We start from the raw sequence: 57355 nt of genomic DNA on the forward strand, positions 1-57355 counted from the left end.
CCATTAACCTACGGCCCCGTAAGTTACGGTGTTCTCATGAATTCCGGATTTCGACACGAGGACGGCCGGCGCCCTTCCGGGCACATCCCCGACGCTTCTGATCACGCACAGACCGCACCCGAGTTCGAGGATCCCGCCGCGCGGGAGCTCTTCGAGGCGACCTCGGGCAGCGGGGGCACCGAGCTGCCGTCCGACGACGACCTGCCCACTGCCGAGAAGTTCCCGTTCGCTCCGCGCACCCTCACCCGGGCGATGGCGCAGCGGGCCACCCAGCTCGGCCTCCAGCTGCCCAAGCCGCGCCTGCGCGGGACGCTGCACCTGATCGCGTTCCCCACCTCTTTGGTGGCCGGCCTGATGCTGGTCGCTGTCGGCGACACCTTCGCGATCCGCCTGGCCTGCGCGGTCTTCGTGCTCACCGCGGGCCTGCTGTTCGGCATCAGCGCCGTCTATCACCGCGGCACCTGGACCCCACAGAAGGCGATCATGCTGCGGCGCTTCGACCACGCGAACATCTTCCTGATCATCGCCGGCACCTACACCCCGATCGCGGTGGCGATGCTCGAGCCTGGCTCGGCTCGCACCCTGCTGGCGATCGCATGGGGCGGCGCGCTGGTCGGCGTCTGCTTCCGGCTGTTCTGGACCGGTGCGCCGCGCTGGATCTACGTGCCCGCCTACATCGCGCTGGGCTGGGTGGCGGTGTTCTACATGCCGCAGCTGCAGGCCAGCGGCGGCTGGGCCGTGGTCTGGTTGCTGGCGATCGGCGGCCTCGCCTATACGGCGGGCGCGGTCATGTATGCGCTCAAGCGCCCGAATCCCTCACCGGCCTGGTTCGGGTTCCATGAGCTCTTCCATGCCGGGACCCTGATCGGCTTCGGCTGCCACTTCGCGGCAGTCACGGTTGCCGTGGTCTGACGAGTCGCCGTGATCTGGCGGGTTGCAGTGATCCGACGGGACGCCGTGCCCTGATGGGCCGCAGCATTCCGGATGGGCCGCCGTCAGCTGACGGTCGCCGCTCAGCGGTCCTCGGTGGAGGGTCGGGTCCCGCCCTCGGGGCGGTCGCCCGCTGGGCCATTCGCCTCAGGGGTCGGCTGGTCCGTCGTCGATGGGTCCTCCGCCGGCTGCTCGCTTGCCGACTGGTCCGTCGTCGGCTGAGTTTCCACCGGCTGTGTTTCCACCGGCTGTCCGTCCACCGACTGTGCATCCACTGGCCCGCCGTCGGCTTCCGCCGCCGCCTGTTCGGCCTCGGCGCGCTCTTCGGCCTCGATCCGCTCCTTGAGCCGTGCCTGGGCCTGGATCCGGCGGGTATGGCGGGTCATGCTGATCGCGAGCAGCACCACCAGCACCGCCAGCACGAAGGCCGCGAAGAAGCCCGGCAGCCCCGGCGAGACGGTGACGGAGTTGAGCTCTCCGCCGTCGGAGGGGCTCGGGGCGGCGAACACCAGGCCGGCGTCGAGCAGAAGCTGTGCCCCGTTCATGCGCGCGCCTCCATGGTCTCGTTCCGCAGCCCTGCGAACAGGTCGGTCTCAGGAAGCTTGACCCCGATCCGAGAGATGTGCAGCTCGTAGTCCTCGGTGCCCCAGGCCGCGGTCTCGGCATCGTGCGAGATGCGGAAGAACGGCCCTTCGGGATCGACCTGGGTGGCGTGCGCCCGCAATGCATCGTCCCTCACCGCGAGGTAGTCACGGACGTCGATGCGCGTGGTGAGCAGCCGATCATGGCTCTCGTCGTAGTGCTGGAGCATCTGATCGAGCTCCTCGTTCGGCGTTCCTTCGGTGCGCAGGTGCCGGCTGACCGCCGAGAACCGCTGCCGGTGGAAGCCGTTGATGTAGTAGAGCTTCGCGATCGACCAGGGATCGCCCAGCTCGGGCGCGAAATCCGGGTCCGCTGCGAGGTCGAAAGCGGCCACGCTGATCCGATTGACCTGGATGTGGTCGGGATGCGGGTAGCCGCCGTTCTCGTCATACGTGGTCATGACATGGGGGCGAAGGCGACGCACGGACTCGACCAGGGGGCGCACCGCCTCCTCGACTGGGGTGGCGGCGAAGCTCCCGGCCGGCAGCGGTGGCAGCGGGTCGCCTTCGGGGAGCCCTGAATCGATGAAGCCCAGCCACTCGTGGTCCACGCCGAGGATCTCTTTGGCGCGCTCCATCTCCCGGCGACGGATACCGGGCAGGGCCTCGACGGTCACGGTCGGGTCATCACGCAGGCGCGGGTTCAGGACATCGCCGCGCTCACCGCCGGTGCAGGTGATGACCGTGACCTGGACACCCTCGCGCGCATATCGAGCAGTCGAACCGGCACCCTTGGACGACTCGTCGTCCGGATGCGCGTGGACGGCCACCATCCGCAGTGGTTCATCGGAAGCGGGCAGCTGGACGGTCACGGGACTCCTCGGAGGCGGCTGGACGGTGTCGGGACCCCCAGCGACGGTGCGCATGCTCTGCACGGAGCCGGTGGGGTGCACCAGCGTCCGATCGTACGCCACCCCCGCTGAGTGGAACCGGGAGGAACCGGGGATTCCCGGACGACGTGACAGGCACCTCCCCACCTCTCCGGACGCTCCCGGGGAGCACCCGGACAGGGTCTGGGAGACTGGCCCCATGAACGACGTCAGGGAGCGGCACGCCGACCGCTATGGGAAGCCGCTCGTCAGCCGACGCACCGCCCGTGTGCTCCTCGCGCTCGCTGTCGCGGCGTTCGTGGCCGTGGTGCTCTACGTGGGGATCCAGGCCGCGAGCACGCCGGTCCGTTCCGAGGTGCTCTCCTACGAGCATCTCGCCGATGACTCGATCGGCGTGGACTTCATGGTGACCATGGACCCGGGCACGGAGGCGAGCTGCCGTATCCAGGCGCTGAACAAGGGCCGTGCGCAGGTCGGTTTCGTGGAGACGGAGATCCCTGCCCAGGAGGATCGACGCACCGCGCACCACGTCGAGATCTCGACCCAGGGCGATGCGGTCTCTGCAGAGGTCGTCAGCTGCTCCGCACGGTGAGCTGGCCGCGGTGATTACTCGATGCGCGTAAACGTGCCGGGGATCCCCGGGAAAGCGTTCCGCGCGGTGTAATGTATTCCGAAACCGGCTCGACGCCGATTGATCATCACCCGCACACGGGGCGCATGAGGACATGTGCCCCGTGATTCGCGTATATGGGGATCGTTTCCCGATGCGCACTACCGAGGACGACAGGAGTGAACCCATGAGCAGCCAGCCTAATGGCGCCTGGCTCACCCAGGACGCGTACGACCGCCTGACCAAGGAGCTCGCGGAGCTCGAAGGTCCGGCACGCGCAGAGATCACGGAGCGCATCGCTGCGGCTCGTGACGAGGGGGACCTGAAGGAGAACGGCGGCTATCACGCCGCTCGTGAAGAGCAGGGCAAGATGGAGTCCCGGATCGCGGATCTCCAGCGTCTGCTGAAGAACGCCGTGGTCGGCGAGGCTCCGAAGGACGACGGCGTGGTCGAGCCCGGCATGGTCGTGGGCATCACGATGGCCGGCAAGGAGCGCACCTTCCTGCTGGGGAACCGCGAGATCGCTGACGGCGACGACGACCTCGAGGTGTACTCCTCGGAGTCGCCGCTGGGCAGCGCGATCCACGGTTCCCGGGTCGGTGACACCGTCGAGTACACGGCGCCGAACGGGAAGACGTTCTCGATCGAGATCCTGACGGCCACGCCCTACAAGGCGTGACCCGCACGGCGTGAGCCGCCGCCCGAGATCGCCGGCGCAGAGCATGAAGGAAGGCCCCCGTCCCGGCAGCTGCTGGGATGGGGGCCTTCTTTCACGCATTCAACGAGCGCCCGCCCGGGGCAGGCGCCCAGGCCGGGCGCCTCGGGGCCCGAGCGGGCGGGCGTGGAGCTCAGATGCCGTCGCGGTCCTCGCGCGCCGGGTCGTGTAGCGGGTCCTGCGGCGCGTCTCCTCCCGCGTCGGCCACGGGGGTGCCGGAAGCCGGGAGGTCCGCGTCAGGGGCCGGATCCACCGGAGCCGGATCGGAACCCGCTGTGGTGGTGGCAGGAGTCGCAGTGGCGGTGACAGGAGCCGCGGCGGTGGCTGCAGCACCGGTGGTGGCCGCGCCTCGGGGAGCGGTCTCACCTCCGCGGACCGCGCCGGCCGGGCGCACCGTGGAGGGGCGCAGCGCGGCGAAGCTCGGGATCGCGAGCTTGATCCCGCCACCGCTCTCCGCGCCCGCTGCGGGGGCTCGTTTGCGGGTGAGCGAGGCGAAATGCTCGCGGCTCGCCCTGTCCTCTCCGAGATCCGGGCTCGGGTCTCGGCCCACCACGTACAGCAGCGTGGCGTTGACGAAGGCGATCACCGGGATCGCGAACAGCGCGCCGGGGATGCCGGCGATCATCGCGCCTCCGGCGACTCCGAGGAACACCGCCAGGGGGTGCAGCTCGACAGCTTTGCCCATCAGGAACGGCTGGAGCACGTTGCCCTCGATCTGCTGCACTGCGAGCACGATCGCGAGCATGATCAGCGCCCCGATCCAACTCTTCAGCACGAGCACCAGCAGCACGGCGATCACGCCGGAGAGGATCGCGCCGACCAGTGGGATGAAGGAGAACAGGAACACGAGCAGCCAGATCGGCACCGCATAGGAGCCGAGCCCGAGCGCCACCATGCCGATGGCGATGCCGATGGCGTCCACGGCGGCGACCAGGATCTGGGTGCGCATGTACGCCGACAGCGCCTTCCAGCCCCGGCGGAACGCTTCATGGGTGGGGACCCGGGCCGCGGGCGGCAGCAGGCCCACCACCCAGCGCCAGATCCCGGCACCGCCCGAGAGCAGGAAGAACAGGGTGAACAGCGCCACCAGGATGCCGGTGACGACGTTGCCGAGCACTGCAGCGGTGCTGAGCGCTCCGGAGACCAGCTGCCCGGAATACTGCTCAAGCTGCTGGAGGCCCTCGTCGAGTGCTGCGTTCATCATCGGCAGGTCGATCTGGAAGGTCGTGGTGGCCCACTCCACGAGGCCCTGGAACCCCGTGACGGCCTTGTCCTGGATATCCGCGAACTGTGCGAACAGCTGCCGTCCGGCGAGGGTGAACATCCCGGCGATCACCAACAGCAGACCGAGCAGCGCGATGCCGCTGGCCGCAGTTCGCCCGAGGAAGGTGTAGCGGGTGAGGACCTTGACGATCGGCGTCAGCAGCGCGGCGAGCAGGATGGCGATGAGCACCGGGATCACGATGGTGGTGATCTGCAGCAGCCCCCAGATGATCAGGGCGGCGGCAGCGACGACGACGATGAGCCGCCAGGACCACGCCGCAGCTCGACGAACGCCCAGCGGGATCTCCTCGACCTCCGGCGCGAGGCTCGAGGCCCTCGGGGTGGCGCGCAGCTTCGACATGGGACTCCTTCCGTGAGCCACGGCGGCTCAGGGGCATCCTAATCACGCACGCTCGAAGATCCGCACGCGAGCGCGGGAACGGGACCGACAGCGAGACCAGGACCGGGACCGACGAAGGTCGGCCCCTGACTCACCGAGCGGGGGGCATGTGCCTGACCTCGCGGGAACTACCGTGATCCCATGCACAGTGAGCACCCGTCCTCCTCTCCTGATCTCGAGGTCCCCCACGCGCCGCCCTCCCAGGCGGCCCCCGCTCCTTCCGGAGTGACCCCCGCTCCTTCCGGAATGACTCCCGCTCCTTCAGGGATGGCCGCCGGCCCTTCAGGGATGGACCCTGCTCCCTACGGGGCGGCCCCCGCATCGCAGCCGGTCCACGGGGTCGCCGCGCCGATCGCTGCCGACGCGGCGATCCCGGAGCGGAGCGCGCTGTCGATCCGAGGCCTGCGGAAGTCCTTCGACAAGACGGAGGTCGTGCATGGGATCTCCCTGGATGTCCCCCGCGGCTCCTTCTACGGGATCGTGGGCCCGAACGGGGCGGGAAAGACGACCACGCTGTCGATGGCCACCGGGCTGCTGCGCCCGGACGGAGGCACCGCCCATGTGCTCGGGCACGACATGTGGGCCGAGCCGCAGCAGGCCAAGGCCCTGCTCGGGGTGCTCGCCGACGGGCTGCGCACCTTCGACCGGCTGACCGGTCGGGAGCTGCTCACCTATGTCGGCCTGGTGCGCGGGATGAAGGCCGACGTGGTCGAGGAGCGGATGGAGTCACTGCTGACCGCACTGGACCTCGCCGGAGAGGACGGCAAGCTCGTCGTGGACTATTCCGCCGGCATGACCAAAAAGATCCTGCTGGCCAGCGCACTGCTGCATGCGCCCCGGATGCTGGTGCTGGACGAGCCGCTCGAGGCGGTCGATCCGGTCTCCGCGCAGGTGATCCGCAAGATCCTCACCGCCTATGTCGACGGTGGCGGCACCGTGGTGCTGTCCAGCCACGTCATGGAGCTGGTCGAGGGTCTGTGCAGCCACGTCGCCATCATCGCCCAGGGCGAACTGCTGGCCGACGGCACTCTGGACGAGGTCCGTCACGGCGGCAGCCTGGTCCAGACCTTCATCGACCTGGTCGGCGGCGGCGACGTCGCGGAGGGGAGCCTGTCGTGGTTGGAGTCCTGAGCAGCGAGCACGCAGCGACCGCCTCAGCAACGGACGTCCACCACGGTGCGATCTCGCAGAAGCACCTGATCCGCCTGCAGCTGACGCTCAAGTGGACGCTGTGGAAGCGGTCCTACCGCAAGAACGTCGGCAAGCTGGTCGGCACCATCTTCGGTGTGCTGTACACCCTCGGCGCCCTGGTGGGCCTGGTGTTCCTGTTCCTGGGCACCACGCTTTGGGCTGGGGAGGGCTCGACCTTCCCGCTGATCGTGCGGGGCCTGGGGGCTCTGGCCGTGCTGCTGTGGTTCCTGATCCCGGTGGTCGCCTTCGGCCTCGACGACACCCTCGATGCGCGGGCCTTCGCGCTCTTCCCCCGCAGCGCGAAGGAGCTCCAGCCCGGCATGTTCGCCGCTGCAGCGCTGAGCCTGCCCAGCCTCTTCACGCTGCTCGCGGTTGCGATCGCGACCGGGTTCGAACTGCTGTGGCTGATCGTGTTCGGCCAGGGCGCTGCATGGATCATCCTGGGTGCGCTCGCCCTGGTGCCGGCGAATCTCGCCGCCTTCGCCCTGTGCCTGCTGCTGCCTCGCGCCTGGTTCGCGCATTCGGCGAGCCGCGCCTCCTCGCGCAGCGGGCGTGAGGTGGGCGGGATCCTCGGCTTCCTGCTCATGTTCATTGTGATCTACGGCTTCTCGCTGGGCATGCAGCGCGTCTCCGATCTCGACTTCACCCTGCTGGGGCGCATGATGCCCACGGTCGTCGAGGCGCTCGCATGGACCCCCGTCGGCGCGCTCTTCGCCGTACCGATGGATCTCGCCGAGGGCCGGGTGCTCACCGCGCTCGTCCGGGCCCTGATCGGGGCGGTCACCATCGCGCTGGTGTGGCTGTGGTGGCGACGTTCGATCGATCTCTCCCTCACCTCGGCGCTCACCGGGGATGCCTCCTCGGGGAACACCAAGGTCTCCCCGCTGGTGCCGCGCTTCATCGCCCCGAGCGCCTTCGGCGCGGTGATGGGCAAGTCGCTGCGCTACTGGCGCCGCGACACCCGCTATCTCGCGGCCCTCGGCATCTATCCGGTGATCATCGTGTTCTTCGTGGCGATGGGGTTCATGCTCCCGGAATCACGACCGATGATGCTCGCGATGACGATCCTCATGTGCGGGATGAGCGGGATCAGCCTGGCCAACGAGATCGGTTTCGACGGTCCCTCGGGATGGGTCAACATCGTCACCGGACTGCCCTCCCGCGCAAACCTGACCGGCCGCATCGCCGCGATGGCGGTGCTCATGGTGCCCGGCGTGGTGGTGGCGACGATCGCGATCCCGCTCCTGTACGGGATGGCGGACCTGATGCCGATGACGGTGATGATCTCGCTGGGGGCGATGGCCTGCGGCTGGGGCATCTCGATGGTGACCGGCGTGCTGCTCCCCTATCCGAGCTCGCCTCCCGGCACCAACCCGATGAAGGACAAGTCCGCCTCGAGCTCGAACGCGATGGTCGCGATGACCGTGGCGATGGTGGGGGTGTTCGTGCCGCTGATCCCGGCGATCGGCGTGGGCATCTGGGGTGCCGTCTCAGGCAGCCTCGCCCTCACCCTGCTCGCGGGGGTGCTCGCGCTGGTGGCCGGTGTGGTCGTGTTCCTGGTGGGTCTGCGGATCGCCGTGGTGCGGCTGGACGCACGCTACCCGGATGTGTTCCAGAAGGTCCGCAACCACGTCTAGCGAGTGGCCCGCGGGCTCTGGGAGAGGTCGCGTTCCATCACCAGCGCATCGATCCGTCGGCCGCGGATCCGGTAGTAGCCGCGCCGACGGTCGATCTCCCGGTACCCGGCAGCCGCGTAGAACGCGCGCGCCCGAGTGTTGTCCTCCCGCACCTCGAGCAGCATCCGCTCGGCGCCGCCTTCCTGTGCCTGCTCCTGGCACCAGTTCAGCAGCGCCCGGCCGATGCCGGCGCCCTCGCGGCGGGTGCCGATGGTGTGCAGGTCGGCGATGTCTCCGGCGAGCATGATCCCGGCGTACCCGAGCAGCTCGCCGTTCCCCTTCGGCCCGGCCGCGGCGATGACGTAGCGACGGTCAGGGTGCTCGATCTCGGCGGCGAGCTGGAAGACGTTCCAGGCCTCGTCGGGGAACAGCTCGAGCTCGGCGAACGCGATCTCCTCGACGTCCTCGATATTCGCCGGGCGCAGCGCCCAGGCGGGGTCGACAGCCGGCTCGCCGGAGGGCACGGCGGGCGGGACTGCGGGGCCGGTCACGTCAGCGACCCAGGGCGCTCTTGCGTGCGGTGGGCTTGGCCGCATCCGGCTCGCGCAGGTACATCGGCTCGGTGCTGCTGAGATCCACGCCCCGCGCGGTCAGCGCGGCGGCGGCGAGCAGCAGATGCCCTGCATCGACATGCACCAGCTCCGCGGTGGCGGGCAGCAGGTCCGGGTAGATCCCGGTTCCGGAGCCGACCAGGATGTCGCAGGCGGTGAGCTCGTCGGCGACCGCCGCCGGGGCATCGACCGCCGGCTCGGAGATCCGGGTGACCTCACCGCTCGCCTCCCGGCGATAGCGGGCGTGGTAGACCTCGCGGCGACGGGCGTCGAGGGCCACCCCGACGGTGACGGTGCCGTCATGCGCGGCCCCTTCCTGGGCGGGGTCGAGCTCTGCGAGCGCCTGGTGGGCGAGGCCGTCGAGGGAGCTGAGCCCGTGCAGCGGTACCCCGAGCACTGCAGCGATCGAGCGAGCCGAGACCAGCCCCACCCGCAGGCCGGTGAAGGGGCCGGGGCCACGGCCCACCACGACGCCGGTGAGCTCGGACCGCTCCACTCCCGCGGCCTGCATCGCCTCGTCGATCAGGGCCAGCAGCACCTCGTCGTGGTGGCGGGAGCGCTCGTCGGCGCGGACCTGCAGGATCTCGGGTGCAGGGCCGGTGAGCTCACCGCTCGCGATGGCGACGCTCACCGCCCCGGAGGTGTCGATTCCCAGCAGCATCAGCGGTTCTCCTCGAAGGATTCGGCGGCCTCGGCGATCCCGTCGGGGCCGGTGATGGTGGCCAGCGCCGCCTCGAGGCGGGTGATCGCCGGCTCGTCCCAGCGAGGGCCGTGCGGGGTCAGCAGCAGGGTGCGCGGTTCGTCGGGGTCGTGCGGATCGTCGACATGGTCCGGGCGTTCGAGCTCGACCATCAGGTATGAGTCCACGAGGTGCTCGACCCGGTCCCGGCCCCACTCCACGACCGTGACGGCGCGGTCGAGATCTGCTTCGAGGTCGAGGTCGTCGATCTCTCCGCCCCCGCCGAGGCGATAGGCGTCCACATGGACGAGGTCGGGGCCCGCGCCGAGGCTCGGGTGGACCCGTTCGATGACGAAGGTCGGGGAGGCGACGGGCCCGCGCACGCCCAGTCCGGCACCCAGGCCCTGGGTGAAGGTGGTCTTGCCGGCGCCGAGAGGGCCGTCGAGCACCAGCAGGTCTCCGGGCTGCAGCACCGCGGCCAGCGCCCGGGCGACCGTGCGGGTCCCGTCGGCGTCGCGGGTGCGCACGGGCAGTGCTCCCCTGCGCGCATCGCTCATGAGCGCACCTCGCGGGTGACGCGTCCGGAGACGGAGGTGAGGACCTCGTAGGGGATCGTGCCGGCGGCACGCGCCCAGTCGTCAGCGGTCGAGGCGGCGGGATCGTTCGGGGCGCCGCCCGCGTCGCCGAAGAGGAACACCTCGTCGCCCGCACGCGCGTCCGTCCCCGGGCCCAGGTCGATGACGATCTGGTCCATGCTGATGCGGCCCACCTGCGGGGCCCGACGGTCCCCGGACTCGGTGCGCACGATCACGTCGCAGCGGTCGCTGGCGGCGCGGTGGAGTCCGTCGGCATAGCCGATCGGCACCAGCCCCAGGCAGGTGGGGCGGTCGGTGGCACGGAGACGGCCGTAGCCGATGCTCTGCCCCTCCGGCACCTCTTTGACCAGCGCGAGGCGGCTGGTCAGGGTCATCGCCGGGCGCAGCGGCACATCTGTGGGCACCGGCGGGTAGCCGTACAGCGCGATGCCGGGCCGCACGATGTCGCGGTGCAGATCCGGGCGTGTGAGGGTGGCTGCAGAGTTCGCGATGTGCTGCAGCGGGATCGGACCGACCTCCTCGGCGAGCGCCGCGCAGGCGGAGTCGTACAGCTCCACCTGCTGATCGGTCGACGGATCGGAGGGGTCATCCGCCGTGGTGAGGTGGGTCCAGGCGCCGGCGACCTGGATGAAATCGTCCTCCCGCATGGCGGCGCCGATCTCCCGGATCTGCCAGGGCAGCACGCCGTTGCGTCCCATCCCGGTGTCGATCTTCAGGTGCACGCGGGCGCGGCGGTCGGCCTGCCGGGCCGCCTCGGCGACCAGCGCCAGCATCTCCGGGGAGCCGACGGAGACGTCCACGCCGGAGCTGAGCACCTCGGGCAGCACAGTGCGCGCGGTGTGCGGCTCGTAGAGCCAGGTGAGGATCTGCGCATCGAGTCCGGCCCGGGCGAGTGCGAGCGCGCTCGCGGGGTGGGCGACGCCCAGCCAGGTCGCACCACCCTCGATCGCGGCGCGGGCCGCGGTGAGCATGCCGTGCCCATAGCCGTCGGCCTTGACCACCGCCATCAGCGCCGTCTGCTCCTCGAGCAGGGTGCCCAGGGCACGCGTGTTCTGCGTGATCGCCGAGGGGTCGATCACGGCCCGGTTGGGCACGTGCCGAGGGTCCTCGGCAGGGATCGGGATGGTCATCGGGCTCCTTGGATCACGGCTGGGCGCCTGCCAGGATAGTCCCGATCGCGGCGGGCAGGTGTGAGGCCACCTCGAGGGCGACCAGAGGGTGCAGGCCGTCGTGCGAGGCGAGTCGGCCGGCGCGGCCGTGGAGGATCGCGGCGAGCGCAGCAGCATCCGGCCCGGGAAGCCCCGCAGCGAGAAGGGTGCCGAGCACCCCGGCGAGCACGTCCCCGGTGCCGGCGGTCGCGAGCATCGGGGTCGCATCGTCCTGGGCCCTCAGCGGTCCACCATCCCCGGGGGCGACGAGCGTGATCGCGCCCTTCAGCAGCACGGTGGCGCCGGTGGCGCTCGCGAGGGCGGGGGCGAGGAGCACGCCCGGCAGGTCGGGGTCCAGGCCCAGGCGGCTGGCGAGCCGTTCGGCCTCCCCGCGGTGCGGGGTGAGGACCACGTCGGTGCCGAAGCGGTGCTCCGGAGTGATCGTGCCAAGGGCGCCCGCGTCGATCGCGCCGCGTGCGATCGTCTTCTCTCTCGCGCCATCTCCCGTGCCATCTCCCGCGCCGTCTTCCGCGCCGTCTCCCGCGCGCAGGCAGTTCACGCCCGCAGCCGCACGAGGGTCCTCAGGTCCGAGCCCGGGGCCGACGACCAGCGCGTCGGTGCGGCCGACGGCGGTGAGGTCCGCCGCGTCCGGCCCGCCCTGGGCGCGCTCGACCCGGTGCCCGACCACTTCCGGCCGCTCGCGCAGCACCAGGTCGAGCACCGTCTGCGGGGCGAGGCAGCGGACCATCCCGGCCCCAGCCCGCGCCGCGCCGGACACGGCGAGCACCGCCGCGCCCGGGTACTGCTCGCTGCCGGCTGCGAGCGCGACCACCCCGCGGGTGTACTTGGTGGCGTCCCGCCCCGGCTGCGGCAGCAGGCCACGGGCGTCGGCGTCTTCGAGACGCAGCACAGCGGGGGCGGGCAGGTGCGGGCCGAGGCCGAGGTCCACGAGGTGGAGGATGCCGGCGCGCTCGGCGCCGCCGGGCAGCAGCAGCCCGGCTTTGACCGCTCCGAAGGTGACGGTCTCGGTGGCGTGCAGGGCCTCGTCGGCGGCCTGTCCGGTGGTGGCGTCGACGAAGCTCGGCAGGTCGACCGCGATCACGGGGACTCCGCTCCCCCGCACCACCGCCAGCAGCGGGAGGAGGTCGGCGGGGACCTCGGGGCGGCCACCGATGCCGAGAATCGCATCGAGCACCAGCGTGGTCCGGGCCAGCGTGTCCTGGAGCATGCCGGGTGCGGTGTCGGCCAGCGGGAGGATCTCGCCTCCCTGCTCGCGCAGCGCAGCGGCCCCCTCGTCGTGGAGGCGATCTGCAGTGGCGATCGCGTCGGCGTGGATGCCGTCGGCGCGAAGCATCGCGGCGGCATGGAGCCCGTCGCCGCCGTTGGCACCAGCGCCGACGAGGACCAGCACCCGGGGCACGTCCGGACTGCTGGTGTCAGGGGCACCCAGTCGGGCCGCGACGTGGCCGGCCAGGGCGCGGGCGGCGCGGAGCATGAGCGGCTCCCCCGCCGCCAGCAGCGGCGCCTCCGCCGCACGCACCGCCGCCGCGGTGTGCCCGCAGATCACGGGAGCCTGCTTCCGTCGCCGGTACCGACCCCGCGTTCGGCGACGACGATCGCGGTGGCGACGTCCCCGTCGTGAGAGAGGGACAGGTGCAGGTGGGCCACGCCCTGGGCCTCGGCGGCCCGCAGGGTGGCACCGCGCAGGCGCAGGTACGGGCGGCGCACCTCGGTGCGCTCGACGGTGACGTCCTGCCAGGAGAAATCGCCTGGAGCGCCGAGGGCCTTGCCCACGGCCTCCTTGGCCGCGACCCGGGCGGCGCGCGAGGCGGCGGAGAGATGGCGTTCTGACGGGGTCAGCAGCCGGTCGAGCAGGGCGGGGGTGCGCTCCAGCATCGCGGTCAGGCGCGCGATCCCCACCACGTCGATGCCGACGCCCGCGATGGTGCCATCATCCTGGGGCGCGAACGCCCGGCCCCCGAAGCTGTGATCGGGGCCGGGCGTCGGCGATGCAGTCGGAGAAGTGCTCACCCCGGCAGTATCACACCCCCGCCTGGGCTGAGCGGGAGTGCCGGCTCACTCCACGGTGACGGACTTGGCGAGGTTGCGCGGCTGATCCACATCCAGGCCCTTCGCCGTCGCCAGCTCGCAGGAGAAGATCTGCAGCGGGATGACGGTCAGCAGCGCGGCGAAGAGGGTGCGGGTGGCGGGCACCCGGATCACCACATCGGCATAGGGCAGCACCGCATCGTCGCCCTCCTCGGCGATCACCAGGGTGCGGGCGCCGCGGGCGCGCACCTCCTGGATGTTCGAGACCACCTTGGAGTGCAGGGAGTGACGGCCGTTCGGGGAGGGCACGATGACGAACACCGGCTGTCCCTCCTCGACCAGGGCGATCGGGCCGTGCTTGAGCTCCCCGGCGGCGAAGCCTTCGGCGTGGATGTAGGCGATCTCCTTGAGCTTGAGCGCGCCCTCCATCGCCGTCGGGTAGCCGACGTGGCGGCCCAGGAAGAGCACGCTGGTGGCGTCCTTCATGTCGCGGGCGAGCTGCTCGACCTGTGCGGAGTTGTCCAGCACCTGCTGGATCTGGTCCGGGAGCTGCTCGAGGTCGCCCATCAGCGCCGCGATCTCGTCGGGGTAGAGGTTGCCGCGCACCTGGGCGAGGAACAGGCCCAGCAGGTAGCAGGCCGCGATCTGGCCGAGGTATGCCTTGGTGGAGGCGACCGCGATCTCGGGGCCGACGTGCAGGTACAGCGCCGCATCCGCCTCGCGCGGGATGGTCGAGCCGCGGGTGTTGCAGATCGCGATGACCTTCGCGCCCTGTTCCCGGGCGTGGCGCACAGCCATCAGGGTGTCCATGGTCTCGCCGGACTGGGAGATCGCGACGACGAGCGTCTTCTCGGTGACCACGGGGTCGCGGTAGCGGAACTCGTGGGCGAGCTCGACCTCGGTGGGGATGCGGCACCAGTGCTCGATCGCGTACTTCGCGACGGCGCCGGCATTCGCGGCGGTGCCGCACGCGACCACGACGATCTTGTCGATGCTGCGCAGCACGGAGGGGTCGATGTCCATCTCGTCGAGCTTCAGGGAGCCGTCCTCGAGGCGGCCCCGCAGGGTGTCCGCGACGGCGCTGGCCTGCTCGTGGATCTCCTTGGCCATGAAGGAGTCATAGCCGCCCTTCTGCGCGGCCGCGGCGTCCCACTCGATCGTGTATCGCTTGGCGTCGGTGACCTCGTTGCCGTCGAAGTCGATGATCGACACGGAGTTCGCAGTGACGGTGACGACCTGGTCCTGGCCGATCTCGAGGGCCTCCTTGGTGGAGTCTACGAAGGCGGCGACGTCCGAGCCGAGGAAGTTCTCGCCCTCGCCGAGGCCCACCACCAGCGGGGAGTTGCGGCGGGCGGCGACCACGGTGTCCGGGGCGTCCTTGTGCACAGCCAGCAGGGTGAAGGCACCCTCGAGGGAGGCGGCGCTGCGGCGCATCGCCTCGGTGAGGTCCCCGGCCTGCTCCATCTCGCGGGCGATCAGGTGTGCGGCCGCCTCGGAGTCGGTCTCGGAGGTGAAGCGGAAGCCGTCGGCCTCGAGCTCGGCGCGGAGGTTCGCGAAGTTCTCGATGATGCCGTTGTGCACCACGGCCAGCTCCCCCTCGCGGCCGCCCAGGTGGGGGTGGGCGTTGAGGTCGGTGGGTGCTCCGTGGGTGGCCCAGCGGGTATGGGCGATGGAGACCCCGCCGGTGGTCTCGGCGGCGTCCTGGAGCGCCTCGCGGAGGTTCGCGAGCTTGCCGGCGCGCTTGGTGACGCGCACGGAGCCGTCATCGATCACGGCCACGCCCGAGGAGTCATATCCGCGGTACTCGAGGCGAGCGAGGCCCTGAAGGGCGACGTCCACCGGACGGGAAGAGGGGCTCTTGGCCCGAGGGCCTGCATATCCGACGATTCCACACATGCCGCTCACGCTAATGATCGCGGGAGAGTTCGGCACTCCCCGTGCGGATTCCGTGAGAGGCCTTCCTCACGATGGCGGACCCCGGCGCGCAGCCATGGCCAATGGCTGCACATAGTGAGCAGAAATGAGCAGGCATTCATGCGCGGAGCTGACCGCCTCTCGCCTGCGCTCCGCCCGAGTCGCACCACGCCGCACCCGTGGCCCGGGCCCGCACCGCGAGCTGGAACAATCACCCCATGAAGTCTGCGTCGACGTCGAGCACCGTCACTCCTTTCGAGGAGATCCCCCGGGAGGACTGGGCACGGCTCTCGCAGCAGACCCCGCTGCCGCTGTCCGAGGAGGACGTCACCCGGCTGCGCGGCCTCGGCGATCGACTCGACCTGCAGGAGGTCGACGCCGTCTATCGGCCGATCTCGCGCCTGTTGAACATCCAGGTCGCCGCCGCCCAGGCGCTGCGCCGGAACCGCGAGGACTTCCTCGATCAGCACCAGCAGCGCACCCCGTACGTGATCGGAGTGGCCGGCTCAGTGGCGGTCGGCAAGTCCACCACCGCCCGACTGCTCCGGGAGCTGATGGCCCGCTGGCCGGATACCCCGCGGGTGCAGCTGGTGACCACCGACGGATTCCTCTACCCCAACGCCGAGCTCGAGGCGCGGGGCATCATGCAGCGCAAAGGCTTCCCCGAGAGCTACGACCGGCGCCGCCTGCTGCGCTTCGTCGCCGACGTGAAGGCCGGGCACGAGCGCGTCGAAGCGCCGATCTACTCCCACCTGACCTACGACATCCTCAAGGACGAGCGCGTGGTGGTCGAGCAGCCCGACGTGCTGATCGTCGAGGGGCTGAACGTGCTGCAGCCGGCCCGTCCCCGCCGCGACGGCCGCCTCGGGATGGCCGTCTCGGACTTCTTCGACTTCTCCGTCTACGTCGATGCGCGGATGGAGGACGTGCAGCGCTGGTACGTGGACCGCTTCCTGCAGCTGCGGCGCACCGCCTTCTCCAACCCCCGCTCCTACTTCCGCCGCTACGCGGAGCTCACCGACGAGGAGGCCAAGGAGACGGCGCTGGGGATCTGGCGCTCGATCAACGGCCCGAACCTCACCGAGAACGTAGTCCCCACCCGGGGCCGCGCCGACCTGGTGCTGCGCAAGGACGGCCAGCACCGCGTCCACTCGGTGCTGCTGCGGAAGGTGTGAGCGGCCCGGTTGTCATCGCGCATAGACCCCTGACAGCGAGACACCCCCCGATCACGGGACCCCTCACGCGACACGCCCGCCGAGACCACCGATCCCATCCGTTTCTGGCAGGAATCCGCGTTCTCGACGGGCGTGCCCCGAGACCGGAGAGGGTCAGAGACCCACGCGCTCCCGGACGATGACGGCGAGGCGCTCGGCCATCTCGGTGGCCTGCTCATCGGTGGGGGCCTCGACCATGACGCGCACGACGGGCTCGGTGCCGGAGGGGCGCAGCAGCACCCGGCCGGTCTCCCCCAGCTCCTGCTCCACTGCGGCGACGGCGTCGGCGACCCCGCGGTCGATGGTGGCCTTGGCCTTGTCGATGTTCTTGACGTTGATGAGCGCTTGCGGGAGCCGGGTCATCACGTTCGCGAGGTCCCGGGCGGTGCGGCCGGTCTCGGCCATCCGCTGCATCAGGTGCAGGGCGGTGAGCTCGCCGTCGCCGGTGGTGGCGTGCTCGGCGATGATCACGTGCCCGGACTGCTCGCCGCCGATGGAGTAGCCGCCGAGGTTCATCTCCTCGAGCACGTAGCGGTCGCCCACGCCCGTCTGGCCGAGCACGATCCCGTGCTCCTTCATCGCGAGCTTGAGGCCGAGATTGCTCATCACGGTCACCACCAGGGTGCCGTCATGCAGCTTGCCTCGCTCCTTGAGGTCCAGCGCGAGGATCGCCATGATCTGGTCGCCGTCGATGATCTCGCCGTCGGCGGCGACTGCGAGGCAGCGGTCCGCGTCGCCGTCGAAGGCGACGCCGATGTCCGCGCCGTGCTCGAGCACCGCGGCCTGCAGCGGCTCGAGGTGGGTGGAGCCCACGCCGTCGTTGATCAGGCCGCCGTCGCTGCGGTCGCCGATCACGTGCACGGTCGCGCCGGCGCGACGCAGGGCGTCGGGGCCGGTGAGATAGGCGGCGCCGTTGGCGCAGTCCGCGACCACGGTCAGGCCGTCCAGGGGTCGGTCCAGGGTGGAGACGAGGTGCTGGACGTAGGCCTCGACCGCGCCGTCGTAGCGCGAGATGGTGCCGACGTCGGTGCCCTGGGGGCGGTCCCATTCCTCACCGAGGCGCGCCTCGATGGCGTCCTCGACCTCATCGGGCAGCTTGGTGCCGCCACGGGCGAAGAACTTGATGCCGTTGTCCGGCGCCGGGTTGTGGGAGGCGGAGATCATCACGCCAAGATCCGCACCGGTGGACTGCACGAGGTACGCGAGGCCGGGGGTGGGGAGCACCTCGGCGTCGAACACGTCGACTCCGGCGGCGGCCAAGCCTGCGCAGACCGCGGCGGAGAGGAAGTCGCCGGAGGGGCGGGTGTCGCGGGCGACGATCGCGCGGGGCCGGGTGCCGCCGAAGGCCCCTAGGGTGCCCAGCACGTGGGCCGCGCCCACGGACAGCTCGACCGCGAGCTCCGCAGTGATGTCACCGTTCGCGCGTCCGCGCACTCCGTCGGTGCCGAAAAGTCGTGCCACAGGATTCTCCTCATGAGGATTCGGGGTCTGCGGGCCCCCGTGAGCACTGCCGCGCAGGCGTGTCGCGCGCAGGTTCCAGGCCGGAGGTCCGCTGTGAGACTACCCGCTGGCGGGGGCCCTACTCCTCAGGTTCCTCGTCACCGAGGGGTTGCGCCGGTTACTTTGGAGGGATGTCCGATCCCGTCCTGCTCCCCCGCCTGCTGCCCTCCGCGATCAGCCATCACGTGGGTGATCGCTCCGCGAGCAGGGGCCTCGGTGCAGCCCGGGCCGGCCGTGTCGCAGATCTCCGCTGGGAGGCGGAGTCCTCGACCGTGTCGGCCGAGGTCGCCGAGGAGGATGGCACGCTCCGCCATCCCGAGGTGCAGCTGACGGAGTACGAGGAAGACTCCGTCTCCCGCCGCTTCCACTCTCCGGGGCCCGGTGGTCTGTGGCGGCCCCGCGGCTCCGCCTGCGACTGCTCCGTCGGCGAGGCGTGCGTGCACGTCGCGGCGACCCTCTACCGGCTCAACGACCTGGGTTCGCAGGCCATGACCGAGAGCCCGCCCGCCGAATGGCGCAGCGTGCTGCGGCCCCTGCTGAACTCGACGCCGACCACCGACGGCGGCAATGCCGCGATGGCCCGCCCGCTGGCCCTGCGCTTCGACCTCGAGGCCGGCACCTCCGGGGCCAGCACCTCCCGCCATCATCGCGAGGTCGCGACTCCCGCCCATGTCGAGGCGGGCGCCGAGCTGTGGCTGGGGATGCGGCCCCTGACCCGTGGCCGCAAGGGCGCCTGGATCAAGGGGGACCTGTCGTGGCGCACCTTCGAGTTCCGCCTCGCCGGTCGGGAGTACGACCCGACCCATGGCGAGGCGCTGACCCGCATCTTCGCCGCCGCCTCGGTGGAGCGCTCCTACTCCAGCGGGGCGATCGATCACCTCTGGCTGAACTCGATCACCTCCCCTCTGTTGTGGCAGTCGCTCGAGCATGCCCGGGGCGCCGGGGTGGAGTTCCTGCCCGGCAGCGGGCTGGCCGCCATCGACCTGGTGGCCGGTGGAGAGGTGGGACTGGACCTGCAGTCCGACGACACCGCCGGGGAGCTGTACGTGCGGCCCCGCATCGCCGTGGCTGGCGAGAAGGCGCTCCGAGGTCGGCTCCTCGGGGCGTCCGGGGTGCTGGATGTGGAGACCACGGAGGACGGGCTGCTGGCCGCTCGCCTCGCCCCGCTCGGCTCCTCGGTGCCGCGCGCCCTGCGCTCACTGCTGCATCGCCGGGAGCCGCTGGTGATCCCGGCGGAGGATCGCCAGGCCTTCCTCGAGGTCGCCTACCCGCAGCTGCGGACCCTGACCACCATGACGAGCCTGGACGGCAGCGTGGAGCTGCCGGCGGCGCGCCGGCCCACCCTGCACCTCACCGCCGCCTACGCCTCGGGGGACCGTCTGTCCCTGCGCTGGTCCTGGCGCTATCACGACCCGGACCGGCGCCTGCCGATGGATCAGCGCCAGGGCGCCCACCGCGACCTGGCCCACGAGGAGGAGGTGATCGCCGCGGCGATGACCCTGTGGCCGCTGGAGGCGACGGACTCCCCCGAGCTGCTCAGCGGCACCGACACCGCCGATTTCACCGAGCACGTGCTGGACGACCTTGCCGCGATGGACCATGTCGAGGTCGAGATCACCGGCACCCGCCACGCCTATCGCGAGCTGGACAGCGCCCCGAATGTGCGCGTCACCCAGCAGGCCTCGCCCGGGAAGAACGACTGGTTCGACCTCGGTTTCGAGATCACCATCGAGGGCCGCCAGATCCCGTTCCCGAGCCTGTTCGTGGCGCTCGCCCGGGGCAGCGCGAAGCTGCTGATGCCCGATCGCACCTACTTCTCGCTGGACCATCCGGCCTTCGACGCGCTGCGGGAGCTGATCCGCGAGGGTGAGGCGCTCGCGGAGTGGGAGCCGGAACGGCAACGGATCTCCCGCTTCCAGGTGGACATGTGGAACGACCTCCAGGAGGTCGCTGACGAGACGGTCGCGAGCAGCGAATGGAGCCGCACCGCGCTGTCCCTGCGCTCGCTCGAGGACACACCGCCGCCCCCGCTCCCCCGCGGCCTGCAGGCCGAGCTTCGCCCCTACCAGCACGAGGGCTTCACCTGGCTGGACTTCCTCTTCACGCACGGGCTCGGCGGGGTGCTGGCCGACGACATGGGCCTGGGCAAGACGGTCCAGACCCTGGCCCTGATCGCCCGTGCCAGAGAGCAGGATCCGCAGGCTCCGCCGTTCCTGGTGGTCGCCCCTGCCTCGGTGCTGCCGGTGTGGCGACGTGAGGCCGAGCGTTTCACCCCCGGCCTGACGGTGCGGGTGCTGGACCGCACCGCCGCCTCCCGCGGCACGGACCTTCCCGCCCCAGCGATCGGGGCTGATCTGCTGGTGACCAGCTATTCGGTGCTGCGCATCGATGAGGAGGAGTTCGCGAGCTCTCGCTTCCAGGGCTTCGTGCTCGATGAGGCGCAGTTCGTGAAGAATCGCCGCTCGCGCACCCACCGCGCCGCGAAGGGTGTGCAGGCCCGCTTCCGGCTCGCGATCACCGGTACCCCGATGGAGAACTCGCTGGATGATCTGTGGGCGATCCTCGATCTGGTCGCCCCGGGTCTGCTGGGCACCGCGATCGGGTTCCGCAAGCAGTACACGCTGCCGGTCGAGTCCGGTGACCACCCCGGCCGGATGGAGCTGCTGCGCCGCCGGGTGCGGCCGTTCCTGCTGCGCCGCACCAAGGAGCTGGTCGCAGCGGAGCTGCCCGAGAAGCACGAGGAGGTGCTCATGGTGACCCTCTCGCCGGAGCATCGTGCGGTGTACGACTCGGTGCTGCAGCGAGAGCGGAAGAAGGTGCTGGGCCTGATCGACACGGATCTTGATCGCAGCCGTTTCATCGTGTTCCGTTCCCTGACGCTGCTGCGGATGCTCGCGCTGGATCCGGCTCTCGTCGACGCCGAGGAGTACGCGGACGTACCCAGCTCGAAGCTCGAGGCGCTGTTCGATCGTCTCGAGGAGGTGATCGGCGACGGGCACCGGGTGCTGCTGTTCAGCCAGTTCACCTCCTACCTGGACCGGGTTGCGGCCGAGCTCGAGCGGCGTGGGGTGGGCTATTCGCATCTGGACGGTTCCACCCGCGACCGGGATGCGGCGGTGACCGGCTTCCGGGAGGGCGATGCCCCGGTGTTCCTGATCTCGCTGAAGGCGGGCGGCTTCGGCCTCACCCTCACCGAGGCGGACTACGTCTTCCTGCTGGACCCGTGGTGGAACCCTGCCGCGGAGAACCAGGCTGTGGACCGTGCGCACCGCATCGGTCAGGAGCGCCAGGTGATGGTGTACCGGATGATCGCGGAGGACACGATCGAGGAGAAGGTGCTCGCGCTGCAGCGGCGCAAGGCCGAGCTGTTCGATGCCCTCACCGATGGTGGCGAGGCGTTCCGCTCCGCGGTCACTGCGGAGGACCTGCGTGAGCTGCTGAGCTGAGTCGGCTCGCTCAGCGTTTCCAGGGCGTCGCGGCGGTGCCGTATGCGCCGATGGGCTGCTCGATGCTCGCCTCGGCCACCCGCAACGGGGGCGGGACGGCGTCGAGCAGGGACCCGGCCGACTCCACTCGCACCCGGGGCACCTCCAGCATCGCCGGGGCCTCCGACGGCGGTGAAGGCATCGCCAGCAGAGTGTGGGCCGCGCCGAGCAGGCTGAGCCGCAGTGTGCTCGCCCGCGCGCGGGCCAACGCCTCCATCACCTGCGCGGCCAGCATCTGCCCGGTGGAATGGTCGAGGGCCTGGACGGGCAGCGCTCCCGGCCGCCCTTCTGCACCGCATTCGACGGCGATGCCGGTGGCAGCCTGGACGATCGAGTCGAAGCCGGCGCGGTGTGCCCATGGCCCCGTCTCACCCCAGGCGGAGAGGGAGACGATCACTGCCCGCGGCGCCAGCTGCTCGAGCTCCTCGATGCCGAGACCCAGTGTGGCAAGGGCCCCCGGTCGATAGCCCCACACGATCACATCAGCCTCGGCGGCGAGTGACCGGAGCTGCTCCGGGGCGCGGCGCAGGTCCAGCTGGGCGCTGCGCTTGCCCATCCCGGTGGAGAGGTGCTGGTCCAGGAGCTCCGGGAGATGCGGCGGGTCGATGCGCAGCACGTCCGCGCCGAGGCAGGCGAGCAGCTGGGTGCCGCTGGGACCTGCGATCACCCGGGTCAGGTCCAGCACCCGCACCCCTGCCAGCAGGGCGAGCGCGGTAGTCCCGGACGTGTTCGTCGCCGGGGGAAGTGCCGGGCGCTCCCCGCGGTCGGTGACGCTCACCCATTCGGCTTCCTGCGGCGCGCTGAGAGCGTCTTGCCGCGCCCGGGCCTGGGGATGCGCGGCCCACTCCTGCCTGGTGCGGACCCGCGCCGCGATGCCGCCGGCCGCGGTGACCTCCTCCTCGATCTCTGCGGCGTCGCGCCGTGCGATCGCACGCTCGAGCCCAGCCCGGTCCTGCACCCCGAGCACGCGGCGGAGCACCTCGGCATGGTGGGGGTAGTTCCCGTGCAGCCGCACCCAGCCGTCCCGAGCCTCGAGGAAGCCGGAGAATTCACCCCACGGCTGCGGGACCCGCCCGTCGATCCGCAGATGCTCGATCGCCGAGAAGGACGCCGCGACGAGCCCCGGGGCGGTGGCGATGGTGAGGTGGAGGCCGCGCGCTGTCGCGAGCTCGGCGGCGGCATCCCGCGCTCGCCCCACAGAGGACCAGGCCAGCTGTTCGACATCGAACGGGCCGGTCCACCAGCGGCGCGGGGTGAATGCCCAGTCTTCGGCGGCGTCTCCAGCGGCGACCATGTCCGGAGCCTAGCGGGGCGGGCCGCCCACTCGCGCGAGCACCCCCGCAACGCGACGATGCCCCCGACCCGGAGGTCGAGGGCATCGTGCGTGCAGCGTGAAGGGTGCGGAGCATTGCCCCGCGCCCGATCAGCGCTTGGAGTACTGCGGAGCCTTACGGGCCTTCTTCAGACCGGCCTTCTTACGCTCGATGACGCGTGCATCGCGGCGCAGGAAGCCTGCCTTCTTGAGGATCGCGCGGTTCGCGTCTTCGTCGATCTCGTTCAGCGCGCGGGACACACCGAGGCGCACGGCGCCGGCCTGTCCGGACGGGCCGCCGCCGTGGAGGCGGACCCACACGTCGAAGCGGCCCTGGAGGTCGAGGACCGTGAACGGGTCGTTGACTTCCTGCTGGTGCAGCTTGTTCGGGAAGTAATCCTCGATGGCGCGGTCATTGATGATCCACTGGCCGGAGCCGGGGGTCAGGCGCACGCGAGCGATCGCGCGCTTGCGACGACCGGTGCCGTAGCCCGGTGCGATCGCGGACTGTCCGGCGCCGACGGCGGACTCGCCGGTCGACTCGGTGGTGAAGCTCGAGGGTGCGGACTCGTCGGTCACGGCCTCGAGGTTGTCGGTGGTATCGGGGGTGGTCTCAGTCACGGTTCTCCTTGGTTCGTCCGTGCGGCAGGGCGGAGTGGCGGGACACCCGCTTACTGCGCCACCTGATCGATGGTGAAGGGGACGGGCATCTGAGCGGCGTGCGGGTGCTCGGAGCCCTTGTAGACCTTGAGCTTCTTGATCTGCTGATCAGCAAGCTTGTTCTTGGGGAGCATGCCGCGAACAGCCTTCTCCACTGCGCGCTCGGGATTCTTCTCGAGCAGCTCGGAGTAGGGGGTGCCGCGGAGGCCGCCGGGGTAGCCGGAGTGGCGGTAGGCCAGCTTGGCCTCCCGCTTGTTTCCGGTCAGCGCGACCTTGTCAGCGTTGATGATGATCACGAAGTCGCCTGCATCCACATGGGGTGCGAAGACCGGCTTGTGCTTTCCCCTCAGGAGCTGTGCAACCTGGGAAGCGAGCCGGCCGAGGACGACATCCGTTGCGTCGATGACGTGCCAGGAACGCTCGACATCGCCGGGCTTCGGGGTGAACGTACGCACTCGTGCCTTCTTCTCTCGTCGTGGTGCCCGGGCGGCAAGACGCCGACCAGGCACGGTTCGATGGACCGTGGGCACGCTTCCTTCGGGTAAAAGCATGGCCCCTATGGCTGTACCCGGCCCGCTCCGCTCACGACGCGACGGCGGTCCTGGATGTGGGTGAGATTCCCTTTCGCGCCGGGCATCAGAGAACGGCTGCGGAGTCGGGGCACACATCAAGGCACAACAGCGCTCAACAATACGCACTGCCGCACCCGAGCGTCAACGCAGAAGACCCCTGTCAGAGGTGTGATCTGCGCCCGACTCCGGTCCCGGTCCTGCCCCGGCTCTCCGCCCAGGCCCGCTCCGGCTCCCCACCAGGCTCTGGACCCAGCTCTCAGCCTGCCTCTGGGCCCGCCTCGGGGAGTGGCTCCTGGGGCGGCGGCTGGCGCAGCGTCCGGGTGCGCGCAGCCCAGGCGGCGAGCTCCTCATCGGGAGGGTAGGCGACGTGGTCCAGGGTGAGTCCCTGCGGGGGGCACAGCGGGGCCGCGCCGACGCCGTCGCGGGTGGCGGCCTGGCGCGTGCGGGCGGTGAGCACCTGCGCCGGCCAGTCGAGGTCCCGTCGGCCCTCCCCCACCCCGATCAGGGCCCCGACCAGGGAGCGCACCATGTGATGGCAGAAGGCGTCGGCGACCACGGTCGCGACGATCAGCCCCGCATCTGCACGCCCCTCCTCCGGTCGCTCCCAGGTCATCTCGCGCAGTTCGCGGATGGTCGTCGCCCCTTCGCGGGGGCGGCAGAAGGAGAGGAAGTCATGCTCGCCGAGCAGCGGGGCGCTCGCCCGCGCCATCGCCTCGACGTCCAGGGGCCGACGGTGACGCAGCACGTCCCGACGCAGCGGGTCATGGGCGGCGGGCCCATCGGAGATCCGGTATCGGTAGCGTCGCCACAGCGCGCCGAAGCGGGCATCGAAGTCGCCCGGCACCACCCGTGCGACATGGACCACCACGTCGTCGGGCAGCACGCCTGCAAGCCGGGTGACCAGCGCTTCAGCGGGGCTGCGGGGCGAGCGCCCGGGCAGGGTGGCCAGCACGTCATCGGGCAGTTCGAGATGACAGACCTGCCCCCGGGCGTGGACCCCGGCGTCGGTGCGCCCGGCGACGGTCACCCGTGCCGGGACTCTGGCGATCCGGCCGAGCGCCTGTTCGAGCTCCCCCTGAACGGTGCGCTGGCCGGGCTGGGCGGCCCAGCCATGGAAGTCGGTGCCGTCATAGGAGAGGTCCAGGCGCAACCGGGTGACGGCGCGGGCGCGGGGCAGCGCGCCGGCGTCGGTCACGGCGGGATCGGGGTGCTGGAGCTCGGCGGGCATGGGCTCGATCGTAATCGCGCAGCACCGGTGCGGCGCAGTAGTACTGCCCGCGCAGCGCCTGCACAGCACCGGGGCAGCGCCCGGAGTCGCGCTCCACGCCGACCCGGGAGGGCCGCTCTGCGGGCACTTCTCCGACGGTCGTCCGAGTCTGGGTACCCTGCCCGCGTGAAGATCCTCATCATCGGCAGCGGCGGCCGCGAACACGCGATCCTCCGCCGGCTCGCCTCAGATACCCCCACCCCCGAGCTGCACGCCGCGCCCGGCAACCCCGGCATCGCGCAGCTCGCCACCTGTCACGACGTCCCGGTGACCGACCTCGATGCCCAGGTCAGCCTCGCCGAAGAACTGCAGCCCGACCTGGTGGTGATCGGCCCTGAGGCACCGCTGGTCGCCGGCGCCGCGGATCACCTGCGGGAGGCGGGGCTCACTGTCTTCGGACCGTCCGCTGCCGCCGCCCACCTCGAGGGCTCCAAGTCCTGGGCGAAAGAGATCATGGCCGCCGCTGGCGTGCCGACTTCCGCCTCGGTCACGGTCAGCGCCCTGTCCCAGCTGGAGGCCGGGCTGGACCGGGTCAACCCGCTGCAAGATGTGCCCTTCGTGGTCAAGGCCGACGGTCTCGCGGCCGGCAAGGGCGTCGTGGTCACAAAGGACCGGCAGGCCGCAGTGGCGCACGCCGAGGCGGTGCTGGCAGCCGGCGGTTCAGTGGTGCTCGAGGAGTTCCTCGACGGCCCCGAGGTGTCCCTGTTCTGCGTGAGCGACGGCACCCGCGTGGTGCCGCTGGCGCCGGCCCAGGACTTCAAGCGCGCACTGGATGACGACGAGGGTCCGAACACGGGTGGAATGGGCGCCTACTCCCCCTTGCCGTGGGCGCCGGAGGGCCTGGTCGACGAGGTGCTGCGCGCCGTCGCCCAGCCCACGATCGCCGAGCTCGCCGCCCGCGGCATCCCCTTCGTGGGGGTCCTGTACTGCGGGCTCGCACTGACCTCGCGCGGACTGCGGGTGATCGAGTTCAACGCCCGCTTCGGCGATCCGGAGACCCAGGTGGTGCTCGAGCGGCTCACCTCGCCGCTGGCCCCGCTGCTGCTTGCCGCCGCCCGCGGCGAACTGGCCGAGGACACGGAGCTGACCTGGAGCCAGGACAGCGCCGTGACCGTGGTGCTCGCCAGCGCCGGCTACCCGGCGACGGTGCGCACGGGAGACCCGATCTCCGGAATCGACGCTGCGGAGGCGCTCGGCACCCATGTCATCCATGCCGGCACCGGCATGGTGGACGGCAACCTGGTCAGCGCCGGCGGTCGAGTGCTCTCGGTGGTCGCCACCGGTGAGGACCTCGAGGCGGCCCGCGCGCTCGCGCTGACCGGCGCCGAGGCGATCGGCCTGGAGGGCAGCCACCACCGCACCGACATCGCCCGCCGGGCTGCGGCAGACGCCGGAGCGCACAGCGACACCGACACCGACACCGACACCGACACCGACACCGACACCGACACCGACACCGTGACGGAGGATCGCGCATGAGCGTCGACGCCACCCCGCTGATCGAGGCCCCGCAGCTGCCGGGCTGGGACCACGTGGTCTCCGGCAAGGTCCGTGAGCTGTACGTGCCGGAGGGCCAGGACCCGTCTACCGCCGACCAGGTGCTGGTGGTCGCGACGGACCGCATCAGCGCCTACGACCATTCGCTGCAGCCGGGCATCCCTGACAAGGGCCGACTGCTGACCGGCATCAGCCTGTTCTGGTTCGAGCAGCTGGCGGACATCGTCCCCCACCATGTGCTCTCCGGAACCGATGTGCCCGAGGCCGTCGCTGGCCGCGCGGTGCGCTGCCGGGGCCTGGACATGGTGGAGCTGGAGTGCATCGCGCGAGGGCATCTCACCGGCTCCGGCCTGGCCGACTACCGGGCCGGCGGATCGGTGGGCGGGCACGTGCTGCCGGCCGGCCTGGTCGAGGCCTCTCGCCTGGAGCCGGCGATCTTCACCCCCTCCACCAAGGCGGAGGCCGGCGAGCACGACGAGAACATCACCGTCGCCCAGGCGCGGGAGCGGCTGGGCGATGAGCTCACCACCGAGCTCGAGTCGCTCACGCTCGCGGTCTTCGAGCGGGCCCGCCGGATCGCCGCTGAGCAGGGCATCATCCTGGCCGACACCAAGCTCGAGTTCGGGCATTCCCGGGTCGATGGCACGCTGATGCTCGGCGACGAGGTGCTCACCCCCGACTCCAGCCGGTTCTGGTCCGCGGACACGTACACCCCGGGCCGCACCCCTCCCAGCCTGGACAAGCAGTTCGTGCGGGATTGGCTGACCTCTCCCGCTTCCGGCTGGTCCAAGGGTTCGGACCTCCCCCCGCCCGCTCTGCCCGCCGAGGTGGTCGAGCAGACCCGCGCGCGGTATGTCGAGGCGTACGAGCGCCTGACCGGAAGGGGCTTCTGAGCGGACGCCGCAGAGTCCCCGACCTCAGCTGAAGTGCTTCGAGGTGGCAGCTGCCGCCTCGAAGCACTTCAGGGGGAACCGTTCAGGACAGGACGAGCACCGCGGCGACCACCAGGGCGACGCCGAGCGCCAGCAGCGCATCGGCGACGGTGAGCGGCACCGGGCGCCACAGGGTGCGGGGGCCGTCGCCGAGCCCGCGCGACTCGAGCGCGAAGGCGAGCCTCTCGGCGCTGCGCACCGCATCGACCAGCAGCGCGAAGGCGCAGCGCAGCAGGTGACGGGCGCGCAATCGCGCCACCGCACCCTCGGCGGTGAGCGGCAGACGGACCCGGTGCGCACGGGTGAGGGTCTCCCAGCGGCGCGGCAGATCCTCGAGCAGTCTCCGTCCCGCCAGCAGCGCGTAGGTGTACCGGGGTGGCAGGTGAGCGTGCTGCTGGAGGCTCACCATCGTGCGCCGCGGATCGGCGGCGCGGGTGACGGTGAGGGCGCCGAGGCCGATCACCAGTGCCCGGAGGGCCAGGGCGGTGCCCAGCACGATCCCTTCCTCCGTGACTCGGATCGGCAGCTCCGGCCACGGTTCATGCCCGGGCCGGCCGAGCACGTTGACCATCAGCACGCCACTGGCGAACACCATGAACGGCAGCTGGGCCCGCAGCAGCCTGAGCGGTCCGAGCCGGCAGCCGATCATCGTCCCCGCCGAGAGCAGCAGGTACAGCAGCACCAGCGGCAGCGGGTCGGTCAGCAGGATGCAGACGATGCTGAGCGCGGTCAGCAGGCCGAGCAGCACGGTCGGGTTACGGCGCGAGAGCCATCCGGATGCGTCCCGTGGGCGGGCGGGCTCGTCGGCCGCACGGGCCCTCGCCACGGGCGGCTTCACCGCCGGCGCCGCCCCCGGGACCAGCGGTGCCGCCACGAGCCCCGCGCGCTGCAGCAGGCCGCGGTCCCGCAGCAGCGTCTGCGGTGACATCGGTCCGAGCAGCCGGCCGTCGGCGATCACCGCGACCGCATCGGCCGCGCGGACGGTGCGCAGGTCATGGGTGGTCATCACCACGCCGCGACCGGTCCCGGCCGCCTCCCGCAGCAGCGAGAGGACGGTCTGCTGAGCGACACGATCGAGGCCGTAGCCGGGTTCGTCCACGAGCAGCACGGGGCGCTGGGTCAGCAGCATCGCGCCGATCGAGAGCCGGCGCTGCTGACCGCCGGAGAGGCTGAAGGGACTGGCGTCCCGCTGCGCCTGCAGGCGCAGCCGGGCGAGCATCTCCTCGACCTGCTCGTGCCCGGCCCCGGACGCGGCGAGCTCCGCCTGCACGGTGTCGGCCACGAACTGCGCCTCGGGTCGCTGGAACACGAGCCCAGCCGCCGCACCGTCGACGGTGCCCGCCTGCGGGAGGTCCAGGCGGGAGAGCGCGCCGAGCAGCGTGGACTTCCCGGCGCCGTTACGGCCCACGACGGCGAGCAGACGCCCCGCATTCACGGTGAGCTCGACCTCGCGCAGCACGGTGCGGTCGCCGTGGCCGAGCTCGGCGCCCCGCACGGTGAGCAGCGGATCCGGCGTGGCCTCCGGGCCTGGGGACGGAGCCACCTCCCCGGACCCCCTCTCGGAGCTCAGCGTCTCCTCGACCTCCCCGGGCAGCCAGCACCCCGCCTCGCGCAGCGCGGCGCCGTGACGGGTGAGCACCACAGTCGTCGGCCCGTCGGCGAGCACCTGCCCGGAGGCGTCGAGCGCGATGGTCCGTGCCGGAAGTCCGGCCAGGCCCGACTCCCCCGCCCAGTCGTCGAGGCGGTGCTCCACGAGGATCGTTGCCACTCCGCCCTCGCGCGCAGCCCGCTCGACGCCGTCGCGCACAGCGCGCACGCCCTCGGCATCGAGCATCGCGGTGGGCTCGTCCAGCAGCAGCAGGCGCGGCCGGGCGACGAGCGCCGCGGCGAGGCCCGCACGCTGCAGCTGTCCGCCCGAGAGCGTCGCGGCCGGGCGGTCGGCGAGCGTCTCGATGCCCGCGTCTGCGAGAGCTTCGCGCACGCGCTTCCCGATCTGCGCGGGCGGCACGCTGCGGCTCTCGAGCGGGAGGGCGACGTCATCGGCGACCCGCGGGAGGCACACCCCGTCGGTCGGATCCTGACCGAGGAATCCGACGGTCCCCGCGGTGGCCAGGACCCCCTCGGCGATCGGGTCGATGCCGCCCACCCGCAGGGTGCCGGTGACCCGGCCGCGCTGGTGGGAGGGGAGCGCGCCGGCGAGCGCGCGCAGCAGCGTCGATTTGCCACAGCCGCTGGGGCCCAGCAGGAGCACCTGCTCCCCGGCCCGGATGCTCCCGGTCCAGGGGCCGACGCCGTCCCCCGAGGGCAGGACCACCTCGAGCTCCCGTGCCTCGACCACCGTCCCCGACTGCCCGGGGGCCGCCGCCTCCCTCTCGCCCGGCGCGGTGACCTCGGCGGCCGCTGCGGCCTCAGCGGACACGACGTGCCGGGATGCCGTCGTCGCCCTGCGCGGCGGCACCGATCGCGAAGTTCGCGAGCACGCCGGTGCGCTCCAGGGCGCGGACGATCACCCTGGCGAGCAGACCGCCGAGCACGATCCCGGAGAGCACCTGCATCCCGAGCCGCAGCGCGAGCAGGTCCTGGCCGTACCAGCCCATCCGGTAGGCGGTCCAGAAGAACACCAGGCCCGCACCGAAGGCGCCCGAGGCGGCGAACACTCCCCAACCGAACCGGCGGTAGCGGGTCAGGGCGAAGGGCAGCTCGCTGCCGATGCCCTGCAGCGCGGCGGCGAGCACCAGCATCGGGCCGACGGGGCTGCCGAGGAAGACGACCTCGATGATCGCGGCGAGCATCTCGGCGAGGATGCCCACGCCAGGGCGGCGCAGGATCGCCAGCGCCACCGGTCCCACCAATAGCCAGGAGCCGAACAGGACGTGCTGGGCGAGGTCCCCGGCGGGGCCCATCGCGATCGCGAGCCCGTTCCAGGCCTGGACGAACACCCAGTACAGGAAGCCGAACACGACACCGAGCACCACCACCAGCACGATCTCGCGCAGGGAGAGCCTCGGACGCCGGGCGGCACGAGCGGCCAGATCAGAGGCCTGCGAGGGAGTCTGGCCGGGAGCCCGGGAGGGGGTCTCTGCCGGAGTCTGTGCGCGGGTCATCGCGTCTCCTCGCCGAGCTCGCGCACCTCGTGGGAGGGGCTGTTCAGGGAGAGGGTGAGATGGCTGGTGACGTGCTGCACGCTGCGACCCACCTGCAACCAGCCGGCGACGGCAGTCGCGATCACCTCGCCGATGTCGCCCTCGAGGCGGGTGACGAAATGCTCGGAGCCGCGGAAGGTGCCCAGCTCCCGGGCGCGGTCGATCGCGGCGTAGATGTCGCGCATGTGGTCCGGCGCGGTGCCGTCGGCGGCGACCTGGTCCGCCAGCGGGTACAGCGCCCACTCCGCGGAAGCGAAACGGCCGGTGCGACGGGGCTCGGTGATCCCGACGTCGCGCGGGCCGGCGCCACCGGGAAGCTCGCAGGTCACCTCTCCCGGGCAGCCGCGCGAGAGGGTCACGGAGAGGGTGGCGTGGTGCTCGGTGCGGGCGAGGTCGTCTGCGAGGTCGATGAGATACCGCTGCAGGTGGGCTTCGTGGCCGCCGAGATAGGTGGAGACGTCCCCCGTCTCGCGCACCAGGCCGGTGAGGTCGAGCCGGGACAGGATGCCGACGAGCACTCGGGCGTAGTCATCGGTCATGACGGCTGCGGTGACCCTGGCGCCGACGCCGAAGCCGAGCGGGGTCTCGGTGGGATCCGGGGCGGTGCCCGGGAGGGTGGCGGGGGTGCCGACGGGAGTGATGCTCACGATCCGTGCCTTTCACGAGGGCACGGACGCGCAGCGACGATCGCCTGGCGGAGCTTCCTGCGCCGGCATGATCCGGATCAGGTTCTACGGTCGGAGTTCGAGAACTCCCTCTCAGCCCGGCCTACCGGACTCCCGTGCACGGAAGCACCGTACCCCGATCCGGCGTCCCTGGAGCGCGGCGGTCCACGAACCAGTGGCTGGACCGGGCGGCGGCGGAGACCAGGATCCGGTCGAAAGGTCCGTCCGCCGGCGCCCCCAGCACCCCGGGGAGGGCTTCGTGGATCTCCGCGCGGCCGTCCTCGCGGCCGACGGTCCCGGCGAGCGCGGCACGGGCAGGTGCCAGCAGGCTCACCTGCCGCTCCACACCCACCACGCTCCCGGAGGGTCCGACGAGGTGGGCGAGCAGCGCCGTGGTCCAGCCGGAACCGGCACCGACGTCGAGCACGTGCTGCCCCTCACGCACATCGAGCAGGCGGAGCATGTCCAGCACCGTGCTGGGTTGGGAGTTGGTCTGGCCCACTCCGATCGGCAGCGGGGAATCCACGCCGGCACGGTCCCGCAGCTCCGGGGGCAGGAAGTGCTCCCGGGGCACCGCATGCATCGCGCGGGAGGCACCGTCGCCGGTCCCTGCTCGGTCCGCGGGGTCCCGCCGGTCCTCGGACCGGTTCCTGTTCCTTTCGGCGCTCATGGCGCGTTCAGCTCCCGGGGAGCTCGATGACCCCGTCGACCGGCCAGTCACGCACCTCCGTGCCCTCGGGAGCGAGGGCAGTGGCCTGGCGCCGATAGATCGGTCGGCCCACGTCGCTCGCAATCGCCTCATGCACGGGCAGGGCCAGCGTCGGGCCGACGGCGCGGAGGAAGTCGACGGTCTCGGACACTTTCGACCAGGGGGCGACGACGGCGAAGGCGAGCACGTCGATGCCGTGGAACTCCGGCAGCGGCTCGAGGGAATCTCCGGTCACGCCGAGCCGGGGGCCGTCCCCCGCGGAGATCACGAGACCCGAATTGCCGACCCGCGGAATGTCCGGGTGGATGATCGCGTGCCGGCCGCCGACAGCCTCGATCCGCAACGAGCCGTGGCCCGGGACCGCGGCAAGCACGTGCGCGTCCCCGGCGGCGAGCGGACGCAGCTGCTCGGGGCGCACCGCAGCGGCGCCGTCGACCGCCTCCCGCAGCTGCTGCGCGGTCTCGGGCTCCGCGATCACCTCGGCGGTGGTCGCCAGGCGAAGCACCTCGTCCAGCAGGGTGCGGTCCACGTGATCGGGGTGCTGATGGGTCAGGAGCACGGCGTCGATCCCTGTCAGCACCGCGGCGCCGAGGCCGCGCACGGCCTCGCCGCTGAAGCCGCCGGGATCGATCAGCAGTCGACGCCCGCCGGTCTCCACCAGCAAGCACGAGTGGACGAGGTGGCGGATCTTCATCGGTTCCTCCTGGGAATGGGTGCGACGGTCCCTCGAACCTATCGCCGCCGGCACCGTCTGCACAGGGGGCGGCCCCCCGGCGCGTGCTCGCCTCCACCGATCGGTGGAGGCGATCGTGGCTACTCGGTGGTACCGACTGCATCGCCGCGCTCCCAGACTCGAGCCATGACCAGCACACGGACCGCCCCGACCCCGGCACCCGCCGCAGACCCTCCGCCCGCCCTCGCCGTCTCCCACCTCGTGAAGTCCTACAGCGGCCGCCGCGTCGTCGACGATGTGTCATTCCGTGTCACCCGGGGCACGATCTTCGGGCTGCTCGGCCCCAACGGCGCCGGTAAGACCACCACCCTCGAGATGTGCACGGGGCTGCGACACCGCGAGTCCGGCACGATCGACCTGCTGGGCCTGGACCCGACGGCGCTCGGCAGCCGGGACCGCAACCGGGTGGGGATCGTCGCCCAGAGCGGCAGCGAGCGCGCCTCGCTCACGGTGCGGGAGATGGTCTCCCAGTACGCGGCCTACTGCGAGGACCCGTGGGACGTCCCCGAGCTGCTCGAGGCGACCGGCCTCGCGGAGAAGGCCGGCGCTCGCATCGCGAGCCTCTCCGGCGGGCAGCGCCGACGCCTCGACGTGGCCACCGGGATCGTCTCCCGGCCGGAGCTGCTGTTCCTCGACGAGCCCACCACCGGCTTCGACCCGGCCGCGCGGCGCGAGTTCTGGGAGCTGATCCGGGAGCTGCGCAGGCTCGGCACCACCATCGTCCTGACCAGCCACTACCTCGATGAGGTCGAGTTCCTGGCCGACCGCGCCGCCGTGCTGCGTGCCGGGCGGATCGTTGCCGAGGGCACCGTCGCCGAGATCCGTCGGGCCCACGGCACCAGCTCCACGGTCACCTGGACCGGCCCCGACGGGCCGCAGGCGCGCGTGGTCGAGGACCCCGATCCGCTGCTGCGCGAGCTGCTGGCCGCCCATCCCTCCCTGCCCGATCTCGAGGTGCGCCGCCCGTCCCTCGAGGAGATCTACCTCGGCCTCGTCTCGGAGGGACCCCGATGAGCGCCACCACCGCTCCCACCCTGCATCCTGCCGCCCCGACGTCGGCCGCCTCCCGCCGCGCCCCCTCCCTGCTGCGCGCCGTCGGCGTGCGCACCCGCGTCGAGCTGCTGCAGTTCTACCGCGAGCCGCTCCAGGTGATCTTCGGCTTCGCCTTCCCGATCGTGCTGTTCGCGATCTTCGCGACGATCTTCGACCAGGCCTGGACGCTGCAGGACGGCACCGAGGTCGCGGCCTCCACCTACTACCTCGCCGGGATGATCGCCGCGGCGGTGATGACCTCGGGCTTCCAGTCCACCGCGGAGATCATCGCGACCGAGCGCGATGACCGCACCCTGCGGCGCCTCGTGGTGAGCCCCATGCCTCGCAGCGCCTACCTGATCTCCAAGGTGGTTCTCGTGGCCCTCAACACCACCCTGCAAACAGCCCTGCTGCTGGTCGTCGCGCGATTCGCCTTCGACGTGCCGATGCCCCACCAGATGTTCACCTTCGCCTGGGTGCTGCTGCTGGGCACGGCCGCGACCACCGCCGCCGGGGTCGCCTTCGCCTCGGCGCTGCCCTCGGGCCGGGCCGCGATCGCCGCCTCCGCCCCCATCACGGTGGTGCTCAGCTTCTTCTCCGGCAGCTACATCCCGATGTCGGAGCTGCCCACCTGGCTGCAGGACCTGGGTTACGTCTTCCCCCAGGCATGGATCGCGCGCGGTCTGCGCCTCTCGCTGCTCCCGGAGGAGTTCGGGGAGCAGATCGAGATCGCCCCCTTCGGCCTGGACGACCTGTCGATCCCGGTGCTCGCGGCACTAGTGTTGAGCTCATGGCTGATCGTCATGCTGGTGCTGGCGAGGACCACGTTCCGGTGGAGTCCTCGTGACGCAGGCTGAGCGTCGCACGCTGATCGCCGGCGGGAACCTCTGCACCCTGGACGGCGTGCCGCGGAGCTGGGCCACCAACTGGCCCCTCCACCTGATCGTCGCCGGGACCGCGCTGCTGGGACTGGTGATCTCCCCCGGGCCGCTCACGGCCCTGCTGGTCTCGTTCTGGCTCGCCGCCTACGCCGCCACGCACTGGGCGGTAGTGCTGCGCAGCCTGCCCGGTGCCGGCGTGGTGGGCACGATCGTGCTCGGCGGGATCGCCGTGGCCCTGTTGGGGGTCTCGAACGTGGGCCTGCACCTCTTCGCCGCGTTCATGCTGATGTGGGTGCTGCATTCCACCTACCGCGCGGGGCTGGCCGCGACGCTGCTGCTCGCGGGCGGGGTCGTCCTGGTGCTGTTGCCGCGGGGGCTCGAGAGCGGCTCGGCCGGGGTGGCGGTGGCGCTCGCGACCGGGCTGGGCAGCGCCCTGTTCTCCGTGCTGATGGCGACCTGGATCTGGCAGATCGAGACCCTCTCCCACGAACGCCGGGAGCTGGCCGAGGAGCTCGCCGACTCCGTGCGGAGCCTGGAGCGGACCCGCTCCGCGCTGCTCGTCCTCGAGCATCAGCGCGGGGTCGACGAGGAGGCGGGCCGGCTCGCCGCCGAGATCCACGACACCCTCGCCCAGTCCTTCACCTCGATCACGATGCTCTCCCAGGCCGCCCGGCACACCAGCGGCTCCGACGGGGCTGGCGGGGTGGGCGGGACCGACAGCACTCCCGTGCCGCTGCTGGCCCAGATCGAGGAGATCTCCCGGGAGGGCCTCGCCGAGTCCCGCGCGCTGATCGCCCGCACCCAGGCGCCCCTCGACCTCGGTGCGGCCCTGGACCGTCTGGCCGCGGACCTCGAGCAGCGCACCGGCGTACGCACCACGGTGGACTCCTCCGGCTGGTCCTCGGTCGCGACCCGCACCGAGGTGGTGCTGCTGCGCACCCTCCAGGAGGCGCTGCGCAACATCGAGCGGCATGCCGGCGCGGGCTCCGTGCGGATCCGCCTGACCCGCGAGGAGGGGGACGCGCTGCTCGAGGTCTCCGACGACGGCGCCGGCTTCGATGTGGACCTGCCCACCGCGGGCTACGGCCTGGTGGGGACGCGCTCCCGGCTAGAAGCCGAGGGCGGGGTGCTGCACCTGGTCTCCTCCCGCGGCGCGGGCACCACGCTGTGGGCCGTCCTGCCCGTCACCGCGACCACCCCGGAGGTGCCCGATGCCGAGCCCGATGCCGAGTGAATCCCTGCGCGTGGTCCTGGCCGATGACCACCCGATCTTCCGCTCCGGGGTGCGGGCCGTGCTCGAGTCCGCCGGGCACGAGGTGGTGGCCGAGGCCGGCACCGGCCAGGAGGCGGTCGACGCCGTCGAGCGCCTCCAGCGCGACGGCCGGGGCCCCGACGTGGTGCTCATGGACCTGCGGATGCCCGGCACCGACGGGGTCGAGGCCACGCGCCTGCTCAGCAGCTCCGCGTCTCCGGTCCCCGTGCTGGTCCTGACCACCTACGACACCGACGCACTGATCCTGCGAGCGATCGAGGCGGGAGCGACCGGCTACCTGCTCAAGGACACCCCTGCGCCGCAGCTGCTCGAGGCGGCGGCGAGCGCCGCGACCGGCCGCACCACCCTCGCCCCCGTCGCCACCGCCGCGATCGCCTCCTCGCTGCGCGCACCGCGGCCCGAGGCCCTCACCGCCCGTGAGCTCGACGTGCTGCGCCTGGTCGCGACCGGCAGGTCGAACGCGGAGATCGGACAGCGGCTCTCGATCGCGGCGTCGACGGTGAAGTCCCATCTGCTGCGGATCTTCACGAAGCTCGGGGTGGACGACCGGACGCGGGCCGTGACCCTGGCCCTCGAACGTGGCCTGCTCTGAACCGAGGCGACCGGGAGGTCGTTCCCACGGTGGGCAGGCCCCCGCCGATCGGCTCCGGCTCGGTACGATGTCCTCGTCGGGCCCGACCCGTCGGCCGACCCCGTGCCGACCGCTCACCCGCACTGCAGATCCACCCGCCCGGCCCGCCCCATCGCGGCCGTCGTCCCCCAGGAGAGTCCCCATGCCACGTGTCGTGGTCCACGTCATGCCGAAGCCGGAGATCCTCGACCCGCAGGGCAAGGCCGTCGCCGCCGCACTGCCGCGACTCGGTTTCGAGGGCATCGCCTCGGTGCGCCAGGGCAAGCGCTTCGAGCTCGAGGTCGAAGGTGAGATCACCGACCAGGTGCTCGCCTCCCTCCGCGAGGCCGCCACCACCCTGCTGTCCAACCCCGTCATCGAGGACGTCGTCTCGATCGACGTCGAGGACGAGGCCGACGGGGCGCAGGCCTGATGCGCATCGGTGTGGTGACCTTCCCGGGCACGCTGGATGACCGGGATGCGCTGCGCGCCGTGCGGATCGGAGGGGCCGAGCCGGTCGCTCTCTGGCACGGCGAGGACTCTCTCCAGGACGTCGAAGCGATCGTGCTCCCCGGCGGCTTCTCGTACGGCGACTACCTGCGCGCCGGCGCGATCAGCCGCTTCGCCCCGGTGATGGAGAAGGTCGCCGACGCCGCCAAGGGCGGGATGCCGGTGCTCGGCATCTGCAACGGCTTCCAGATCCTCTGCGAGACGCATCTGCTGCCCGGCGCGATGATCAAGAATGCGCACCGTGCGTTCCTCTGCCGCGACCAACCGCTGACGGTCGAGAACACGAGCACGGCCTGGACCTCCGGCTACGAGAAGGGCCAGGTCAACCGCATTCCGCTGAAGAACCAGGATGGCCAGTACGTCGCCGATGAGCGCACCCTCGCCGAGCTCGAGGACGAGGGCCGGATCGTGTTCCGCTACGCCGCTGGCGCCACCCACGGCCCGGCCGGTTTCGAGGCGAACCCCAACGGCTCCCGCCATGACATCGCCGGAATCACCAACGCCGCAGGCAACGTCGTGGGCCTGATGCCGCACCCTGAGCACGCGGTCGAGACCGGCTTCGGCCCGGACCAGCCCGGCGAGGGCACCCGCTCCGGCACCGACGGCCTGGCGATGTTCACCTCGGTGCTGCGCAGCATGGTGAGCTGACCAGCCCCGCCAGCGGTCCCAGCCCCGTGAGCGGGGCAAAGTGGGGGAAATAGCGCAGGCTATCGCCCTACTTTGCCCCGCTGACGGGGATTTTTAGTTGCGCCCAGGTGACGGGGCTTTTCACGTCGCTCCGCTGGAGTGGCGTCTCAGGGCGGGAGCGGACGGGTCAGCGGGTGGCGCTGAGCACGGTGAAGCGGCGGTCGCGGGCGCGCTGCTGCACGGCACCGACCCGGCGCTCCACCTCGGTGCGGTAGCGCAGGTAGGAGTTGTGCACGAACCACAGCTGACCGCCGGGGCGCAGCACGCGCGCGGCGGTGTCGAGCAGCCCCTGCACAAGGGTCGCGTCGACAGAGGTGCCGTCGTGGAAGGGCGGGTTCAGCAGCACCAGGTCCAGGCTCGCATCGGCGACTCGTGAGAGCGCGTCGTCCCAGCTCACCTCGACGCCGTCCCGTTCGAGGCCGCTTGCGGCGAGGGTCGCGCGGGCGGAGCTGACGGCGTCTGCGTCCGCGTCGCTGCCCAGCACGTTCGCCTCGGGCAGGGCCGCCGCGAGGTAGGCGGTCATGAGACCGTTGCCGCAGCCGAGGTCCGCGGCGGTGGTGAGCGGGGCGTCGGGTGCGGTGAGCTTCCCTGCGGCCAGGGCTCGGTCGAGGGTGTCCAGCAGCAGACGGCTGCCGGCGTCGGCCGAAGCTCCGCCGAAGACTGTGCCGATGCCGCGCAGCGCGATCGTGCGCTGCTGTCCGCGCACCGTGACCCGCGCGGAGCTCTCGGCCGCAGCCGGGGCCGCGGCGGACTCCCGCAGACCGGTCGCGATGAGGGCGCGTGACTTGCCGATGCCGCGGCTCGCACGAACCTCGGAGAAGACCGTCGCGAGCGCGTCGTTCTGAGCCCGGGTCATGTGCTTCACGCGGCCGCCCGCGATGATCTCCAGACCGTCCTGACCGCCGGACCGGACCGCCGCGGCGAGTCGCCGGGCGCGGTCCTCGAGGGCGTGGACGGCCTTGGGCAGCCGCATGAGCACCCGCAGGTGCCCCTCGACCTCCGCGGCCGCCTGCTCGAGCGGGATCGTCTCGGGGCCTGCAGGGACCCGCAGGCGACCGGCCTCGATCTGCGTGGCGAAGCGCTCTCGCAACGTCGCGGCGAGCGGGAGGGAGGAGGTCCAGCTGAGCACCACGGCATCCGGGTGCTCGGCGACGGAGGCGAGGGCGAACGCGGTGAGCTCGCCGGTCGCGTCGTCGACCACGACCAGGTCGCACGGGCAGCCGGCACCGAGCTCCTCGGCCGCGGCGATGATCACGCGGTCGGTCTGGTCCGGGCCCTGAGGCGCAGGCGCAACCGGAGGTGCGTCGACGGCTTCGTCAGCGAAGAGATCCCCCTCGAAGGGATCTGAGGCGAAGGGATCTGCGTCGGAGGGGTCTGCTGCGGGGTTCTGGGGCACGGGGTTCAGTCCTTCGGAATGCCGACGCGGCCGCGCGAGCGCAGCCGGCCGTTGGGGAGTGCGGGAGCGGGCAATGCCGCGGGGGTGTGCGGGGCGAAGGGGCCGAACTGCTCGGCATCGGCCGACAGGCCGCCCCACGAGCGGGCCTCCGGGTGGATCGGGGCCTCGGCGAGCGTACCCTCCGCACCGATCTCCGCCTGATAGCGGGCCCTGAACTCCACGATCTCCTCATGGCTGCGGCCCACGAAGTTCCACCACATGAGGATGTCCTCGCCGAGCGGTTCGCCGCCGAGCAGCATCGCGCGAAGGTCCTCCCCCTCCTCGGCCCGGATCTCGAGCACGGTGGCACCGTCGGGCAGCACCAGCAGCTCGCGTTCGGCGGCGCGGGCGCTCCGGTCCACGGTGTGCGGCACCTCGGCGGTGGGTGCCCCGTCGACGGCGGGTCGTGCGGCGCTGCCAGCTTCGGCGTCCGTGGTGGGTCCGACGGCGGTGAGCTGCGCGGCGCCGCGGTCCACGAGCAGGCCGTACTCGTGGCCGGGGTCCAGCGCGATGCGCAGGGTGCTGCCGGCGCGCAGATCGAGCTGGACCATGCTCAGCGGAGTGTCGGTCTCGGTCGCGCTGCGGTCCTCGAGCACGGTGCCGTCCTCGAGCTCGCCGCGGAAGCTCCCCAGGCCCACTCGGGCGCGGGCATCGTCGTTCCCGATCACAGGTGGGGTGGAGACCTCGAAGCGCTGCGCGCCGAAGCGGGTGCGGTCCGGGAGCGCGTACCAGAGCTGGACGCCGTGCAGGATCGTCGTGTCCAGGGCGGAGAACTCCGAGTGGGTGATGCCGGAGCCGGCGACCATCATGTCCACGTCCCCGGGGCGCACGAGGGCGTGGCTGCCGATCGAGTCGCGGTGGGTGATCGCGCCGTCGAACAGCCAGGACACGGTCGCGAGGCCGGTGTGCGGGTGGCGGGCGACCTGCATGCCCCCACCGGCGGAGACGTCGTCGGGCCCGAAGTGGTCCACGAAGCACCAGGCCCCGATGAGCGACGTCGCCCGGGCGGGCAGGGTACGGTGCACGGTCATCCCGCGGGGGCCGCCGAGCGGCACCTCGCGCGGTTCCAGCAGCACGAAATCCTCGAAGGCGCTCATGGAGTGAGTCTAGAGAAGCGTCGCGGTTCCGGGGCGGGCGGGGCCGGGACCGGGACCTCCACCCTTGCCCCGCCACAGCCGCCCTCCTAGCCTGAGCGCATGTCATCGCAGACCGTGCCGCCCCCGCTCGTGCTCCGCGCCGTGGAGGACGGCATCGTGCCCGGCGCCGTGGTCGCGGTGGGCCACGACCCCGATCCGGTCGCGATCGGCACCATGGCGGTGGGTGGTCCGGCGATGCCGACCGATGCGATCATGCGCATCCAGTCGATGACGAAGCTGGTCACGGCGGTGGCGGCGCTGCGCCTGGTGGACCAGGGCTCTCTCACGCTCGACGGGCCGGTGGCCCCCTGGCTGCCCGAGCTGGCCGCCCCGCAGGTGCTCACCACCCCCGACGGCCCGCTCAGCGGCACGGTGCCCGCCGCACGTCCGATCACCGTGCGCCACCTGCTGACGAACACCTCCGGGTACGGCATGATCCTCGCCGACTCCCCGCTGCAGCACGCGATGGCGGAGAACGGGACGGAGGCCGGGCTGCTGCCCTCGCCCCTCGGAGCCGACGCATGGCTCGCAGCACTGGCAGAGCTGCCGCTGGTCGGGCAGCCTGGCGAGATCTGGCGCTACCACCACTCCTTCTCGCTGCTCGGGATCCTGCTGGCCCGCCTCGCCGGCACCAGCGCCGGTGAGCACCTCGCCAGCTCCCTGTTCGAGCCGCTGGGGATGGTCGACACCGGTTACTCCGTACCCGTGTCGAAGCGCGAGAGGCTGCCCGCGCTGTGCTCCTGGTCCAGCGGCGAGCTGGTCGAGCTCGAGGAGCCCGGGGGCGGCCCCCACGTCGGCCCTCCATCCGAAGATGTGAGCCACGGCGAGCTGCTCTCGACAGCACCGGACTATCTGCGGTTCCTGCGTGCGCTCCGTGATGGCGAGCTGCTCTCCCCTGAGCTCCTCGCGATGCTGCGCAGCGACCAGGTGCCTCCTGCCGCGAAGCACTCCGACTCCTTCTTCCCCGGCTTCTGGGACCGCACCGGATGGGGGTTCGGGGTGGGTGTGACCACGGGCGACCCCCATCGAGGGCGCTGGGGCTGGTCCGGCGGGGCGGGAACGGACTTCTTCGTCGATCCCGACGGGAGGCTGGGCCTGCTCCTCACCCAGGTGGAGATGGGGCCGTGGATCGAGCCCCTGCTGGGGGCCTATGGGGCGGTGGAGACGCGCTGACCGCACCCTGATGTTCGTCGTCGAGTGAGGCGCCGAGGGAGGCGCCGAACTCTCGGCGCCTCCCTCGACAGGCTCGACACGGTCGGTGCGTCACTCCCAGGTGGCGGTCTCCGGGTCCACGCCCCGGGAACGGGCGTTCTCCTCGATCACGTGTCGCACCCACGCCGCGAGCCCGGCGGCCCGCTCGTCGTAGTGCGCGGCGAAGCGCGGGTCCTCGGTGTACATCCGGGCCAGCACGACCTGCATGGAGCGGGAGCAGTCGTAGTGCCGGTCGATCGAGTCGCGGTGGCGTTCGGCCAGCGCATTCGCTTCCTCGCTGCCCGCTGCCACACCCCGTCGCATAGCGTCGGCGAGCGCGGCTTCGGTCGCGTCGGTCTCGTCCTTGATCTCCTGCCACTGCGCGGCGTCCCAGCCGCGGGTGCGGGCGGCGGACTGCGCCCAGGCGTCGGACTCGCCCCAGCGCTCGCGGGCCTCGTCCTGGTAGGCGGGGTCCCAGTCGGTGCCGAAGATGCGGGCCTGCTCCTCGGGGCTGAGGGTGGTGGTGCTGTCGTCCATGTCGGTCCTCTCGATCATCTCGTCGACGGCGCGCGCCGTCTGCTCGAGCCGCTGGATCCGCTCCGCGAGGAGGGCCCGTTGGCGCTGGAGGTGCTCGCGCGGATCGACGGAGGGGTCATCGAGGATCTCTCCGATCTGCGCGAGCGCCAGACCGAGCTCGCGGTAGACGAGCACCCGGTGGATCCGGGCCACATCAGCGGGGTCGTACAGGCGATACCCCGACCAGCTGCGTCCGCGGGGGCGCACCAGGCCGATGCTGTCCCAATGGTGCAGGGTGCGCACGCTGACCCCGACGAGGCCGGCCACGCGGCCGACGGTGAGGTCCTCCTGCTGTGTCTCGGTCATGGGAACCACCTTCGGGCCTGACGTCGCGTGAGGGTCAAGTGCGGGCATCGAGCTGTGCGACGAGGCGCGCTCCTGCCACGGTGCGATAGGACTCCTCGATCAGCTCGGCGAGCTCGACGCGGTCGGTGCGCTCATCGAGGTCGATCCCCGACCACCCGGAGGGGCCGAGATAGGCGGGGACGAAGGCCCGTGGATCCTCCCTCAGTGCTGCGGTCTCCCCCGGTGGCAGATGCACCACGATGCTCTGGGGATGCTGCACCCACTGCCCGTCGACCTTGAGCGCACCGCCGTAGTAGCAGTGGACCTTCACGGTATGGAAGGCAGGACGACCGTGGCTGATCTTCTCGCGCGCCCCGGGCAGGGCCAAGGCGATCTCCCGCACCATCTCGAGCAGCGGGTCGTCGTCGTCGAACATCTGCAGATGCGCCATGCCGACATCTTCCCGCAGGTCCCCCACCCGAGGCCAGGGGGCGACGCCCTCGATGGTCGGCGCGTGCGGCGGCCCGCTCGTCCGGCGGTCCGACCCTCCAACGGTCCGCATCGCTCCGTCGATCCGACCTCCCGTCTTCCCTCGTTGCGCCGCGCGCGCAGTGCCGCGTCACCGCCGTAGGCTGGAGCAATGAGCGTTCCCCTGCTGGTCGACTGCGACCCCGGCATCGACGATGCGATCGCCCTGGCCTACCTCGCGAGCCGTCCCGACGTCGAGGCGGTGGGCCTGGTCTCCACCGGCGGCAACGTCGACGTCCACGCGGTCCATCGCAACAACCTGGCCCTCGCCGAGCTGCTCGGGACCACCGCCCCCATCGCGCGGGGTGCGGAGCGGCCGCTGGTGCAGGAGCCGATGTACGCCGACGACACCCATGGCCCCGGCGGGCTCGGTCATGCAGTCCTCCCTCCCACGACTCGTAGGGAGGATCCGCGCAGCGGCGCGCAGCTGTGGGTCGATGTCGCGCGCGCATATCCCGGGGAGCTGGTCGGCCTGGTGCTCGGACCGCACACCAACCTCGCCCTCGCACTGGAGATCGAGCCGGAGCTGCCACGGCTCCTCAAGCGCCTGCACATCATGGGCGGGGCGATCAATCATCGCGGCAACACCGGACCCACGAGCGAGTGGAACATCGCCGTGGATCCGGAGGCCGCCCAGCGCGTCCTCGCCGCGTTCTCCGCCGCGCCGCACCGTCCGGTGCTGGGGTCGCTCGAGGCGACGGAAAGCGTCCGCTTCACGCAGCGCGAGCTGGATCGCTTCGGCGAGCTCGCCGAGCGCACCGGCCATCCAGTGGCGCAGATCCTGGTCGACGCGCTGCGCTTCTACTTCGAGTTCCACGAGGCCGACGGACTCGGCTGGTCCGCGCATGTGCACGACCCGCTGGTCACCGCGCATGCGGTCACCGGCGGCTTCGCCTCCACCCGCGCGCTCGCCGTGGACGTGGAGCTCACAGGCACCCTGACCCGCGGTCAGACGGTGGGCGATGTGCTGGGTCGCTGGGGCCGGGAGCCGAACGTCGACGTGCTCACCGAGGTGCGGCCCGCGGAGTTCATCGACCACCTGCTGGAGACGCTGCAGACCGGACTGGACCGGACCGTCCGACCAGACCATCCCGTCGGCGGCTGACCACGACGGGGCATCTCACCCCATCCTCGCCGGGGGCGACTCACCCACGTCGAGAACGACCTTCGGAACAACATCTCGCGAGGAAGGTGTGCCAAAGGTCGTTCTCGATGCTGTGGGGTGGGATCTCGGTGCCGTCAGGTGGCTCCGGGTCCTCTCTCGCGACTCAGCAGCTCAGGGGCTCACCGGCCCAGCGTGGTCACCTGGACCTCGAAGCAGCGCCGGGGGCCCTTGTCCCCGCGCCCGGCGCGCCAGCCCACGCAGCGGGTGGTTCCCGCGTCGCGGTCGTCCTCGAAGGCGACGAGCACTGTGCCGGGCAGGGTGACAGGGGCGTCGAAGCTGACGTCCCAGCGCAGGGGACGGGAGAGGTCCACGCGCGCCTCGGTGAAGGCGCGGGAGGCGGTGTACATCCCGTGCGCGATCGCTCTCGGGAATCCGAAGGCCTTCGCACTGAGGGCCGACATATGGATCGGATTCACGTCGCCCGAGACCGCCGCATAGCGCCGACCGGCATCGGCCGACAAGGACCAGCGGCCGGTCGGCGTCGGCGCCTCGAAGGCACGACGCGCGGCGCGACCGCCGTCGGTCGAGGACGTGTCGCGCGCCGCCTGGACGGTGGACGGCGACTGCTCGGCAGACGCCGTCAGCGCAGGGGACGCCGCGCCGCCCTTGGTCAGGTAGGTCGACACATCGGTGGCGATGATCTCCCCGTCCTCGCCGAGGATCGTGGAGACCGCCTCGAAGGTGCGCCCCTTGCGGTGCGGGCGCAGGTCCCGCACCCGGCATTCGACATCCACCAGCTCCCCCACCCGCACCGGGCGGTGCTGGAGGACCTGGTTGCGCAGGTGGACCAGGCCCAGCAGGGGGAAGGGGAAGTCCCGCCGTGCCATCAGGGCGAGGGAGACCGGGAAGGCGAGCACGTGCAGCACGCCCGGGTGGACCAGGTCCGTGGCGGGCCCACCCATCAGGTGGTCGAAGTCGCGGGCCCGCTCGGCATCGATCCGCACGGAGCGCACCCGGTAGGCGGTGCTCGGGAGCACCGGTTCACCACGGGTGCGGCCACCACGGGTGCGGCCACCGCGAGGGTCGAGCGCGGCGGCATAGACGGCGGGGAAGGAGGGGATGTCGGTGAGGTCCTTCATCCGCTCGGGCATCGACTCGGAACCGCCCTGCTGAGAGGGATCCTGCTGCGAGGAGCCGGGGTGCGAGGGGCCCTGCACGGCGCTCACTTCCCGACCATGTTCTGGCCGCACACCCGCAGCGTCTCGCCGCGGATCCCGCCCGCCTCGGCGGAGGAGAGGAAGGCGATCGTCTCGGCGACGTCGACGGGCAGCCCGCCCTGCTGGAGCGAGTTGACCCGGCGAGCGACCTCGCGGGTGAGGGCCGGCATCTTGGCGGTCATCTCGGTCTCGATGAAGCCGGGGGCGACCGCGTTGGCGGTGCCGCCCAGCGGCTCGAGCCTCCCGGCGAGCGCGTCGACGAAGGCGATCACGCCGGCCTTCGAAGCGGCGTAGTTGGTCTGGCCGCGGTTGCCGGCGATGCCGCTGGTGGAGGCCAGGGACACCACCCGGGGCTGCTCGCCGAGCACGTCACCCGCGTCGATCAGCGCCTCGGTGAGGGTGATCTGGCTGGTGATGTTGACCGCCAGCACGGGGTCCCAGCGGTCGGCGGTCATGTTGGCCAGCAGCTTGTCGCGGGTGATCCCGGCGTTGAGGACGATCACATCGAGACTCAGCCCCCGCTCACGGAGGAAGCCGACCAGCCGCTCCCCTGCGCCCTGGGAGGTGACGTCGAGCTGGATCGGCACCGCCCGCAGCTCATTGGCGAGCCGTGCCAGCTCGGTGCCCGCGCCCGGGACGTCGAGCACCACGAGCTTCGCACCGTCGGCCGCGAGGGTGCGGGCGATCGCCGCGCCGATGCCGCGGGCGGCGCCGGTGACCAGGGCGGTGCGCCCGGCCAGCGGCAGCGTGTCGTTCTCGGTGCGGCTGCCGGCGTCGGTGGAGACGGTGAGCAGCTGACCGGTGACGAAGGCGCTGCGAGCGGAGAGGAAGAAGCGCAGCGCCCCGATCACGCCGGGGGCGTCCAGCTCCACGCCGTCCTCGACGAGGACGCCGTTGGCGGTCGCCCCGCCGCGCATCTCGTGGGCGAGGGAGCGCAGGAACCCCTCGACCCCTCCGCGGGCGGCGTCGCGAGCCGGATCCTCGCCGCGGGCAGGACGGGACAGGGTGACCACACGGGCACCGGGGGCGAGGCTGCGCAGGGCGCTGCCCAGCGGGAGCACCAGCGGGCCGAGGTCAGCGGGCGTGGTGATCTCGTCGGCCACCACGATCACGGAGCCGATCTTCGCCAGCTCCTCGAAGCGGCGGCGCACGTCGGCGCCCCACTGCAGGAGCTGCCGTGCGATCTCGTCGGCACCGGCGGAGTCGCCCAGCACCACGACCGGGCCGAGCACGGGCTCCGGCCGGTCCGCGCGGCGCGGAAGCTTCGAGGGGCGTGGCAAGCCCAGCTGCTTGGCGAGGGCACCACCGGGGGCGGAACGGGTGATACGGGTGTAGGCGTCGGTCATGGGAACCTCCGGTTCAGAGCTGCGGGCGCGGGGCGGTGGAGCGGGTCGTATCGGGCTCAGTCGGTGACGGACTCGAGCAGCACCACGGTGCCCTGACCGGCGGCGGCGCACACCGAGATCAGTCCGCGCTGGACGCGACCGGTCTCCTTGGCCCGCTCGTGCAGGAGCTTGGCGAGGGTCGCGACGAGGCGCCCGCCGGTGGCCGCGAAGGGATGGCCTGCCGCGAGCGAGGAGCCCGCGACGTTGAGCTTGGCGCGGTCGATGCTTCCCAGCGCCGCGCCTCGGCCCAGCCGTTCGCGGCAGAACTCCTCGGACTCCCAGGCCTTCAGGGTGCTCAGCACGGTCGAGGCGAAGGCCTCGTGGATCTCGTAGAAGTCCAGCTCCTGGAGGGAGAGACCGTTCGCGTCGAGCAGCTCGGGCACGGCGTAGGCGGGGGCCATCAGCAGGCCCTCGGCGCCGTGCACGTAATCGACGGCGGCGCTGCGGGCGTCGACCACCCGCGCGAGCGGCGTGAGGCCGCGCTCGGCGGCCCACTCGGCGCTGCCCATCAGCACCGAGGAGGCGCCGTCGGAGAGCGGGGTCGAGTTGCCGGCGGTCATGCTCGGCTCGGCGACCTGCGGGGACTTCACACCGAAGACGGGCTTGAGGGAGCCGAGCTTCTCGAGCGTGGAGTCGGCGCGCAGGTTCTGGTCGCGCGAGAGTCCGCGATAGCCGGTGACCAGGTCATCGAAGAAGCCGGCATCGAACGCGGCGGCGAGGTTCTGGTGGGAGGCGAGCGCGAGCTCGTCCTGCTCCTGGCGCGTCACCCCCCACTGCGCGGTGGTCAGCGCCTGGTGCTCCCCCATCGACAGGCCGGTCCGGGGCTCACCGTTGCGGGGCGGGACCGGCGCGAGATCGGCCGGGCGGACCGCGCTGAACGCCTTGAGGCGCTGACCGGTGGTCTTCGCGGCGAAGGCACGGTGGAGGATGCGGCGCAGGCGCGGGGTGACCTCGATCGGGGAGTCCGAGGCGGAGTCGACGCCGCAGGCGATGCCCGAGTCGATCTGGCCCAGCTGGATCCGGTTGGACACGTGGATCACGGTCTCGAGGCTGGTGGCGCAGGCCTTGGACATGTCGATCGCCGGGGTGCGCGGGTCCAGGGGCGTGCCCAGCGCACTCTCGCGGGTGAGGTTGAGGTCACCGGCGAGCTTGAGCACCGCGCCGCCGGCGATCTCGCCGAGCTTCTCGCCCTGCAGCCCGAAGCGGGCCACGAGTCCCTCGAGCGTCGCGGTGAGCAGGTCCTGGTTGGAGATGCCGGCATAGGGGCCACCGGAACGGGCGAAGGGGATCCTGTTGCCGCCGAGGATCAGGGCGTCGCGCGGGGAGTCGTGCTGGGTCACTGGGTGCACCTCTTCGTAGTCACTGTGGTCACGGCGATGGTTGTGGTCACTGCGGTCTTCGTGGTCACTGCGGTCTTTGTGATCACTGCGGTTCTGTGATCACTGCAGCGGTTCGTGGAGAGCGCGGGCCGCGGGAGCCCGGGCCGCCGGTGCACTCTCGCGCCCGCCGGAGCCTTCCGAAGGTTCTTCTCCGGAGCACTTTACATAGAACCGGCAGTACTTGATACCCTAGGTCTCGTGAACGCGACGACGCAAGCCCCCGTGGACGGCCGATCGGCACGCTGGGCCCGCCACCGGGAGGAGAGACGCGCCGAGCTGCTCGACGTGGCCCGGCACCTGATCCATGAGCAGGGTCCCGATGTGACGATGGAGGACATCGCCGCGGCCTCCGGCACCTCCAAGTCCATCGTCTACCGCTACTTCGAGGACAAGGCGCAGCTCCAGCGTGCGCTGGGACGCAGCATCCTGTCCACGATGCACGGCAAGCTGCTCGAGGAGATGCGCACCCTCGAAGCTCGCGTCGGCCGCGAACCGGAGGCCGACGAGCGGATCCACGCGATGATCCGCGCGTATGTCGAGACGGCCCAGCGCTCCCCCGGCGTGTATCGCTTCGTCACCCGACCCAGCGACGGGCTGAACCATTTCCTGTCCTCGGTCTCGCGGCTGGTCGCGACCTTCCTGCCCGCCGAGATCCCGGCGCCGCAGGTCTGGGCCCACGGCTCCGTCGGCTTCGTCGAACGCGCCGTCGACATCTGGATGACCGGCCAGGACACCGCCGTCGCCGCCGACGGCTCGCAGGACACGGGCAGCGCTGCCCGACCCTCCACCCCACTCACCTCCGATCAGCTCGTGACCCACCTGGTCACCTGGCTCATGAAGGGACTGCACGCATGACCACCGATTCCCGCACCGCACCCGTCACCTACGACACCACCACAGCCACCCCGATCGCCGACACCTCCGACGCGACCACGACGGCCAATCCCACCGGACCCATCTCGATCCCGCCCGGGGGCAGCCCCCGCCTGGACATCGCGCAGGTCTCCGAGGCCCTGCTCGGCAAGTGGGCCGACGCCCGCCTCGAGGCCCGCGAGCGTGCCGCTCGCCCGGAGCTGCATCGACCGGTGGATGTGACCGTCGCCGAGCACCGCGAGCGCGTCTTCGAGCAGCTCCAGCTGCTCGCCGCGGAGGACATCTCCCGACGGATGCTGCCCGAGCACCTGGGCGGCCCCCACGACAACGGAGGCAACGTCGCCTCCTTCGAGGAGCTGGTCGTCGCCGATCCCTCGCTGCAGATCAAGGCCGGCGTGCAGTGGGGGCTCTACACCTCCGCGATCATCCAGCTGGGCAGTGAGGAGCAGCAGCACGCCTGGGTGCCCGCCGCCATGGATCTGACCACCCCCGGCGCCTTCGCGATGACCGAGATCGGCCACGGCTCCGACGTGCAGTCGCTAGCGACCACCGCCACCTTCGACCCCGCCGGCGGAACCGATGGGGAATGGGTGATCCATACCCCGTTCCGCGCTGCCTGGAAGGACTTCCTGGGCAACGCCGCGATCCACGCGAAGGCGGCGACGGTGTTCGCCCGCCTGATCACGAACGGCGTGGACCACGGCGTGCACTGCTTCTACGTCCCGGTGCGGGACGCGAGAGGCGAGCTGCTGCCGGGCGTCTCGAGCGAGGACGACGGGGAGAAGGGCGGGCTGAACGGCATCGACAACGGCCGTCTGGCCTTCGACCAGGTGCGCATCCCCCGCACCCACCTGCTGAACCGCTACGGCGACGTCGCCCCCGACGGCACCTACACCTCCCCGATCGAGTCTCCCGGCCGCCGGTTCTTCACGATGCTGGGGACCCTGGTCCAGGGCCGGGTCTCCCTGGACGGCTCCGCGATCCGGGCCAGCCAGCTCGCCCTGCACATCGCGATCACCTACGCGACCGAGCGCCGCCAGTTCAGCGCCGCAGACCCCACGCAGGAGACGGTGCTGATGGACTACCAGGCGCACCTGCACCGCCTGCTGCCCAAGCTCGCCGCGACCTACGCCGGCGCCTTCGCGCACGAGCAGCTGCTGCAGGCCTTCGACGACGTGTTCTCCGGCCGGGCCGACGACCCCGAGTCCCGCGAGGACCTCGAGACCCTCGCCGCGGCCCTCAAGCCCACCTCGACCCGGCTCGCGCTGGACACCGTCCAGGAGTGCCGCGAGGCCTGCGGCGGTGCCGGCTTCATGGCGGAGAACCAGCTGGTGGGGCTGCACCAGGACCTGGACGTCTATGCGACCTTCGAGGGCGACAACACCGTCCTGCTGCAGCTGGTCGCCAAGCGCCTGCTGTCCGACTACACCTCCGAGCTGCGCAGCGTGGACCGTGCCGGGATCGGTCGCTTCATCGCGCAGCGTGCCGAGGTGCTCGCCAAGCGCCATACCCCCTGGGCACGCCTCGGCCAGAGCGTCGCCGATCGCGGCAACGCGCGGCGCGCCTTCGACTCCATGCGCCAGGCGGAGTTCCAGGAGGAGATGCTCGCCGATCGTGCCCGGATCAAGGTCGAGGAGGTCGCCCTCGCACTGCGCGGAGCGGCGAAGATGAGCCCGGCCGACGCCGCCTCCGAGGTGAACAAGCACCAGGTGGAGATGCTGGACGCCGCTCGCGCCCACGCCGACCTGGTCCGCTGGCGTGCCTTCACCGCGGGGATCGAGGCACTCACGGATGAGGGCTCCCGGGCGGTGCTCACCGATGTGCGGGACCTGTTCGGGCTCACCGCGATCAACGATGACCTGGCCTGGTTCCTGCTCAGTGGAATGATCTCCACCCAGCGCGGCCGCCAGATCGAGGGCGACCTGCGCCGACTGCTGTGGCGGCTGCGCCCGCATGTGCTCGACCTGGTCGCCGCCTTCGATGTGCGCCCCGGTCATGTGCGGGCACCGATCGCGCTGGGCGGGGAGCAGGAGCGCCAGGACGAGGCCGCCGCCTACTTCCGTGCGCAGCGTGCCAGCACCTCCTCGCCGGTCAGCGAGAAGGCGCTGCGGGACCAGGCGAAGAAGGCGAAGCGAGCGGGCCGCCCGGGCAGCGGCGCCGCCCGCTGACCGTTGCCGGGCGGCCCGGGTCTCAGCACCTGCCCCGGTCCGCCCTGTCGGGCGCCGCGATCGTAGACTGGGGTCGCCGGGCACGGCCCCTCACGGCCCGCCCGCACCCCAGCCCTCGTGATGAACGGACCCGAAACCGCGATGACCGCCGACCTCGCCCCCTCCACCCCGCACGGCACGCCCGCGGACGTCGACACGGTCGAGCATGCCGCCTCCACCCCTGACCAGGCCCAGCCGTTCGCGGATCTCGGGCTCAAGGAGGACGAGTACGCGAGCATCCGCGAGATTCTCGGCCGCCGCCCCACCAACGCCGAGCTCGCCATGTACTCGGTGATGTGGTCCGAGCACTGCTCGTACAAGTCCTCCAAGAGGCACCTGAGCACCTTCGGCAAGCACACCACCGAGAAGATGCGCGAGAAGCTGCTGGTGGGCATGGGCGAGAACGCCGGCGTGGTCGACATCGGTGACGGCTGGGCGGTGACCTTCAAGGTCGAGTCCCACAACCACCCCTCCTACGTCGAGCCCTACCAGGGCGCGGCCACCGGCGTCGGCGGAATCGTGCGCGACATCATCTCGATGGGTGCCCGCCCGGTCGCGGTCATGGATCAGCTGCGCTTCGGCGCGATCGACCACCCCGACACCGCCCGCGTGGTCCACGGCGTCGTCTCCGGAGTGGGCGGCTACGGCAACTCCCTCGGCCTGCCGAACATCGGCGGCGAGACCGTGTTCGATGCCGCCTACCAGACCAACCCCCTGGTCAACGCGCTCGCACTCGGCGTGATGCGCCACGAGGACATCCACCTCGCCTCCGCGACCGGCCCCGGCAACAAGGTGGTGCTCTTCGGTGCCCGCACCGGAGGGGACGGCATCGGCGGCGCCTCCATCCTCGCCTCGGAGACCTTCGAGGAGGACGGCCCCCTCAAGCGCCCCAGCGTCCAGGTGGGCGACCCCTTCATGGAGAAGGTGCTCATCGAGTGCTGCCTCGAGCTGTTCGCCGCCGGCACCGTCGAGGGCATCCAGGATCTTGGCGCCGCGGGCATCTCCTGCGCCACCAGCGAGCTGGCCGCCAACGGCGCCTCGGGCATGCACATCCACCTCGAGGAGGTGCTGCTGCGCGACCCCACCCTGAACGCCGGCGAGATCCTGATGAGCGAGTCCCAGGAACGCATGATGGCCGTGGTGAGCCCCGAGAAGCTCGAGGAGTTCCAGGCGATCGCCGCGAAGTGGGATGTCGAAGCCGCGGTGATCGGCGAGGTCACCGGTGACGGCCGGCTCACCATCGACCACCACGGACATCGCATCGTCGACGTGGACCCGGCGACGGTCGCGATCGACAGCCCCGTCTACGATCGCCCCTACGCCCGGCCCGACTGGCAGGACGCCCTGCAGGCCGACACCGCGGAGGTCCTCCCCCGCCCCGGCACCGCCGAGGAGCTCGCGGCGACCGTGCGCACCCTGATCGCCTCCCCGAACCTCGCCTCCAGGAACTGGGTCACCGACCAGTTCGACCGCTACGTGGGTGGGAACACCGCGCTCTCGATGCCCGACGACGCCGGCGTGCTCCGGATCGACGAGGCCACCGGCCGCGGCATCGCGCTCGCGACCGACGCCAACGGCCGATACACCAAGCTCGATCCCCGTACCGGGGCCCAGCTCGCGCTGTCCGAGGCCTACCGCAACGTGGCGACCTCCGGCGCGGTGCCGCTCGCGATCACGGACTGCCTGAACTTCGGCTCCCCCGAGGACCCGGGCCCGATGTGGCAGCTGGTCGAGGCGATCGGCGGGCTCGCCGAGGCGTGCGAGACGCTCGAGGTGCCGGTCACCGGCGGCAACGTCTCCCTGTACAACTCCACCGGCGAGCCGGGCCTCATCGATTCCGCGATCCACCCCACCCCGGTGGTCGGCGTGCTCGGCGTGTTCGAGGACGTCGCGCGCCGCGTCCCCTCCGGCTGGCAGGCAGAGGGCCTGTCGGTGCTGTTGCTGGGCACCACGCGTGAGGAGCTCTCGGGCTCGGCCTGGGCGGATGTCATCCACCAGCACCTGGGCGGCATGCCGCCGCAGGTCGATCTCGAGGCCGAGCGCTCGCTGGCCCGGGTGCTGATCACCTCCGCCGAGGAGGGGCTCGCCACTGCGGCGCATGATCTCTCCGAGGGCGGCCTGGCCCAGGCCCTGGTGGAGTCGGTGACCCGCTTCGGGACCGGTGCCCAGGTGGACATCGCCGGTCTGCTGGAGCGCGACGGTGTGGATCTCACCGGCGCCCTGTTCTCCGAGTCGCAGGGCCGCGCGCTGGTCGCGGTGCCCGCCGAGCTGGAGGAGCGGTTCACGGCGCTGGCCGCCGAGCACGAAGTCCCGCTGCTGCGCCTCGGCAGCACCGGTGGCAGCGCCCTGGCAATCGAGGGCGTGGGCTCCTTCACCGTCGGCGAGCTGCGGGAGCTGCGAGACGGCACCCTGCCGCGCTACTTCGGCTGACACCGCAGGACCACAGGAGGGTCTCTCCGCGCGCGACTGCGTGCTCGGAGAGACCCTCCTGTGGTGTCAGGTCCGTCGATTCCCCGGGCCAGCTCCGACAGAGGCAGGCTCAGTCGCTGAGATTCCCCGGGCTGGCTCGGACCGAGGCAGGCTCAGTCACCGCGCGAGGGGCGTTCCCGACGCGCGACGCCGCCGAGAGCCCGGCGCCCCGCGCGTCGCACGAAGCCCGCGGCACGGCCTGCTGCGCCCTGCCCGGCGCTTCCCGGCGCGATGCCGTCCAGCCGCTCGTGCAGCTGCGCGACCTCCTCGCGCAGCGCCTTCAGCTCCTCGAGAAGCCTCTCCTCGCTGCGTTCGACGACCGTCTCGGTGTTCTTCGACAGGAACATCGGCAGCCCGATCCCGTGCTCCGCGACCCACGGCCGGAAATACCGCTCGCGCAGCTCGGCATCGTAGTGGCGGTGGCCTCCGGACAGGGCGTACATCGAATTGCTGCTGGCTCCCACCGCAGCGGGCCGCTGCCGCCACTGCGCGAGCGGACGGTCCAGGAACCCCACCTCCGCGCTCTGCAGCAGCTGCAGGTGGAAGGCGTAGTCGCCGACCACTGGGAGGGACTCGTCATAGGGGCCCACGATGTCGTGGACCCGCCGACGATGCAGCATCGAGATCGGCACGTTGCGGTTCACGGCGATGTAATCCACCAGCCGCACGCCCTCGAGCTCGGGCCAGGACAGGAACATCTCGTCCTCGACGAAGCCGGTGGGGGTCTCATGCTCGTGGACGATCAGCGTGCGCACCACCACCGCCTCCTGCTCGGGGTGCGCCTCGAGATGGCCGAGGGTCTCCTGGAGGAAGGTCGCATGCCAGGTGTCGTCGTCATCGTGAATCACCACGGCGGGCGCTGAGGTCTCGCGCAGCCCGTGATTGCTCGCCGCCTCCATACCGGTGGAGGCCTCGCGGTGGATCACGCGGAGGCGCCCGTCGGCCTCGCTCGCATGCCGGGCGGCGACAGCGTCGACGGCCGCCCGGTCCCCGGCGTCGTCGACGATCACCAGCTCCCAGTCCTGGCGGGTCTGGGCGAGGACGTCCTGGACGGCGCGGTCGAGCATCTGCGGCCGGTCGCGGGTGCGCATGATGATCGCCGCCGACGGCTCCCCTGCACGGTCCACGGCCCGGGTGAAGGGTGCCAGGGCAGAGCGCAGCGGCTCGCGCCAACGCTGCTCCGGCGTGAGACCGGCACCCACCGGATCGGTGTGTTCGGAAGCGGAGTGTTCCTCACCGGCCAGCGCTGCGGCGACGCGGTCCCACCAGGACTCCGCCGCAGCCAGCAGCTGCGGCCGGGCGGCCTCGAGCGTGGCGTGCTCGGCCTCCCGGCCGGCCACGAGCGCCTCGACCACGGGACCCACCAGGTCCGACGGCCCCTGAGCGACCGGATCCCACAGCGCTGCGGCGGGCACCGCCGCGCCGGCGAGCCCGATGTTGCGCAGCGCGCCGTCCATCCGGGAATGCCCGTAGCGGTTCAGCGGCAGCGCGAGCACCGAGGAGCCGGCGGCGGTCCCGAAGACCACGGGATGGAAGCGGGTGCTGATCACCCACGCTGCACCGGTGGTCCGCGCGGCAGCCGCGGTGTCCTGCTCGATCGGCAGCACCGTCGCGGGCATGCTCAGCTGGGCGGCCACTTCATGGTGCAGCAGCAGATCACCGCCACCGTCATCGGGGTCAGCCATGTGCGGGACCAGCTCCACCCGGGCACCGGTGCGCCCCGCGAGCTCCTCGATCACCGCGCACGCCAGTGCGATGTAGGCGTCCCGCGGCAACGGGTCCCCGTCCCCTCCCAAGGTCACGCTCAGCAGCTCAGGGTCGAGGTCATGTGCGCCGGCCGCTGCGGACAGGCCGAGCCCGACGGCGTCATCGAGCGTCTGCACCAGCGCGGGGTGGGCCCGGCACAGCTCGCGCGCGATCCGCACGCTGTGCGTGTCCCGCAGGCCCACCAGCGTGCACAGCTCCAGCAGCTCGCGCATGCTCTCCCGGTCGGCCGGGGTGAGCTCCGGGCCGAGGCTCTGCCCGGTGAGCACCACCGGCTTGCCCAGGGACCGTGCGACCAGAGCGGTGGCGAGGCGCTCGTCGAGCAGCCAGCCGTAGCGGGAGGTGAGGCTGCCACCCCCGCCGATCACGACGGAGTCCACGTCCTTCAGTTGATCGATGATGGTGAACAGCTTGTCCGCGGCGGGCAGGGCGCCCGGGTCACCGGCGAGGGCCCTGCGGATCTCCGCGAGATACCGCGCCCTGTCCTCGAGCGGCCAGGGGAAGGTGAGCGCCGGGATGCTCGATGCCGGCGCAGCACCTCCGGGCCCGTACTTCTCGTGCCGCGAGAGCCGCACCACCTGATGGCCGCGCGCGGTGAGGCGCCGGGCGCTCATCGTCGCGATGGCTTCATCACCGACGTGGTAGACGGTCTGATCGACGTCGCACAGCAGAGCGACCTTCACCGGCATCTCCTTCTTCCGGAGCAGGTCTGCTCCCTCAGGGGTCAGAGTCCGCGCACATCCATCCAGCGGATCATGAACGCGGCCATCGCATCACGGGCGATCGGCGCGACGGGACGGAAGGTGCCGTCCGGCCAGCCGGTCGTGATGCCCGTCGAGGCGAGCCACGTGATCTCCTTGCCGAACTGATGGTTCGACGGGACATCGGAGAACGGGTTCGCGGTCTTGGTGGACCGTTCCCCGGAGGCACGGTACAGGAAAGCCGCGACCGCTCCACGCTCCACGGATGCTGTGGGACGGAAGGTGCCGTCCGGCCAGCCGGTGGTGATCCCCTTGGCATGCGCCCAGGTGATCTCCTTGTAGAACATCCGGCTGGGCGGCATGTCCTTGAACGGGGACCTCGTCGGCGGGGTGAAGGCGGGCTTTCCCAACGCTCGGTAGACGAAGGCGACCATCGCATCGCGCTGGATCGGGGCCAGCGGGCGATAGCTGTCGTCGTCCCAGCCCGTGGTGATCCCCTTGGCGGCGAGCTTCTCGATCTCCGCCCGGTACATCAGGTTCGGGGGGACATCGATGAAGCGGGAGTCGTGGAACTGGACGGACTTGCCGGTCTTCACCACCGCGCCCTGCTGGAAGGTCTGCACCGTCTGCCCGAAACGGGTGGAGGCGGAGCCCGTCGGCCGGCCCCAGGTACCGCGCCACTGCGACGCGAACGGCGTCGCATACCCTGCGGCTGCTCCACCCTCCTGGAGGACCAGGCCCTTGGTGAGGACCGTCGCGGTGTACTTCCCGGTGCGGTGGGCGCTCTTGACCACGGTGCCGAGCTTCGAGGTGCCGCCCGCGCCCTGGAAGGCCCAGAGGTGCTCTTTCCAGCCCCCGTCGATGAAGGCCTGGGCCTCCCCGCGGATGGTGTCGAACTGGCGGTACAGGCTCAGCCCCGGGCACTCGGTGTAGTTGACGTCGCGGTGGCCCATCATCTTCGCGAGAGAGATCGTCTTGCCGGCGGTGAAGCGGGTCCCGGTCCCCGGGGTCCAAGAGGACTTCGCCCACACGCTGGTCTGGAAGGTGTTCAGCAGCTTCCAGCTCACCAGCTGCGCGACGGCGACGCGGGCGGCACGCGGTGGCGCCGTCGAGGAGTAGTCGCCCATCACGGAGATGCCGAAGGAACCGGTGTTGAAGCCATAGGCGTGGGCACCGGTGATGTTGCGGTGCAGTCCGCCGCTGCGGCCCTCGAAGATCTGGCCGTACTT

49 protein-coding genes and 1 riboswitch (1 of these 50 cut by a window edge) are annotated in these 57355 nt (G+C 71.5%); of the genes, 20 read left to right on the forward strand and 29 right to left on the reverse strand.

Translation table 11 applies throughout. From position 1 onward, the window contains the following. Positions 1 to 36 precede the first annotated feature (36 nt). Positions 37 to 912: a PAQR family membrane homeostasis protein TrhA gene (trhA, locus tag ACT3T9_RS11510; protein WP_441444956.1), complete on the forward strand. Its 876-nt coding sequence runs from the start codon at positions 37 to 39 to the stop codon at positions 910 to 912. A 101-nt stretch (positions 913 to 1013) separates the two neighbouring features. Here the strand turns inward: trhA and ACT3T9_RS11515 are convergent, their stop codons facing one another. Together ACT3T9_RS11515 and mca are read right to left on the reverse strand one after the other, a co-directional pair. Next, positions 1014 to 1475 carry a hypothetical protein gene (locus ACT3T9_RS11515; RefSeq protein ID WP_442332227.1) on the reverse strand — a complete coding sequence of 154 codons (462 nt, stop codon included), beginning with the start codon at positions 1473 to 1475 and terminating at the stop codon, positions 1014 to 1016. Beyond that, the gene (gene mca, locus ACT3T9_RS11520; protein ID WP_441444954.1) at positions 1472 to 2383 is read right to left on the reverse strand and encodes a mycothiol conjugate amidase Mca; all 912 of its coding nucleotides are present in this window, start codon (positions 2381 to 2383) and stop codon (positions 1472 to 1474) included. Before mca ends, ACT3T9_RS11515 begins: the two co-directional genes overlap by 4 nt. 217 nt (positions 2384 to 2600) lie before the next feature. Between mca and ACT3T9_RS11525 the strand changes: the two genes are divergently transcribed. Together ACT3T9_RS11525 and greA are read left to right on the forward strand one after the other, a co-directional pair. After that, complete coding sequence (locus ACT3T9_RS11525) at positions 2601 to 2993, forward strand: DUF4307 domain-containing protein (protein WP_441444953.1); 393 nt, start codon at positions 2601 to 2603, stop codon at positions 2991 to 2993. A gap of 205 nt (positions 2994 to 3198) precedes the next feature. Further along, positions 3199 to 3690, forward strand: a complete 492-nt coding sequence (gene greA, locus ACT3T9_RS11530) for a transcription elongation factor GreA (RefSeq protein WP_441444952.1) — start codon at positions 3199 to 3201, stop codon at positions 3688 to 3690. A 169-nt stretch (positions 3691 to 3859) separates the two neighbouring features. Here the strand turns inward: greA and ACT3T9_RS11535 are convergent, their stop codons facing one another. Beyond that, positions 3860 to 5350, reverse strand: a complete 1491-nt coding sequence (locus ACT3T9_RS11535) for an AI-2E family transporter (RefSeq protein WP_441444951.1) — start codon at positions 5348 to 5350, stop codon at positions 3860 to 3862. Positions 5351 to 5530: 180 nt separating this feature from the next. Between ACT3T9_RS11535 and ACT3T9_RS11540 the strand changes: the two genes are divergently transcribed. Further along, positions 5531 to 6520 (forward strand): ABC transporter ATP-binding protein, encoded by a 990-nt coding sequence (locus ACT3T9_RS11540; protein WP_441444950.1) that lies wholly within the window; start codon positions 5531 to 5533, stop codon positions 6518 to 6520. Further along, positions 6505 to 8217: a hypothetical protein gene (locus tag ACT3T9_RS11545; protein WP_442332224.1), complete on the forward strand. Its 1713-nt coding sequence runs from the start codon at positions 6505 to 6507 to the stop codon at positions 8215 to 8217. The genes ACT3T9_RS11540 and ACT3T9_RS11545 overlap by 16 nt, the downstream gene beginning before the upstream one ends. On the opposite strand, the gene ACT3T9_RS11550 is transcribed toward ACT3T9_RS11545, so the two are convergent. From ACT3T9_RS11550 to glmS, 7 genes are read right to left on the reverse strand one after another with little or no spacing between them, the layout of a single operon-like run. Beyond that, complete coding sequence (locus tag ACT3T9_RS11550) at positions 8214 to 8747, reverse strand: GNAT family N-acetyltransferase (protein WP_444606656.1); 534 nt, start codon at positions 8745 to 8747, stop codon at positions 8214 to 8216. The genes ACT3T9_RS11545 and ACT3T9_RS11550 overlap by 4 nt on opposite strands. Position 8748: 1 nt before the next feature. After that, a complete protein-coding gene (tsaB, locus tag ACT3T9_RS11555) occupies positions 8749 to 9468 on the reverse strand; it encodes a tRNA (adenosine(37)-N6)-threonylcarbamoyltransferase complex dimerization subunit type 1 TsaB (RefSeq protein WP_441444947.1) in 720 nt (239 codons plus the stop codon). Then, a complete protein-coding gene (tsaE, locus tag ACT3T9_RS11560) occupies positions 9468 to 10043 on the reverse strand; it encodes a tRNA (adenosine(37)-N6)-threonylcarbamoyltransferase complex ATPase subunit type 1 TsaE (protein ID WP_441444946.1) in 576 nt (191 codons plus the stop codon). Before tsaE ends, tsaB begins: the two co-directional genes overlap by 1 nt. After that, positions 10040 to 11212, reverse strand: coding sequence for an alanine racemase (gene alr, locus ACT3T9_RS11565; RefSeq protein ID WP_441444945.1), 1173 nt, complete (start codon positions 11210 to 11212; stop codon positions 10040 to 10042). Before alr ends, tsaE begins: the two co-directional genes overlap by 4 nt. A 13-nt stretch (positions 11213 to 11225) precedes the next feature. Continuing rightward, positions 11226 to 12797 (reverse strand): NAD(P)H-hydrate dehydratase, encoded by a 1572-nt coding sequence (locus tag ACT3T9_RS11570; RefSeq protein WP_444502111.1) that lies wholly within the window; start codon positions 12795 to 12797, stop codon positions 11226 to 11228. Continuing rightward, the gene (locus ACT3T9_RS11575) at positions 12794 to 13261 is read right to left on the reverse strand and encodes a holo-ACP synthase (protein ID WP_441444943.1); all 468 of its coding nucleotides are present in this window, start codon (positions 13259 to 13261) and stop codon (positions 12794 to 12796) included. The genes ACT3T9_RS11570 and ACT3T9_RS11575 overlap by 4 nt, the downstream gene beginning before the upstream one ends. Positions 13262 to 13306: 45 nt before the next feature. Then, positions 13307 to 15175 carry a glutamine--fructose-6-phosphate transaminase (isomerizing) gene (glmS, locus tag ACT3T9_RS11580; RefSeq protein WP_442332222.1) on the reverse strand — a complete coding sequence of 623 codons (1869 nt, stop codon included), beginning with the start codon at positions 15173 to 15175 and terminating at the stop codon, positions 13307 to 13309. Between the two features lie 236 nt (positions 15176 to 15411). Here glmS and coaA point away from each other — a divergent pair, with 236 nt between their 5' ends. Then, positions 15412 to 16368: a type I pantothenate kinase gene (coaA, locus tag ACT3T9_RS11585; protein ID WP_441444941.1), complete on the forward strand. Its 957-nt coding sequence runs from the start codon at positions 15412 to 15414 to the stop codon at positions 16366 to 16368. Between the two features lie 153 nt (positions 16369 to 16521). Here coaA and glmM read toward each other — a convergent pair whose 3' ends face one another. Then, positions 16522 to 17868, reverse strand: a complete 1347-nt coding sequence (gene glmM, locus ACT3T9_RS11590; protein WP_442332221.1) for a phosphoglucosamine mutase — start codon at positions 17866 to 17868, stop codon at positions 16522 to 16524. A 170-nt stretch (positions 17869 to 18038) separates the two neighbouring features. On the opposite strand from glmM, the gene ACT3T9_RS11595 reads away from it, so the two are divergent. Continuing rightward, complete coding sequence (locus ACT3T9_RS11595; RefSeq protein WP_444606657.1) at positions 18039 to 21353, forward strand: SNF2-related protein; 3315 nt, start codon at positions 18039 to 18041, stop codon at positions 21351 to 21353. 10 nt (positions 21354 to 21363) lie between these two features. Here the strand turns inward: ACT3T9_RS11595 and ACT3T9_RS11600 are convergent, their stop codons facing one another. The 4 genes from ACT3T9_RS11600 to truA form a co-directional block, all read right to left on the reverse strand. Further along, a complete protein-coding gene (locus ACT3T9_RS11600; RefSeq protein WP_441444938.1) occupies positions 21364 to 22686 on the reverse strand; it encodes a CoA transferase in 1323 nt (440 codons plus the stop codon). A gap of 129 nt (positions 22687 to 22815) precedes the next feature. Next, positions 22816 to 23325, reverse strand: a complete 510-nt coding sequence (gene rpsI / locus ACT3T9_RS11605) for a 30S ribosomal protein S9 (RefSeq protein ID WP_441444937.1) — start codon at positions 23323 to 23325, stop codon at positions 22816 to 22818. A gap of 50 nt (positions 23326 to 23375) precedes the next feature. Beyond that, the gene (gene rplM / locus ACT3T9_RS11610) at positions 23376 to 23819 is read right to left on the reverse strand and encodes a 50S ribosomal protein L13 (RefSeq protein WP_441444936.1); all 444 of its coding nucleotides are present in this window, start codon (positions 23817 to 23819) and stop codon (positions 23376 to 23378) included. Positions 23820 to 24192: 373 nt separating this feature from the next. Next, positions 24193 to 25164, reverse strand: a complete 972-nt coding sequence (gene truA, locus ACT3T9_RS11615; protein WP_441444935.1) for a tRNA pseudouridine(38-40) synthase TruA — start codon at positions 25162 to 25164, stop codon at positions 24193 to 24195. 165 nt (positions 25165 to 25329) lie between these two features. Between truA and purD the strand changes: the two genes are divergently transcribed. Beyond that, entirely contained in the window at positions 25330 to 26682 is a 1353-nt protein-coding gene (gene purD / locus ACT3T9_RS11620) for a phosphoribosylamine--glycine ligase (RefSeq protein ID WP_444606658.1), read from the forward strand. Beyond that, positions 26679 to 27593 (forward strand): phosphoribosylaminoimidazolesuccinocarboxamide synthase, encoded by a 915-nt coding sequence (locus ACT3T9_RS11625; protein ID WP_441444933.1) that lies wholly within the window; start codon positions 26679 to 26681, stop codon positions 27591 to 27593. Before purD ends, ACT3T9_RS11625 begins: the two co-directional genes overlap by 4 nt. A gap of 82 nt (positions 27594 to 27675) precedes the next feature. Here ACT3T9_RS11625 and ACT3T9_RS11630 read toward each other — a convergent pair whose 3' ends face one another. The 5 genes from ACT3T9_RS11630 to ACT3T9_RS11650 form a co-directional block, all read right to left on the reverse strand. Further along, a complete protein-coding gene (locus ACT3T9_RS11630) occupies positions 27676 to 30051 on the reverse strand; it encodes an ATP-binding cassette domain-containing protein (RefSeq protein WP_441444932.1) in 2376 nt (791 codons plus the stop codon). After that, positions 30041 to 30736, reverse strand: coding sequence for an ECF transporter S component (locus ACT3T9_RS11635; RefSeq protein WP_441444931.1), 696 nt, complete (start codon positions 30734 to 30736; stop codon positions 30041 to 30043). The genes ACT3T9_RS11630 and ACT3T9_RS11635 overlap by 11 nt, the downstream gene beginning before the upstream one ends. Further along, entirely contained in the window at positions 30733 to 31422 is a 690-nt protein-coding gene (locus tag ACT3T9_RS11640) for a YkoF family thiamine/hydroxymethylpyrimidine-binding protein (RefSeq protein WP_345077145.1), read from the reverse strand. The genes ACT3T9_RS11635 and ACT3T9_RS11640 overlap by 4 nt, the downstream gene beginning before the upstream one ends. A gap of 37 nt (positions 31423 to 31459) precedes the next feature. Continuing rightward, positions 31460 to 31568: riboswitch (TPP riboswitch) on the reverse strand. Further along, on the reverse strand, positions 31544 to 32110 hold the full coding sequence (locus ACT3T9_RS11645; protein ID WP_444600809.1) for a protein-L-isoaspartate O-methyltransferase family protein: 567 nt from the start codon (positions 32108 to 32110) through the stop codon (positions 31544 to 31546). Its footprint overlaps the riboswitch before it by 25 nt. A gap of 7 nt (positions 32111 to 32117) precedes the next feature. Further along, entirely contained in the window at positions 32118 to 32843 is a 726-nt protein-coding gene (locus tag ACT3T9_RS11650; protein ID WP_444600808.1) for an MBL fold metallo-hydrolase, read from the reverse strand. A 165-nt stretch (positions 32844 to 33008) separates the two neighbouring features. Between ACT3T9_RS11650 and ACT3T9_RS11655 the strand changes: the two genes are divergently transcribed. From ACT3T9_RS11655 to purQ, 6 genes are all read left to right on the forward strand, one after another. Beyond that, the gene (locus ACT3T9_RS11655) at positions 33009 to 33896 is read left to right on the forward strand and encodes an ABC transporter ATP-binding protein (protein WP_441444930.1); all 888 of its coding nucleotides are present in this window, start codon (positions 33009 to 33011) and stop codon (positions 33894 to 33896) included. After that, on the forward strand, positions 33893 to 34771 hold the full coding sequence (locus tag ACT3T9_RS11660; RefSeq protein ID WP_444606659.1) for an ABC transporter permease: 879 nt from the start codon (positions 33893 to 33895) through the stop codon (positions 34769 to 34771). Before ACT3T9_RS11655 ends, ACT3T9_RS11660 begins: the two co-directional genes overlap by 4 nt. Next, positions 34758 to 36029, forward strand: coding sequence for a sensor histidine kinase (locus ACT3T9_RS11665; RefSeq protein WP_444606660.1), 1272 nt, complete (start codon positions 34758 to 34760; stop codon positions 36027 to 36029). Before ACT3T9_RS11660 ends, ACT3T9_RS11665 begins: the two co-directional genes overlap by 14 nt. Then, positions 36007 to 36660 carry a response regulator gene (locus tag ACT3T9_RS11670; RefSeq protein WP_444606661.1) on the forward strand — a complete coding sequence of 218 codons (654 nt, stop codon included), beginning with the start codon at positions 36007 to 36009 and terminating at the stop codon, positions 36658 to 36660. The genes ACT3T9_RS11665 and ACT3T9_RS11670 overlap by 23 nt, the downstream gene beginning before the upstream one ends. A gap of 181 nt (positions 36661 to 36841) precedes the next feature. Further along, a complete protein-coding gene (gene purS / locus ACT3T9_RS11675; RefSeq protein ID WP_345077123.1) occupies positions 36842 to 37111 on the forward strand; it encodes a phosphoribosylformylglycinamidine synthase subunit PurS in 270 nt (89 codons plus the stop codon). Continuing rightward, complete coding sequence (gene purQ, locus ACT3T9_RS11680; protein WP_444606662.1) at positions 37111 to 37836, forward strand: phosphoribosylformylglycinamidine synthase subunit PurQ; 726 nt, start codon at positions 37111 to 37113, stop codon at positions 37834 to 37836. The genes purS and purQ overlap by 1 nt, the downstream gene beginning before the upstream one ends. Before the next feature lie 166 nt (positions 37837 to 38002). Here purQ and ACT3T9_RS11685 read toward each other — a convergent pair whose 3' ends face one another. Next, positions 38003 to 39271, reverse strand: coding sequence for a class I SAM-dependent methyltransferase (locus ACT3T9_RS11685; protein WP_345077117.1), 1269 nt, complete (start codon positions 39269 to 39271; stop codon positions 38003 to 38005). Between the two features lie 5 nt (positions 39272 to 39276). Beyond that, on the reverse strand, positions 39277 to 40407 hold the full coding sequence (locus ACT3T9_RS11690; RefSeq protein ID WP_442332280.1) for a pirin family protein: 1131 nt from the start codon (positions 40405 to 40407) through the stop codon (positions 39277 to 39279). Positions 40408 to 40506: 99 nt separating this feature from the next. Between ACT3T9_RS11690 and ACT3T9_RS11695 the strand changes: the two genes are divergently transcribed. Further along, positions 40507 to 41619, forward strand: a complete 1113-nt coding sequence (locus tag ACT3T9_RS11695) for a serine hydrolase domain-containing protein (protein ID WP_444606663.1) — start codon at positions 40507 to 40509, stop codon at positions 41617 to 41619. A gap of 90 nt (positions 41620 to 41709) precedes the next feature. Here ACT3T9_RS11695 and ACT3T9_RS11700 read toward each other — a convergent pair whose 3' ends face one another. Then, positions 41710 to 42519, reverse strand: coding sequence for a MerR family transcriptional regulator (locus tag ACT3T9_RS11700; protein WP_442332278.1), 810 nt, complete (start codon positions 42517 to 42519; stop codon positions 41710 to 41712). 34 nt (positions 42520 to 42553) lie between these two features. After that, positions 42554 to 42949 (reverse strand): MmcQ/YjbR family DNA-binding protein, encoded by a 396-nt coding sequence (locus ACT3T9_RS11705; RefSeq protein WP_442332277.1) that lies wholly within the window; start codon positions 42947 to 42949, stop codon positions 42554 to 42556. A 189-nt stretch (positions 42950 to 43138) separates the two neighbouring features. Here ACT3T9_RS11705 and ACT3T9_RS11710 point away from each other — a divergent pair, with 189 nt between their 5' ends. Next, positions 43139 to 44131 (forward strand): nucleoside hydrolase, encoded by a 993-nt coding sequence (locus ACT3T9_RS11710; RefSeq protein ID WP_442332276.1) that lies wholly within the window; start codon positions 43139 to 43141, stop codon positions 44129 to 44131. 179 nt (positions 44132 to 44310) lie between these two features. On the opposite strand, the gene ACT3T9_RS11715 is transcribed toward ACT3T9_RS11710, so the two are convergent. From ACT3T9_RS11715 to ACT3T9_RS11725, 3 genes are read right to left on the reverse strand one after another with little or no spacing between them, the layout of a single operon-like run. After that, complete coding sequence (locus ACT3T9_RS11715) at positions 44311 to 45357, reverse strand: MaoC family dehydratase (RefSeq protein ID WP_444592085.1); 1047 nt, start codon at positions 45355 to 45357, stop codon at positions 44311 to 44313. Beyond that, positions 45354 to 46694: a 3-oxoacyl-ACP reductase gene (locus tag ACT3T9_RS11720; RefSeq protein ID WP_442332274.1), complete on the reverse strand. Its 1341-nt coding sequence runs from the start codon at positions 46692 to 46694 to the stop codon at positions 45354 to 45356. Before ACT3T9_RS11720 ends, ACT3T9_RS11715 begins: the two co-directional genes overlap by 4 nt. A gap of 56 nt (positions 46695 to 46750) precedes the next feature. Continuing rightward, positions 46751 to 48073 carry an acetyl-CoA C-acetyltransferase gene (locus ACT3T9_RS11725; RefSeq protein WP_442332273.1) on the reverse strand — a complete coding sequence of 441 codons (1323 nt, stop codon included), beginning with the start codon at positions 48071 to 48073 and terminating at the stop codon, positions 46751 to 46753. A 237-nt stretch (positions 48074 to 48310) separates the two neighbouring features. Between ACT3T9_RS11725 and ACT3T9_RS11730 the strand changes: the two genes are divergently transcribed. The 3 genes from ACT3T9_RS11730 to purL all read left to right on the forward strand — a co-directional run bounded on the left by ACT3T9_RS11730 (position 48311) and on the right by purL (position 53622). After that, complete coding sequence (locus ACT3T9_RS11730; protein ID WP_444606664.1) at positions 48311 to 48967, forward strand: TetR/AcrR family transcriptional regulator; 657 nt, start codon at positions 48311 to 48313, stop codon at positions 48965 to 48967. Beyond that, positions 48964 to 51153 (forward strand): acyl-CoA dehydrogenase family protein, encoded by a 2190-nt coding sequence (locus ACT3T9_RS11735; protein ID WP_444606665.1) that lies wholly within the window; start codon positions 48964 to 48966, stop codon positions 51151 to 51153. Before ACT3T9_RS11730 ends, ACT3T9_RS11735 begins: the two co-directional genes overlap by 4 nt. A 120-nt stretch (positions 51154 to 51273) precedes the next feature. Further along, a complete protein-coding gene (gene purL / locus ACT3T9_RS11740; protein ID WP_444606666.1) occupies positions 51274 to 53622 on the forward strand; it encodes a phosphoribosylformylglycinamidine synthase subunit PurL in 2349 nt (782 codons plus the stop codon). 152 nt (positions 53623 to 53774) lie between these two features. Here the strand turns inward: purL and ACT3T9_RS11745 are convergent, their stop codons facing one another. Together ACT3T9_RS11745 and ACT3T9_RS11750 are read right to left on the reverse strand one after the other, a co-directional pair. Then, a complete protein-coding gene (locus ACT3T9_RS11745) occupies positions 53775 to 56108 on the reverse strand; it encodes a polysaccharide pyruvyl transferase family protein (RefSeq protein WP_444606667.1) in 2334 nt (777 codons plus the stop codon). Between the two features lie 41 nt (positions 56109 to 56149). After that, positions 56150 to 57355, reverse strand: partial view of an S-layer homology domain-containing protein gene (locus ACT3T9_RS11750; protein WP_444606668.1) — the 3' portion only. Its footprint extends 729 nt past the window's final position; 1206 of the gene's 1935 nt are visible here — the last part of the coding sequence; the start codon falls outside the window, past its right edge; it ends in the stop codon at positions 56150 to 56152.

This window comes from Brachybacterium sp. AOP29-B2-41 (genome assembly GCF_052378395.1).
GTDB lineage: Bacteria > Actinomycetota > Actinomycetes > Actinomycetales > Dermabacteraceae > Brachybacterium.

Coding starts and splice junctions, on each gene's coding strand:
- ACT3T9_RS11710 (WP_442332276.1), top strand. CDS start 43,139: ATGAGCGTTCCCCTGCTGGTCGACTGCGACCCCGGCATCGACGATGCG.
- ACT3T9_RS11635 (WP_441444931.1), bottom strand. CDS start 30,736: ATGACCCGCGCACAGACTCCGGCAGAGACCCCCTCCCGGGCTCCCGGC.
- purQ (WP_444606662.1), top strand. CDS start 37,111: ATGCGCATCGGTGTGGTGACCTTCCCGGGCACGCTGGATGACCGGGAT.
- ACT3T9_RS11735 (WP_444606665.1), top strand. CDS start 48,964: ATGACCACCGATTCCCGCACCGCACCCGTCACCTACGACACCACCACA.
- ACT3T9_RS11535 (WP_441444951.1), bottom strand. CDS start 5,350: ATGTCGAAGCTGCGCGCCACCCCGAGGGCCTCGAGCCTCGCGCCGGAG.
- ACT3T9_RS11660 (WP_444606659.1), top strand. CDS start 33,893: ATGAGCGCCACCACCGCTCCCACCCTGCATCCTGCCGCCCCGACGTCG.
- ACT3T9_RS11720 (WP_442332274.1), bottom strand. CDS start 46,694: ATGACCGACGCCTACACCCGTATCACCCGTTCCGCCCCCGGTGGTGCC.
- tsaE (WP_441444946.1), bottom strand. CDS start 10,043: ATGAGCGATGCGCGCAGGGGAGCACTGCCCGTGCGCACCCGCGACGCC.
- ACT3T9_RS11595 (WP_444606657.1), top strand. CDS start 18,039: ATGTCCGATCCCGTCCTGCTCCCCCGCCTGCTGCCCTCCGCGATCAGC.
- ACT3T9_RS11540 (WP_441444950.1), top strand. CDS start 5,531: ATGCACAGTGAGCACCCGTCCTCCTCTCCTGATCTCGAGGTCCCCCAC.
- ACT3T9_RS11625 (WP_441444933.1), top strand. CDS start 26,679: ATGAGCGTCGACGCCACCCCGCTGATCGAGGCCCCGCAGCTGCCGGGC.
- truA (WP_441444935.1), bottom strand. CDS start 25,164: ATGCCCGCCGAGCTCCAGCACCCCGATCCCGCCGTGACCGACGCCGGC.
- tsaB (WP_441444947.1), bottom strand. CDS start 9,468: ATGCTGCTGGGAATCGACACCTCCGGGGCGGTGAGCGTCGCCATCGCG.
- ACT3T9_RS11600 (WP_441444938.1), bottom strand. CDS start 22,686: ATGGTCGCCGCTGGAGACGCCGCCGAAGACTGGGCATTCACCCCGCGC.
- greA (WP_441444952.1), top strand. CDS start 3,199: ATGAGCAGCCAGCCTAATGGCGCCTGGCTCACCCAGGACGCGTACGAC.
- ACT3T9_RS11700 (WP_442332278.1), bottom strand. CDS start 42,519: ATGACCGAGACACAGCAGGAGGACCTCACCGTCGGCCGCGTGGCCGGC.
- trhA (WP_441444956.1), top strand. CDS start 37: ATGAATTCCGGATTTCGACACGAGGACGGCCGGCGCCCTTCCGGGCAC.
- alr (WP_441444945.1), bottom strand. CDS start 11,212: ATGACCATCCCGATCCCTGCCGAGGACCCTCGGCACGTGCCCAACCGG.
- ACT3T9_RS11690 (WP_442332280.1), bottom strand. CDS start 40,407: ATGAGCGCCTTCGAGGATTTCGTGCTGCTGGAACCGCGCGAGGTGCCG.
- ACT3T9_RS11525 (WP_441444953.1), top strand. CDS start 2,601: ATGAACGACGTCAGGGAGCGGCACGCCGACCGCTATGGGAAGCCGCTC.
- ACT3T9_RS11645 (WP_444600809.1), bottom strand. CDS start 32,110: ATGAGCGCCGAAAGGAACAGGAACCGGTCCGAGGACCGGCGGGACCCC.
- ACT3T9_RS11695 (WP_444606663.1), top strand. CDS start 40,507: ATGTCATCGCAGACCGTGCCGCCCCCGCTCGTGCTCCGCGCCGTGGAG.
- ACT3T9_RS11670 (WP_444606661.1), top strand. CDS start 36,007: ATGCCGAGCCCGATGCCGAGTGAATCCCTGCGCGTGGTCCTGGCCGAT.
- ACT3T9_RS11705 (WP_442332277.1), bottom strand. CDS start 42,949: ATGGCGCATCTGCAGATGTTCGACGACGACGACCCGCTGCTCGAGATG.
- purL (WP_444606666.1), top strand. CDS start 51,274: ATGAACGGACCCGAAACCGCGATGACCGCCGACCTCGCCCCCTCCACC.
- ACT3T9_RS11650 (WP_444600808.1), bottom strand. CDS start 32,843: ATGAAGATCCGCCACCTCGTCCACTCGTGCTTGCTGGTGGAGACCGGC.
- glmS (WP_442332222.1), bottom strand. CDS start 15,175: ATGTGTGGAATCGTCGGATATGCAGGCCCTCGGGCCAAGAGCCCCTCT.
- ACT3T9_RS11515 (WP_442332227.1), bottom strand. CDS start 1,475: ATGAACGGGGCACAGCTTCTGCTCGACGCCGGCCTGGTGTTCGCCGCC.
- ACT3T9_RS11655 (WP_441444930.1), top strand. CDS start 33,009: ATGACCAGCACACGGACCGCCCCGACCCCGGCACCCGCCGCAGACCCT.
- coaA (WP_441444941.1), top strand. CDS start 15,412: ATGAAGTCTGCGTCGACGTCGAGCACCGTCACTCCTTTCGAGGAGATC.
- purS (WP_345077123.1), top strand. CDS start 36,842: ATGCCACGTGTCGTGGTCCACGTCATGCCGAAGCCGGAGATCCTCGAC.